Source organism: Streptomyces sp. NBC_01525 (genome assembly GCF_045040405.1).
Taxonomy (GTDB): domain Bacteria; phylum Actinomycetota; class Actinomycetes; order Streptomycetales; family Streptomycetaceae; genus Streptomyces; species Streptomyces benahoarensis.
In genome coordinates this window covers 2,843,334-2,898,761 of the sequence record NZ_CP109397.1, presented here as the reverse complement: position 1 = coordinate 2,898,761, position 55,428 = coordinate 2,843,334, and the positions used below count along the sequence as shown (strand labels likewise).

Below are 55,428 nucleotides of genomic sequence, written 5' to 3'. Positions count from 1 at the left end.
GGGGCCGCTGGTGCTGGTCGGGCATTCCATGGGCGGGATGACGGTGATGGCGCTCGCCGATCAGTACCCGGAGTTCGTGGCCGAGCGGGTCGCGGGCGTCGCGCTGATCGGGACGTCCGCGGGGCGGCTGAGCGAGGTGGCGTTCGGGCTGCCGTCGTTCGGCGTCAAGGCGTTCCACCGGCTCGCCCCCGGGTTGCTGAAGGTGCTGGGCGCGCAGAGCGACGTCGTCGAGCGGGGCCGCCGTGCCACCGCCGACCTCTTCGCCGGGATCATCAAGCGGTACTCCTTCGGCACCCCGCAGGACGTCGACCCGGGCATCGCGCGCTTCGCCGAGCGGCTCATCGAGGCCACCCCCATCGATGTCGTCGCGGAGTTCTACCCGGCCTTCGCCACCCACGACAAGGCGGCGGCGCTGGTGGCGTACGACACGATCGCGGCGCTGGTGCTCGCCGGCGAACGGGATCTGATCACCCCGGCCGACCACAGCGAGGCCATCGCCGAACTGCTGCCCGCCGCCCGGCTGCTGAAGGTGGCCGGGGCCGGGCATCTGGTGATGCTGGAGCGCCCCGAGCTGGTCGCCGAGGAGCTGGTGGCGCTGGTGGAGCGGGCCGCTTCGACGGGTCACCGGGGTCGCTCGGCGCGGGACTGACCGCCGCGCGCCGTACCATTTGCGGCATGAGTGCCACCGCCACACAGACCCGTGTCACCGTCGAAACGCCCGAGCGGATGCAGGAGTTGGGGCGTCGGCTGGCCGCGCTGCTGCGCCCCGGCGACCTGGTACTGCTCACGGGTGAGCTGGGCGCGGGCAAGACGACGCTCACCCGCGGCCTGGGCGAGGGCCTGGGCGTGCGCGGCGCCGTCACCTCCCCGACCTTCGTCATCGCCCGGGTGCACCCGACGCTGACCGGCGGCCCCGCGCTGGTCCACGTCGATGCGTACCGCCTCGGCGGCGGGCTGGACGAGATGGAGGACCTGGACCTCGATGTGTCGCTGCCGGATTCGGTGGTGGTCGTGGAGTGGGGCGACGGCAAGGTCGAGGAGCTGTCCGACGACCGGCTGCACGTGGTGATCGAGCGCGCGGTGGGCGCGGACGCCCCCGCGGACGCCGGGTGGGAGAGCGACGCCGCCGACGTCCGCACGGTGACGGTCACCGGTATCGGCGCCCGCTGGGCGGACGCGGGCGTCGCGGAGCTGACCGCGGGCTGACCGGCCCGGAGGCATCCACCGGCCGGGCGCGCGGGGTGACGTGCGCGGCGTTTTCCGACAGGCCGTCGGTAACGTGTTGCGTCCGTGGTCCCCGCCGTGGTCACATGGGAGGAGAGAAGAGGTTAGGGCTGCCTAACTTCGCTCTCGTCCGCCGCTTGCCCCAGGAGCCCGGGAGGCGACCATGACAGTCCACGAGCCCTCCGCCGCACCGCACGGCCGCGAGGCACGCGAGGCGTGCGACGCGCCGCCCACCATGCACCAGCTCCTCGCGTCCTGCGCCGCCGCCACCGCCGTCTCCACGCCCCCCGAGGCCCCGGCCACCGCCGCCGTGCCCCCGGCCGAGCCGGACCACCCGACGCCGTCAGCCACGGAGCGCGACGCGGCATAGCCCGTACGGGCGAAGGGTGGCGGGCCGGGAGTGAGGTACGGCCCGCCGTCGCTGTCTGCGCGGGCACCCGGAAACGTAGGAGTACCCGGAAACGTAGGAGTACCCGGAAATGTACGAGCCCCGGAGGCCCGGCGCCCGCAGCCGAACAGCGCAGCCGAAAAGACCGCACCCGGAAAGTCCCGCGCGTGCGGCCGCCCCCATCAGGCGACCACGACCACCTTCGTGCCGTTCACCGCGAAGCCCCACATCGCGCCGCCGTCGGCGCGCGACTCGCGGATGCCGCCGGTGCGCTGCGAGGCGTCCGGGTTGGGCGACGAACCGTCGACCGCCGCACTGAAGCCGATGACCACGCCGTCGACGCTGGCGAACCGCACCACATGCTCGATGGCGATGCCGTCCGAGCCGGTCACGCTCACCGACCGCGAGGTCACCGGGTAGGTGCCCATCGGCGGGGAGACCGGGCTCGGCGCGACGGTGAAGGTGCGCGAGGCGGTGCCGTCCGCGCCGACCAGCCAGACCCGCTTGGCGCCGAGCGCGTAGACGATCCGCTTGCCGGTGCCGGACGCCTCGGGGACCTTCGGTTCCGCCGGGCGGTGCTCCTTCTTGCCGGAGCCGGGCCGGGTGGGGTGCTTCCCGGCGGTGTTGCCGCTCTTGTGCGGGCGGAGATCGGCCGGGGCGGACGCGGACGCCTGGTAGCCCAGGAAACCGACGGCGACCAGGGCCGCCGCGGTGAGCGCGGTGACGATCGTGCTGCTCCTGGCGGGCATCGCTGTGCCACCTTCCGCTGTGCGCGCTTCCGTTGTGCTCGCCCGCCGGGGCGGGGCGGCCCGCCGTCCTCGCGGTCCGATTGCCGTGAGGTCCTATCGCCACGGGAGTGTGACGATAGGACCTGGACGCCGACCGTAGCACCGGAGAGGGCACTCCCGGCCGAGCCGTACGCTTGAGGGCGTGCTGCTCCTAGCCCTAGACACCGCCACGCCCGCCGTCACCGTCGCCCTCCACGACGGTGAGCGGGTTCTCGCCGAGTCCCGCCAGGTGGACGCGCGCCGCCACGGCGAGCTGCTGCTGCCCGCCGTCGACCGGGTGCTGGCCGAGGCGGGCACGAAGCTCGACGCGGTCACCGACCTGGTCGTCGGCGTCGGCCCCGGCCCCTACACCGGCCTGCGGGTCGGCCTGGTCACCGCCGCCTCCTTCGGCGCCGCGCTCGGCATCCCGGTGCACGGCCTGTGCTCCCTGGACGGCCTCGCCCACGCCGCGGACCTGGACACCCCCTTCGTGGTGGCGACCGACGCCCGCCGCAAGGAGGTCTACTGGGCCCGCTACGACGCGTCCGGCCGCCGCCTGACCGAACCGGCCGTCGACCGCCCCGCCGACATCGCCGAGCAGGTCGCGGACGTCCCCGCCGTCGGCGCCGGTGCGCTGCTGTACGACACGGTCTTCACCGGCGTACGGCGCGACGGCCCCGAGCACCAGTCCGGCGCCGCGCTCGCCGCCGCCGCCGCCCGCGCGCTGGCGGCCGGCGAGGAGCTCCTGCCGCCCCGGCCGCTGTACCTGCGCCGCCCCGACGCCCAGGTCCCGGCCAACTACAAGGTGGTCACACCCCGGTGAGCACCACCGTCCCCGACGCGGCGGACGCCCCCGTTCTGCGCGAGATGCGCTGGTGGGACCTGGACGCCGTGCTCACCCTGGAGCGGGCGCTCTTCCCGGAGGACGCCTGGTCGGCCGGGATGTTCTGGTCGGAGCTGGCGTACGCCCGCGGCCCGGCCGCCAACCGCCGCTACCTCGTCGCCGAGCGGGGCGGGGAGATCGTCGGCTACGGCGGGCTGGCCGCCGTCGACGGCACCGGCGACATCCAGACCATCGCGACCGCCCGCGACCACTGGGGCAGCGGCCTCGGCGCCCGGCTGCTGACCGCGCTGCTGTCCGCCGCCACCGACTTCGAGTGCCACGAGGTGCTGCTGGAGGTCCGCGTCGACAACCTCCGCGCCCAGCGCCTGTACGAGCGCTTCGGCTTCGTCCCGCTCGGCTTCCGCCGCGGCTACTACCAGCCCGGCAACGTCGACGCCCTGGTCATGCGCCGCACCGCGACCGACCCGGACGCCGAGGCCCCGGACCCCGATCCGGACGCCGCCCCGGCCGTCCCCGCCCCCGACACCCCCCGTCCCAAGGAATCCGATCACCATGGCTGACTCTCGCGGTGGACCGCTGGTCCTCGGCATCGAGACCTCCTGCGACGAGACCGGTGTCGGCATCGTCCAGGGCCACACCCTGCTCGCCGACGCCGTCGCCTCCAGCGTCGACGAACACGCCCGCTTCGGCGGCGTCGTCCCCGAGGTCGCCTCGCGCGCCCACCTGGAGGCGATGGTCCCCACCATCCAGCGCGCCCTGAAGGACGCCGGGGTCGCGGCGAGCGACCTCGACGGCATCGCGGTCACCGCCGGTCCCGGGCTCGCCGGTGCCCTGCTCGTCGGCGTCTCGGCGGCGAAGGCGTACGCGTACGCGCTCGGCAAGCCGCTGTACGGCGTCAACCACCTCGCCTCGCACATCTGCGTCGACCAGCTGGAGCACGGCGCGCTGCCGGAGCCGACGATGGCGCTGCTGGTCTCCGGCGGCCACTCGTCGCTGCTGCTGGCGCCCGACATCACCTCCGACGTCCGGCCGCTCGGCGCCACCATCGACGACGCGGCGGGCGAGGCGTTCGACAAGGTCGCGCGGGTGCTGCACCTCGGCTTCCCCGGTGGCCCGGTCATCGACCGCTACGCGCGCGAGGGCGACCCGGAGGCGATCCGCTTCCCGCGCGGCCTCACGGGCCCGCGCGACGCCGCGTACGACTTCTCGTTCTCCGGTCTGAAGACCGCCGTGGCCCGCTGGATCGAGGCGAAGCGGGCGGCCGGTGAGGAGGTGCCCGTGGCGGACGTCGCGGCGTCCTTCCAGGAGGCGGTGGTGGACGTGCTGACCCGTAAGGCCGTCCGCGCCTGCAAGGACAACGGCGTCGACCACCTGATGATCGGCGGCGGGGTCGCGGCCAACTCCCGGCTGCGGGCGATGGCCGCGCGCCGCTGCGAGGACGCCGGGATCACCCTGCGGGTGCCGCGGCCCAAGCTGTGCACCGACAACGGCGCGATGGTCGCGGCGCTCGGCGCGGAGATGGTGGCCCGGGGCCGCGCCGCCTCCGACTGGGACCTGCCCGCCGACTCGTCCCTCCCGGTGACCGAACCGCACGTCCCCGGCACCAACGGCCACGACCACGGTCACGGCCACCACGATCACGACCACGTCCACGAGCTGAGCAAGGAGAACCTCTACGGCTGACCGCTCCGCCCGGCGCCCCCGCGCTTACCCTGGCAGCGGCGGAACGGCCGGGGCGCGCGGGGAGGCGGGGCATGGACTGGTTCTGGTGGGTTTTCATCTTCTTCATGGCGGGCGGCTTCGCGAAGGTCGCCGACACCGCGCGCGGCGCGCTGCGCACCCGCCATGAGCGCCGTATGGAACGCCTGGAGACCGACCGTGCGCAGCGCGCCGAATTGGCCGCCGCGCAGGAGCCGCCGAAGCCGGTCTGCGGCTGCACCCACCATCTCGCCAAGCACGACAAGAGCGGGAAGTGCCACGAGCAGGTGGAGCGGCCGGTCGCCTGGGACGCCGACCACCGGCCGGTCCGCTACGAGGCGGGCCGCTGCACCTGTCAGCAGTACATCGGCCCGCAGCCGCTCGCCCAGATCTACGCCGAGGACCTCACCGACCGGACATGACCTGCGCGTTCGCCGGGTGTCCGAGCAGCATCGCGGGCGCCCCGGCGACCCGGGTGAGGAAGACCGTGCAACTGTTCCGCCCGCTGAGCTTCAGCTTCTTGCGCAGCTCCTCGGGCTCCACCGCCGACCCGCGCTTCTTGATGACGGCGACGCCCACCTCGCGTTCCCGCAGCAGCGCCCGCAACTTCTTGACATGGAACGGCAGGACGTCGGTGATCGCGTAGGCGGTGGCGTACGGCGTCGGGGTCAGGGCGTCCGCGGTGACGTAGGCGATCGTCGGGTCGATGAGCCGCCCGCCGACCTGCCGGGCGACGTCCGCGACGAGATGGGCGCGGATCACCGCGCCGTCCGGTTCGTAGAGCCAGTCGCCGACCGGGCCCGGCTCCGGGTCGGGCAGGTCCGCGCCGAGCAGTGAGTCCCCGGCGGGCAGCAGCGTCGCCCGGCGGCCGCCCGGCCGGACGGCCTCGGGGGCGCCGGACGCCGCGCCGGTGGGCCCGAACCACAGCACCGCCTCCTTCACGTCGCCGCCGTCGGAGATCCATTCGGTCTCGGCGTCCTCGGGCAGCGCGTCGTGCGGGACGCCCGGCGCGATCTTCAGCGCCGCGTACGGGGCGGTGCGGGCCGCGCCGATCGCCCAGGACAGCGGCGGGGAGTACGCCTCGGGGTCGAAGATCCGGCCGCCGCGGGCCTTGGTGCGCCGGGCCGGGTCGACGAAGACCGCGTCGCAGCCCGCGGTGTCGGTCCCGGTGACGTCGGCGCAGCGCACCTCGATCAGATCGGTGAGGCCGAGCGCCTCGGCGTTGGCGCGGGCCGCGGCGCAGGCCAGCGGGTCCCGGTCGACGGCCAGCACCCGGATCCCGGCGCGGGCCAGCGCGAGCGCGTCGCCGCCGATGCCCGCGCACAGGTCGGCGACGGACCGGACGCCCAGCGCGGCGAGGCGGGCGGCGCGGTGTTCGGCGACGGCGGCGCGGGTGGACTGCTCGACGCCGTTCGGCGTGAAGTACATCCGCCGGGCGTCCGCCCCGAACTTGGCCGCGGCGCGCTGGCGCAGCCGCGCCTGCCCCAGCGCGGCGGAGACCAGCGACGCCGGATGGTCGCGGCGCAGCCGGGTCGCGGTGGCCAGTTCATCGGCCGGGTCATGGTCGTGCAGGGCGTCCAGCAGCGCCTGCCCCTCGGGGGTGAGCAGCGCGGCGAAGGAGTCGGGATCGGTCACCGTCCCATCATTCCTCGCCACCGACGCGCACCGGCGCACGGGCCGCACGGGGAGCCCTTACGGGGGCGGTGCGAGCCATCAGGGGTGACCCCGACGAGCTGTCCCTCGGCCCGTACGGGCCGTCCCTGAGAGCGGCCTTCCTCCCGTACGGGCCGTCCCTGAGAGCGGCCTTTCCCCCGTACGGGGTGCCCCCCACCCGTCACGCCCCTGACCTGCCATGACCCGTCCGGCGTACGGCGGGCGGGGCCATCGGGCGGACGGCGCGCGGGGTGGCGTGGGCCGGTCGGTTGACCCTGCCGCGTGGCGGGCGACGGCACGACGAACGGCGCTGCCACTATCCGGCGTTATGCAGCTAATCAGACTTTTCTCGCCTTCCGGAGGCTCCGGTCCCGGCCGGCCGGGCGGGGCCGGGGTGCGTGCGCTGGCGGCGTTCGGTGCCCTGAGCCTGCTCGCCGTCGGCTGCTCCGCCGCCGCGACCTCCTCCCAGGACAACGTCCCCGCCCACGGCCGCCCCGCCGTGGCACCCGCCGCCCGTGCCCTGCTCACCCAGGCCAAGCTGATCGAACGGGCCCAGGCCCGCCGCGACGCCACGGCCGCCCGCTGGGGCCTCGACGAAGCACCGCTGGAGCCGCCCGAGCCGCCCGCCGTCAAGGCCCGTATCGCCACCGAGCCGGTCTTCTCCCGGGGCGACGACCCGAAGCTCCCGATCGCCATCTCCCGCGTCCCCACCGACCGGAAGATCGTCTTCCTGACCCTCGACGACGGCTACGAGAAGGACCCCGAGTTCCTCCGGATGACGAAGGAACTCCACATCCCCTACAGCGCGTTCCTCAGCGACTACCTCGCCAAGGACGGCAAGGGATACGGCTACTTCCGCACCGTCCAGCAGCAGGGCAACGGCGTGCACAACCACACGCTGCACCACCCCTACCTGCCCGGTCTGAGCACCGACGAGCAGCGCAAGGAGATCTGCGGGCAGCAGGAGAACCTCACCCGCGAGATGGGCCGCACCCCGCGGCTCTTCCGGCCGCCCTACGGCGACTACACCCGCGACACCCTGCGGATCGCCGCCTCCTGCGGGATCGACGTCGTCCCGCTGTGGGCCGAGGAGTTCTTCCCCGACCACATCGACTACAGCCGCGGCGACGGGCAGCTGCACCCCGGCGACATCATCCTGAGCCACTTCCGGGGCCGCGAGGACTGGCAGGCGACCATGCCCGACCTGCTCCGCAACGTCCTGCGCACCGCCACCGAACAGGGCTTCGCCGTCGCCCGCCTGGAGGACTACGTCTGAGCCCGCGCCCGCCCGCCGCGTACGGGCAGCCACCGACGCCCGCTTGCCACGGGCGTCCGCGGACGGCCGGGGCGCGACGGTCCCCGGCCGTCAGCTTCCCGGCGCACCGGCGCGCGGGGCGGGCAGTGCGCGCCCTCCCGCGCGCCGCCGGGTGCGCCGCGCGAAGGCGCCCACCGGTTCCCGGCGCCGCTGCGCCGCGTCGCTGATCCGGATCAGCACGGCGACCGTCATCCAGTTCGCGACCAGCGACGAACCGCCCTTGGCGAGGAACGGCAGCGCCTTGCCGGTCAGCGGGATCAGCCCCGTCACACCACCGGCCACCACGAAGACCTGGAGCACCAGCGCGCCCGCCAGCCCCACGGCGAGCAGCTTGCCGAACGGGTCGCGGGCGCTCACCCCGACCCGGAACCCGCGCTGGGCGAGGAGCGTGTACAGCAGCAGGATGGCCATCACCCCGGCCATGCCCAGCTCCTCGCCGACGGTGGTGAGGATGAAGTCGCTGTTGCCCGCGAACCCGACCAGCTCGGGGTGGCCCTGGCCGAGACCGGTGCCGCCGACGCCGCCGCTGCCGAAGCTGAACAGGGACTCCGCCGACTGCGCCGAGATCAGCCCCGGCGGCCGTTTCTCCGGCGGCAGGAAGATGTCCATCGGGTGCAGCCAGGCCATCACCCGGCCCTTGACGTGCGGCTCCGCCGACCCCACGACCGCCGCGCCGACCGCCGCCATCGCCAGGCCGCACACCACCCAGCCGGTCCGCTCGGTGGCCATGTACAGCATGATCACGAAGACGCCGAAGAAGATCAGCGACGTCCCCAGGTCGCGTTCGAAGATCAGTACCAGCAGGCTGATGATCCAGATCGTGAAGATCGGCCCGAGCTGGCGTCCTGGCGGCAGCTGGATGCCCATCACCCGCCGCCCGGCCAGCGCCAGCGCATTGCGGTTGACCGTCAGATATCCCGCGAAGAACACCACGATCATCAGCTTCACGAACTCGCCGGGCTGCAACGACAGCGGCCCGAGCAGAATCCACCGCTTGGCGCCGAACTGGTCCGCGCCGAAGAACGCCGGTGCCATCAGCAGCACCAGCCCGACCGCCATCGTCAGATACACGTAGCGCTGGAGCACCCGGTGGTCGCGCAGCAGGAGCAGGATCGCCACGCAGACCGCCACCCCGAGGCCCGTCCACACCAGCTGCCCGGTGGCCGCCTGCGCGGTCTGCAGCCGCGGCAGCCGGGCGTAGGTGATGTCCAGCCGGTTGAGCAGGACGAGGCCGATGCCGGTGAGCAGCGTGGCCAGCGGCAGGATCAGCGGATCGGCGCGGTCGGCGACGCGGCGGACGACCAGGTGCGGCACCAGCGCGATCAGCACCATGGCGGCGGTGAACCACGGCATCCCGGCGGGCAGCCGCCCCTCCATCGACAGCCCGGTGTAGGCGTAGCCGCCGACGGTGATCGCGACGGCGAAGGCGAGCATCCGGGCCTCGGTCCGGCGGCGGTCCGGCGCCTGGGCGAGCGCGGCGAACGTCATCGTGCGCTCGACGTCGCTCTCCTCCCGGGCGGCGCGCGCCGCACTCCTCGCTCCTCGCACCTGTCTCCTCCGTCATCCGCAAAGCTGTCGGCCCCGTTGGCCGGCCCGGCAACCTTGGGGGAAGACCGAGGCCCGGGGCGCCGGGTTGCGACGGCGGCCCCTGATGTGTCCGATTCGGCACGGTATCCGGCCGGGACGGTGCAGGGTATGGCCCACCGGAATCCCCGCCCGTGGCCCGGTGCGGCCGCGCCGACCCGTTTCCGGCTCGACTGGCACTCCACTTGACCGAGTGCTAACCGCGTCATAGTGTCGGCATTGGCACTCTCCGAAGGGGAGTGCTAAGCACGGCGATGGGCTGGTCCGGCACCCGCGACGACGGATCCATCTGCTCGCCACCTCAGACAGTTAACCCCGTGAGATCTCCGAAGGGGGAGGTCGGATCGTGACGACCGCCAGCACCAAGGTTGCCATCAAGCCGCTTGAGGACCGCATTGTGGTCCAGCCGCTCGACGCCGAGCAGACCACGGCCTCTGGCCTGGTCATCCCGGACACTGCCAAGGAGAAGCCCCAGGAGGGCGTCGTCCTGGCCGTCGGTCCGGGTCGCTTCGAGGAGGGCAACCGCCTTCCGCTCGACGTTTCCGTCGGCGACGTCGTGCTCTACAGCAAGTACGGCGGCACCGAGGTGAAGTACAACGGCGAGGAGTACCTCGTCCTCTCGGCTCGCGACGTTCTCGCGATCGTCGAGAAGTAAGTCACCCAGCATTCTGCTGTGATCTGCGCCCCTGGTTCCCGCGTCCAAGCACCGGGGCAGGGGCGCAGTTCGTTGAGAGCACGACGTTAAGGACACGTAACTCATGGCGAAGATCCTGAAGTTCGACGAGGACGCCCGTCGCGCCCTGGAGCGCGGCGTCAACAAGCTGGCCGACACGGTGAAGGTGACGATCGGTCCCAAGGGCCGCAACGTCGTCATCGACAAGAAGTTCGGCGCGCCGACCATCACCAACGACGGCGTCACCATCGCGCGTGAGGTCGAGGTCGACGACCCCTACGAGAACCTCGGCGCCCAGCTCGTCAAGGAGGTGGCGACCAAGACCAACGACATCGCGGGTGACGGCACCACCACCGCCACCGTGCTGGCCCAGGCGCTGGTCCGTGAGGGTCTGCGCAACGTCGCCGCCGGCGCCTCCCCCGCCGCCCTGAAGAAGGGCATCGACGCCGCCGTCAAGGCCGTCTCCGACGACCTGCTCGCGACCGCGCGTCCCATCGAGGACAAGACCGACATCGCCGCCGTCGCGGCCCTGTCCGCCCAGGACAAGCAGGTCGGCGAGCTGATCGCCGAGGCGATGGACAAGGTCGGCAAGGACGGTGTCATCACCGTCGAGGAGTCCAACACCTTCGGTCTGGAGCTGGACTTCACCGAGGGCATGGCCTTCGACAAGGGCTACCTCTCGCCCTACATGGTCACCGACCAGGAGCGGATGGAAGCGGTCCTGGAGGACCCGTACATCCTCATCCACCAGGGCAAGATCGGCTCGATCCAGGACCTGCTGCCGCTGCTGGAGAAGGTCATCCAGGCGGGTGGCTCCAAGCCGCTGCTGATCATCGCCGAGGACGTCGAGGGCGAGGCCCTGTCGACCCTGGTCGTGAACAAGATCCGTGGCACCTTCAACGCCGTCGCCGTCAAGGCGCCCGGCTTCGGTGACCGCCGCAAGGCGATGCTCGGCGACATGGCCACCCTCACCGGTGCCACCGTCATCGCCGAGGAGGTCGGCCTCAAGCTCGACCAGGCCGGTCTGGACGTGCTGGGTACCGCCCGCCGCGTGACCATCACCAAGGACGACACCACCCTCGTCGACGGTGGCGGCAACTCCGAGGACGTGCTGGGCCGCGTCAACCAGATCAAGGCCGAGATCGAGACCACCGACTCGGACTGGGACCGCGAGAAGCTCCAGGAGCGCCTCGCCAAGCTCGCCGGTGGCGTCTGCGTCATCCGCGTGGGTGCGGCCACCGAGGTCGAGCTCAAGGAGAAGAAGCACCGTCTGGAGGACGCCATCTCCGCGACCCGCGCCGCGGTCGAGGAGGGCATCGTCTCCGGTGGTGGCTCCGCGCTGGTCCACGCCGCCAAGGTGCTGGACGGCGGTCTGGGCAAGGAGGGTGACGAGGCCACCGGTGTCGCCGTCGTCCGCCGCGCCGTCGTCGAGCCGCTGCGCTGGATCGCGGAGAACGCCGGCCTTGAGGGCTACGTCATCACCTCGAAGGTCGCCGAGCTCGACAAGGGCCAGGGCTTCAACGCTGCCACCGGCGAGTACGGCGACCTGGTCAAGGCCGGCGTCATCGACCCGGTGAAGGTCACTCGCTCCGCCCTGGAGAACGCCGCCTCCATCGCCTCGCTGCTGCTCACGACCGAGACCCTGGTCGTCGAGAAGCCGGCCGAGGACGAGTCCGCCGAGGCCGGTCACGGCCACGGCCACGCCCACTGACCCGGCCCTGAACAGGCCGCGCCGGTAGCGCCGCACGAGGCCCGGTCCCCACTCGGGGGCTGGGCCTCGTGCCGTATCCGGGGGCGGCCGGTACGGGATCGGGCCGGGCGGCCGGGGCCTGTGCCACCCGCCGCCCTGCCTCGCGCTATGCGGCGGCCGAAGCACCGTCCCCGCCGTCGTCGTCCTCGTCCTCCGCATCGAGGTCGTCCACCATCTGCTGCAAGCGGGCGCCCCGGCTCTCCGACACCCGGTGCACTTCGGTCAGCGCGTCGTTCAAGTCGTAGGCCAGCAGGTGGATTTCACCGGGCGTCCACGTGCAGGAGGCGAGGATGCGGCGGGCCTCCTCGATGAGGTCGGCCGCCGACTCCATCTGCTCCGCCTCCATCCGGTCGGCGAGCCGGGAGACGTACCCGGTCCCCGTGCCGCCGATGAGGTAGCACGGCTTCCCGCCGGGGCCGGTCCATGGCAGCAGCCGCGCACGGTCCATGGGGTTCATCGGGCGGCCATCTCCACTCCGCGGAGCAGGTTCGGTCCGGCGACGCCGTGCGCCGCCGACCACAGCTCGCGCCGCCGTGTCCGCCGCACGCGGTGCTCCTGCCATTCCGAGGGCGTGAGGACGTAGGGACGTACCAAGGGAACGTCCTCGTTTTGCGGTGAGGGGTCGGGCGTGAATGCCAGACGCTCGGTCGGCGCCCCGACCTGGCGCCCAACGGGACACGGGCCTGCGGCCCGGTGGCAGCCCTGGGCGGGCAGTAGCCGGCCCAGCAGCGTTTCGAAGATCGTTCGGATAAGGTGCAGCACTGTCGTCAACCTCCATGGGGTTGAGGGCCGCGCCCCCGGACGTTCGCCGCTCAGCAACGTCGCGGGGGTCTTCTTGTGCGGCGAGTTCTGTTTCGCAGTGCTCGGAGGCGTCGCCGTTCCCTGGAAGCTTTACGGCGCCAGCCAGCGAGCGGGGGAAGGCGCCGTGGTCACTGGCTGTCTTCCAACCCGCACACTGTGCTCGTTTTGGCGGTCTGAGCGCAACAGTGGCGCACGCACTGCCAAAAAGATGGACACCTGTCTCAGTCGTCAGCGTCGTCAACGACGTGCCAAACTGCGGCCATGACGCAGAAGCGAGCGACGCCGACCATCAAACGGCGCAGAGTTGGCGGCCAGTTGCGTCGCTGGCGAGGCTCCATGAAGTCCGGCGACGCGGCGAAGCTCATGGGCTGGGACACCACCCGCCTCAGCCGCATCGAGCGCGGTACGTACCGGATCTCGGGTGACGAGGTGAGGAGCCTGTGCGCCAAGTTGGGCGTGGACGACCCGGCCGGCGTGGAGGAAGTGGCGAAGGCCGCGGAGGAGCCGATCGGGGGAGGCTGGTGGGCGGCCTATGCCGGTCGCATCGGCCAGAACTACCTGGACTTCATCGAGCTGGAAGCCGAAGCGCAGACGATCTACATCCAGCATCCGGTGATCGTGCCCGGCCTGCTTCAGTCGCCCGGATACGTCCGGGAGATCCTCACGCGAGCGCCTACCGCCGCCGCGGAGCACGCCGAGATGCTGGTTTCCATCCGGATGGCACGGCAGGCCGTCCTCAGCAAGGCGACCAAGCTCCACGCGCTCGTTCCCGAATCGGCACTCCACGCCCAGTTCGAGTCAGGTCCCGCGGTCATGCGGGACCAGATTCGCAAGCTCCTCGACGCATCGGAGATGCCGAACGTCGAGCTCCAGCTCATCCCGCTCACCGCGCACCCGACCTATGGGGCGAACGGCGGCGTAACCATCCTGTCGTACCGGCACCCGTGGGCGAACGTAGCCAGCATCGACAGTTCCTTTGGCGGTAGCCACACGGACGATGCGGAGCAGGTCACCTTTCTCGATGGAGAGTTCAGCGCCATAGCCTCCATCGCGCTCTCCGTCGACAAATCACGGGATCTTCTCAACGAGTATCTGGAAGGACTGCACAAGTGACCACGAAGAACGGACGCGTTCTCATGGCCCAAGCGCTCGAACGGGCCGTCTGGAAGAAATCCTCCTACAGCGGAGGCAGCGAGGCGCAGTGTGTGGAGGCCGCCGATCTGACAGGCACCGCGTACGCGGCCGTCGCCGTCCGAGACTCCAAGGCCCCGCAGGGCCCCGCGTTGGTCTTCCCGGCCAGCGGCTGGTCGTCGTTCGTCTCCGCTGTCAGGAGTGGGGAGTTCCCCGCCGCCTGACGGATGTTGCTCGCAGCTACCCAAGTGGACGGACGGTCCCCGGAGACGGGGACCGTCGTCGTACTGTCGGGACCAGGTCTCCAGCGATCAGCGAGGAGGACGTATGACCGCCAACGGCGACGATCGTCAGCCGGAGGAGCAGCGCGGTGCGGAGACGCCCAGCGGCTTCCGCCCGCTGCGCCGCCGCGGTGTCCAGCGGCTCGCGCGGGAGCAGTGGGGAGAGGGCCGGTCCATCTGGTCGACGGATGTCGGCGAGCGGGAGCTGGTCGTCGATCAGGTCGGCGTCAGCGAGGAACCTGCGCCCGCGGCCGTCGCGGACGTGCTCGGGATCGCTCCGCGCGAGGCGGTGTGCGTGCGTAGTCGCCGGTTCATTCTCGACGGTAAGCCGGTGCTGCTGGCCACGAGCTATCTGCCCGCCGCTCTGGTGGCCGGTTCGGCGATCGTCCAGGAGGACACCGGCCCGGGCGGCATCTACGCCTGCCTGGCCGAACTGGGCTGCAAACCCGTGCACTTCCGGGAGGAGATCCGCAGCCGGATGCCGTCCCGGGACGAGGCGGACCGGCTGAGCCTCAGCACGGGTACGCCCGTGATCATCATCGTCCGCACCGCCTTCGCGGACGGCAGCCGCCCCGTCGAGGTCAACGAGATGATCCTGGACTCATCCGCGTACGTACTCGAATACGACATCGAGGCGTAGCGGTGGAGTGCGGAGTCGCGGTGCGTGGGGTCCGCTGATCTGACGGGCACCGCGTACGCGGCTGTGGCCGTCCGGGATGCCAAGGCTCCGCAGGGTCCTGCGATGGTCTTCCCGGCCGGCGGGTGGGCGTCGTCCGTCTCCACCGTCAAGCGTGGTGAGCTTTCGGCCTGAGCCGATCCCGACCACCGGCCTTCGGTATGCCATGGCGGGGGCCGATGCCTTGACAGCAGCCGCGCCCGCCGAACCGGGGCGCACGCCACCGCGCCCTCCGGGCCGAACCGGGGCGCACGCCACCGCGCACCCCGGCCCCCGCCCCCGCTACTTCGGCCCGAACTTCCGCCCCGTACGCGAGGTGAGGCCGCCCAGGACGCCGCGCGGGGCCAGCTTCGCCGCGCCCATCAGCGCCTTGTACCGCGGGTCGGGGATGGAGAGCGACCGGCCGCGTGCCAGGTCCTTCATCGCCGCGTCGACCAGCTTGTCCGCGTCCAGCCACATCCAGCCGGGGATGTTGTCCGTGCCCATCCCGGCCCGCTGATGGAACTCGGTCCGGACGAACCCGGGGCACAGCGCCATCAGCCGCACCCCGCTGCCCGCCAGATCCCGCGCCGCCCCCTGCGTGAACTGCACCACCCACGCCTTGCTCGCCCCGTAGGTGCCGCGCGGCACGAACGCCGCGACGGAGGCGACGTTGACGACCCCGCCGCGCCGCCGTTCCCGCATCCCGCGCACCGCCGCCGTGGTCAGCCGCAGCACCGCCTCGCAGTGCACCTTCAGCATCGCCAGCTCATCGGCCATCGGCACCTCCAGGTACTCACCCTTGTTGCCGAAGCCCGCGTTGTTGACCAGCAGGTCCACCGGGTGCTTCCGGTCGCCGAGCCGCTCCTCGACCGCGGCGATGCCCTCCTCCGTGGCCAGATCGGCGCTCAGCACGCTCGCCTCGATGCCGTGCAGGTCGTGCAGTTCGGTCGCCTGCCGGTGCAGCCGCTTCTCGTCGCGCGCCACCAGGACGAGGTTGTGGCCGTCGTGCGCGAGGCGCCGGGCGAACGCCGCCCCGATGCCCGAGGTCGCTCCCGTGATCAATGCAGTCGTCATGCGGGCACGCTATCCGGCCCGGATGACATGAACGCACCCGTCCGGCCAGCCACCCGACCGGCCCGCCACGGGCACCCCCGCCCGACGGCCCCGGACGCGCCCGCCCACCGCTCCCTACGGCACCACCCGAGCGGAAATGGGGCGGGCGGAAAAAAGAGCGATCAAAGCCCCAAACCTTATTTCACCCATACCTCCAAGTCCCACTTATACTGGGGTCATGATCGAGGCTCGCCATCTCCGCGTGCTGCGCGAGGTCGCCCGTACCGGCTCGTTCTCCGCCGCCGCCCGCGAACTGGGCTGCACCCAGCCGGCCGTCAGTCAGCAGATGAAGGCGCTGGAGCAGTCGGCGGGCACCCCGCTGCTGGTCCGCACCGGCCGCGAAATGCGGCTGACCCAGGCGGGCGAGGCGCTGGTACGGCACGCCGTCGGCATCCTCGCCGGGCTCACCGCGGCGGAGGAGGAGGTCGCCGCCATCGCGGGACTCCGCGCCGGCCGGGTGCGGCTGGTGTCCTTCCCCTCCGGCAGCTCGACGCTGGTGCCCACCGCGCTGGCCGCCATGCGCGCCGCCCATCCGCGTACCCGCGTCTCCCTGGACGAGGCCGAGCCGCCCCGCTCGATCGAGATGCTGCGCAACGGCGACTGCGAGATCGCGCTGGCCTTCCGCTACCCGGAAGTGCGCGCCGCCGCCCCGGAAGCCTGCGCCGACTGGGACGACCTTGTCGTCCGCCCGGTCCTCACCGACCGCCTGGTGGGCCTGGTCCCGGAGGGGCACCGCCTCGCCGCCGCGGGCTCCGCCGCCTTCGGCGACCTGGCCGACGAACCGTGGATCGCCGGGTGCCCCCGCTGCCGTACGCATCTGGTCGAGGTGTGCGAGAGCGCCGGGTTCACCCCGCGCATCGACTTCGCCACCGACGATTACCCGGCGGTGATCGGCCTGGTCGGCGCGGGCCTCGGCGTCGCCGCCCTGCCCGAGCTGACCCTCGCGTCGGTACGCCCCAAGGGCGCGCGCACGGTACGCCTGGAGCCCGCCGTGCACCGCGAGATCGTCGCCCTCACCCTGCCGGACCTCGCCCGGGTCCCGGCCGTCGGCGCGATGCTCGACCAGCTGGAGAGCGCAGCGGCCCGCTGACGGCACGGCGGTATGCGGCCGACAGCACCTGACTTCCGGCCTGCGGCGGGCGGCCTGCCGCAGCCCGGTTCGCCGCCGGTGCAGGACGTCGCGTGGCATGGCCACACCCCGGACCAAGGCGCGGCCACGCCTATGAAGGAACGTTTCTGCTGAACGGGTCGGCTGCCCGGTGTCAGCCGCTCTGGACGCTCGCGGGGCCGACCAGCGTGGTCGCGGGGACCATCCGGTGCCGGGCCCGGCCCATCAGCTCCTCGCGTTCGTCCTCGGTCAGGCCGCCCCAGACCCCGTAGGGCTCGCGGACGGCCAGCGCATGCGCCGCGCATTCGGCCCGTACGGGGCAGCGCATGCAGACCTCCTTCGCCGATGTCTCACGCGCGCTGCGGGCGGCGCCGCGTTCCCCTTCGGGGTGGAAGAACAGCGAACTGTCCACACCGCGGCAGGCTGCCAGCAGCTGCCAGTCCCAGAGGTCTGCGTTCGGGCCCGGGAGGCGGGAGAAATCTGCCATTGCGTGTCCCCTCGAAGCGATTGCTGTATCGGGCTCGGTGGTGACGACGGTACATCTACTGTCTAAGTAGATGTAAATATGACTCATTGCGAATCTAGCGTCAGATCGCCGGAAAATGGAAGGAAGAGAGCCAAATAGGGCATAAGGTTCATGCGGGGCGGTCGATCGCCCTCGGAGGGCCGTGTTCGTCTGCGTATCCGAGCCCTCACGCAGCGTGCCGAATTCGATGCTCGAACCCGTAACTCTTTCGAGTGACCGTCGTTGAGTGTGCGAAAGCGGTTGGCGGAGTTAGTGATCGGGCAGGTGTCCGAGCCCGTCAAGCGCACCGGTGACGATACGTACCAGCCTGGAGGCTCAAGGTGACGCGCAGCAGCTGTGAGAGCGGCGGGGGACAGTCATGACTTCCGTCCTCGTCTGCGACGACTCCCCGCTTGCCCGAGAGGCGCTCCGCCGGGCGGTTGCGACCGTTCCCGGTGTCGAGCGCGTGACGACGGCTGCCAACGGCGAGGAAGTCCTCCGCCGCTGGGGTGCCGATCGCTCGGATCTGATTCTGATGGATGTGCGCATGCCCGGTCTGGGCGGCGTGGAGACGGTGCGGCGGTTGCTGTCCGCCGATCCGGGTGCCCGGATCATCATGCTCACGGTGGCCGAGGATCTGGACGGCGTGGCCCTCGCGGTCGCCGCCGGGGCCCGCGGCTATCTGCACAAGGACGCCTCGCGCGCCGAGCTGCGGGCCACGGTCACCCAGGCGCTCGCGGACCCGACGTGGCGGCTCGCGCCGCGGCGGCTGCGCTCCGCCGAGATGGGTGCCGCCCCGACGCTCACCGCCCGTGAGATCCAGGTGCTGGAGGGCATGAGCCACGGCCGTTCGAACGCCGAGATCGGCCGTGAGTTGTTCCTCTCCGAGGACACGGTCAAGACCCACGCCCGGCGGCTGTTCAAGAAGCTCGGCGCCTCGGACCGCGCCCATGCGGTGGCCCTGGGCTTCCGCTGGGGTCTGGTGCGCTGACCCGCGGGTCAACGGGGTCACGGCGGCTCTCTCCGGCAGGAGGGATGATCGTCGTGGCCCCCTTGCCGCATGTACGACGGGCGGTGCGGCGCGGGCCGTGCGGGGGAGCGTCGGCCGGACGGCGGACCGCGCCGGTCTTCGGGGGCCGGGCGCCGGTCGGTGTCCCGCGCCTCGGGCAGCGGGGCGGTCCGTGAGCGGTGCGGGCGACCCTTAGGCGTCGAAACGTCACGGGATGCCGCATCCTTGACGTGTGACTCCTCCCCGGCGGAGGCCGGGGCATCTCACTCGGCCAAGAAGAGACCTCATGACGGACAAGCCTTACCCGATGCCTCACGGCACGGATACACGCTACCGGCGAGGACTCGACGTCGGCATGGGCACAACCCGATCGGGGGAGGCGTGGGACGTGCGTGCTAACGCGGCGGCTCGTAACGGTTCAGTGCACAACGACGAGGGCGGTGCCAAGAGCGGTGCCGCGCCAAGGCACCATGGACCGATGCGCGATGACGGCAAGCAGGAGATCGGTGATCTCGTTGCACGCGCAGTCGAAGGGGATCAGCGGGCCACGCACGATCTGCTGGCCCATGTGCACCCGCTGGCGCTGCGCTACTGCCGGACCCGTCTCTCCCGGCTTCCCGGGGACGCCCGGCACTTCGTCGAGGATCTGGCGCAGGAGGTCTGTGTCGCGGTGCTCTGCGCGCTGCCGCGCTACCGCGACACCGGGAAGCCGTTCGAGGCGTTCGTCTTCGCGATCGCCGGGCACAAGGTCGCCGATCTCCAGCGGGCCGCGATGCGCGGGCCCGGCAGTACGGCGGTGCCGTCCGACGAGATGCCCGAGCAGCCGGACGATTCCCTGGGGCCCGAGGAGCGGGCGCTGCTGAGCAGCGATGCCGCCTGGGCGAAGAAGCTGCTGGCCAATCTGCCGGAGAACCAGCGGGAGCTGGTGTTGCTGCGGGTCGCCGTCGGGCTGACCGCCGAGGAGACCGGGCAGATGCTCGGGATGTCGCCGGGTGCGGTGCGGGTCGCGCAGCACCGGGCGCTGAGCCGGTTGCGGGCGCTCGCCGAGCAGTAGGACCTGGCCGCGGCGGCGGGAACCGTACGCCGGTGGCCGGGTGCGGCCGTAGGAACGTACGGGTGACGAGGCCCTCATTCATCGTGGAATGAGACACCACTTCAGGCCGTTAGCATGGACGTCCGCGCTGAGGCAAGAGCATTGGGGAAGGTGTCATGAGTGACAACGTCGACGGTATGCCCGCCAAATTCGCCATGCTGGGGCTGACGTACGACGACGTTCTGCTGCTGCCCGGCGCGTCGGAGGTGCTGCCCAACGCGGTCAGCACCGCCTCCCGGGTCTCGCGGAACGTACGCGTGAACATCCCGCTGCTCTCGGCGGCGATGGACAAGGTCACCGAGGCGCGGATGGCGATCGCCATGGCGCGTCAGGGTGGTGCCGGCGTGCTGCACCGCAACCTCTCCATCGAGGACCAGGCCAACCAGGTCGATCTGGTCAAGCGCTCCGAGTCCGGCATGGTCACCGACCCGATCACGGTCCGTCCCGACGCCACGCTCGCCGAGGCCGACGCGCTCTGCGCGAAGTTCCGGATCTCGGGTGTGCCGGTGACCGACGCGGCCGGGAAGCTGCTGGGCATCGTCACCAACCGCGACATGGCCTTCGAGATGGACCGCAGCCGTCAGGTCCGCGAGGTCATGACGCCGATGCCGCTGGTCACCGGCAAGGTCGGCATCTCGGGCGAGGACGCCATCGAGCTGCTGCGCCGCCACAAGATCGAGAAGTTGCCGCTGGTCGACGAGGCGGGCGTCCTCAAGGGCCTGATCACGGTCAAGGACTTCGTCAAGGCGGAGAAGTACCCGAACGCCGCGAAGGACGCCGAGGGCCGGCTGGTCGTCGGGGCGGCGGTGGGCGTCGGCGACGCGGCGTACGACCGGGCGCAGGCGCTCGTCGAGGCCGGTGCGGACTTCCTCGTCATCGACAGTGCGCACGGCCACAGCCGCGGCATCCTCGACATGATCGCCAAGGTGAAGTCCAACATCAGCGTCGACGTCGTGGGCGGCAACGTCGCGACGCGGGACGGCGCGCAGGCGCTGATCGACGCGGGTGCGGACGGCATCAAGGTCGGCGTCGGCCCCGGTTCGATCTGCACCACCCGGGTGGTCGCCGGTGTCGGCGTGCCGCAGGTCACCGCGATCTACGAGGCGGCGCAGGCGGCGCACGCCGCCGGGGTCCCGCTGATCGGCGACGGTGGTCTGCAGTTCTCCGGTGACATCGCCAAGGCCATCGCGGCGGGCGCGGACACCGTGATGCTGGGCTCGCTGCTGGCCGGTTGCGAGGAGTCGCCGGGCGAGATGGTCTTCATCAGCGGCAAGCAGTTCAAGTCGTACCGCGGCATGGGCTCGCTGGGCGCGATGCAGTCCCGTGGCCAGGCGCGTTCCTTCTCCAAGGACCGCTACTTCCAGGACAACGTCCTCTCCGAGGACAAGCTGGTGCCCGAGGGCATCGAGGGCCAGGTGCCCTACCGCGGCCCGCTCGCCTCGGTGGCCCACCAGCTCATCGGCGGTCTGCGCGCCTCCATGGGCTACGTCGGCTCCGCCGACATCCCGGAGCTGAAGGAGAAGGGCCACTTCGTCCGCATCACCGCCGCGGGCCTCAAGGAGAGCCACCCGCACGACATCCAGATGACGACCGAGGCGCCGAACTACTCGCGTCGCTGAGCGGGCCCCCGGCCGGGGGGCCGGGGGTTGTCCCCCGGGGGTCGCAGTCAGATGACGACCGAGGCGCCGAACTACTCGCGTCGTTGAGCGCGGGTACTGCGGCGCTGACGCCCCTACCGTGAAACCCGCGGCCGGTGCCCCGGCCGCGGGTTTTGCCGTGTCGGGGATACTTGAACCGCATACGTAGAGGGAAAGGCCACACACGTGACTGAGATCGAGATCGGGCGCGGCAAGCGCGGCCGCCGGGCATACGCCTTCGACGACATCGCCGTCGTACCGAGTCGCCGCACCCGCGACCCGAAGGAGGTCTCGATCGCCTGGCAGATCGACGCCTACCGCTTCGAGCTGCCGTTCCTGGCGGCCCCGATGGACTCCGTGGTCTCGCCGCAGGCCGCGATCCGCATCGGTGAGCTGGGCGGTCTCGGCGTCCTCAACCTGGAGGGCCTGTGGACCCGCTACGAGGACCCGGAGCCGCTGCTCGCCGAGATCGCCGAGCTGGACGGTGACGCGGCCACCAAGCGGATGCAGGAGATCTACGCCGCGCCGATCAAGGAAGAGCTGATCGGCCAGCGCATCAAGGAGGTGCGCGACTCCGGTGTCGTCACCGCCGCCGCGCTGTCGCCGCAGCGCACCGCGCAGTTCTCGCAGGCCGTGGTGGACGCCGGGGTCGACATCTTCGTGATCCGCGGGACGACGGTCTCCGCCGAGCATGTCTCGTCGGCGGCCGAGCCGCTCAACCTCAAGCAGTTCATCTACGAGCTGGACGTCCCGGTGATCGTCGGCGGCTGCGCTACGTACACCGCGGCGCTGCACCTGATGCGGACCGGCGCCGCCGGTGTGCTGGTCGGCTTCGGCGGCGGTGCCGCGCACACCACCCGTAACGTGCTGGGCATCCAGGTGCCGATGGCGACGGCGGTGGCGGATGTCGCGGCGGCGCGGCGGGACTACATGGACGAGTCCGGCGGCCGGTACGTCCACGTCATCGCCGACGGCGGCGTGGGCTTCTCCGGCGACCTGCCGAAGGCCATCGCCTGCGGTGCGGACGCCGTGATGATGGGCTCCCCGCTGGCCCGCGCGACGGATGCGCCCGGCCGCGGTCACCACTGGGGCATGGAGGCGGTCCACGAGGACGTGCCGCGCGGCAAGCGGGTGGACCTCGGTGCGGTCGGCACCACCGAGGAGGTGCTGCTCGGCCCGTCGACCACGCCCGACGGTTCGATGAACTTCTTCGGCGCGCTGCGCCGGGCGATGGCGACGACGGGCTACTCCGAGCTGAAGGAGTTCCAGCGGGTCGAGGTGACGGTCGATCCGTCGTAGCACGGCAAGCGCTGACCGTAGGTCGTAGACCACGCGAAGGGGCCCGGACCACCAGCACGGTGGTCCGGGCCCCTTCGCGCGTCCGGGGTCTGCGTGGGGGCGTTCTCGGAGCGGCGGCCGGGTCACAGCCGGTGGGCCGCGCCGGTGGGTGTCGCCCCGCGGGTGTCCAGGAGCAGTTGGGCCTTCACCGACAGGCCCTGGAGGTCGTACGTGCGGTGCGGCTGGAGAAGGACCGTCAGGTCGGCCCCGGCGGCGGACTCGTAGAGGGAGTCGGCGCGCGGGACGGGGCGGTCGAGGACGGTCCACCGGTGGACGTACGGGTCGTGGTACGTGAGGTGGGCGCCGAGTTCCATCAGGCGGGCGGCGATCTCGCGGGCGGGGGCGCCCTCCTGGTCGCCGACGTCGGGTTTGTAGGTGACGCCGATGAGGAGGACGCGGGCGCCGCGGGCGGACTTGCCGTACTCGTTGAGGAGGGTGGCGCAGCGCCGGGCGACGTAGCCGGGCATCCGGTCGTTGACCTCCTGCGCCAGCTCCACCATGCGCAGCGGATAGCCGAGGGAACGGCCCTGGTAGGCGAGGTAGTTGGGGTCGACGGGTGCGGCGTGGCCGCCGACGCCGGGGCCGGGGCGGAACGCCTGGAAGCCGAACGGTTTGGTCTCGGCGCAGCGGATGACGTCCCAGAGGTCGACGCCGATGTCGTGGCAGAAGACCGCCATCTCGTTCATCAGGGCGATGTTGAGGTGGCGGTAGTTGGTCTCCAGCAGCCCGGTGGTCTCGGCCTCGCGGGGGCCGCGGGCGCGGACGACCTTGTCGGTGAGGCGGCTGTAGAAGGCGGCGGCGGCTTCCGTGCAGGCGGGGGTGAGGCCGCCGATGACCTTGGGGGTGTTGGCGTAGCGGTGGGTGCGGTTGCCGGGGTCGTGGCGGGTGGGGGAGCAGGCGAGGTGGAAGTCGCGTCCGGCGGTGAGGCCGGAGCCCTCCTCCAGGAGGGGGCGCAGGAAGTCCTCGGTGGTGCCCGGGTAGGCGGCGGATTCGAGGATGACGGTGGTGTGCGGGCGCAGGTGCGCGGCGAGGGTGCGGGCCGCGTCGGCGACGGCGGTGCGGTCGAGGGCGCGGTCGGCGCCGAGCGGGGTGGGGACGCAGATGACGGCGGTGCGGACCCGGCCGAGGGCGGCGGGGTCGGCGGTGGTGCGGAATCCGGCGGCGGTCAGCCGCCGCAGTTCGGTGGCGGTGAGCGGGCCGTCGGTGGCGGTGAGCGGGGTGGTCTGCGGGTCGGGTGCGTAGCCGATGGTGGAAACACCGGCCGCGGTGGCGGCCTGGGCGAGGGGGAGGCCGAGGTGGCCGAGGCCGATGACGGCGAGGTCTGCGGGCATGCTGCTGCCGCCCTTCCCGAGCGATTCCGATTGACGCATAAGTAGACTAAGTCGACATTTCGCGCAGAATGGGAATTGGTGGATCAAGGTGGCGGGGTGTTGCCGCCGGTGGCGGCAGGGGGGAGTGACGGCAGCCGGCGCGGACAGAATCGACCGACGGGGGTGTGGCCCCGATCACAGTGGGAGGCAGTGGTGAAGACAGCGACCCTGGGACCGGTGCAGCGCGCTGAGGCGCTCGCCCGGATGGCGGAACGGGAACTCGACATTCTGGTGGTCGGCGGCGGCGTCGTCGGCGCCGGAACCGTCCTGGACGCGGCGACCCGCGGGCTCGCCACCGGGCTCGTCGAGGCGCGCGACTGGGCGGCGGGCACCTCCAGCCGCTCCAGCAAGCTCATCCACGGCGGGCTGCGGTATCTGGAGATGCTGGACTTCGCGCTGGTACGGGAGGCGCTGAAGGAGCGCGGGCTGCTGCTGGAGCGGCTGGCCCCGCATCTGGTGAAGCCGGTGCCGTTCCTCTACCCGCTCCAGCACCATGTCTGGGAGCGCTTCTATGCCGGTTCCGGCGTGGCGCTCTACGACGCGATGTCCCTCTCGTCCGGCCACGGCCGCGGGCTGCCCGTCCACCGGCACCTCTCCCACAAGCGGGCGCTGCGGGTCGCGCCCTGTCTGCGCAAGGACGCGCTGGTGGGCGCGTTGCAGTACTACGACGCGCAGATGGACGACGCGCGGTTCGTCGAGACGCTGGTGCGCACCGCCGCGTCGTACGGCGCGCAGGTCGCCAACGGCGCGCGGGTGGTGGACTTCCTGCGCGAGGGCGAGCGGGTGGTCGGCGCGCGGGTCGAGGACGTCGAGTCGGGCGGGACGTACGAGGTGCGGGCCCGGCAGATCGTCAACGCCACCGGGGTGTGGACGGACGACACCCAGGGGCTGATCAACGAGCGCGGGCAGTTCCACGTCCGCGCCTCGAAGGGCATCCACCTGGTCGTCCCCAAGGACCGCATCCACTCCACGACCGGGCTGATCCTGCGCACCGAGAAGAGCGTGCTCTTCGTCATCCCCTGGGGGCGGCACTGGATCATCGGGACCACCGACACCGACTGGGACCTCGACAAGGCGCATCCGGCGGCGTCCAGCGCCGACATCGACTATCTGCTGGAGCATGTGAACTCCGTCCTGGCCACGCCGCTGACCAGGGACGACGTCGAGGGCGTCTACGCGGGGCTGCGGCCGCTGCTGGCCGGGGAGTCGGACGCGACGAGCAAGCTCTCGCGCGAGCACACCGTGGCGCACCCGGTGCCGGGCCTGGTCGTGGTGGCCGGCGGTAAGTACACGACGTACCGGGTGATGGCGAAGGACGCGGTGGACGAGGCGGTGCACGGGCTCGACCGGCGGGTCGCGGAGTGCGTCACCGAGGACGTACCGCTGCTCGGCGCCGAGGGGTACCGGGCGATGTGGAACGCGCGGGCCCGGATCGCGGCCCGCGCCGGGCTGCACGTCGCCCGCGTCGAGCATCTGCTGAACCGTTACGGCTCGCTGACCGAGGAGCTTTTGGAGCTGGTGGTGGCCGATCCGTCGCTGGGCGAGCCGCTGACCGGCGCGGAGGACTATCTGCGCGCCGAGGTGGTCTACGCCTGCACCCACGAGGGCGCCCGCCACCTCGACGACGTGCTGACCCGGCGCACCCGGATCTCCATCGAGACCTTCGACCGCGGCACCGGCTGCGCCCGCGAGGCGGCGGAGCTGATGGCCCCGGCGCTGGGCTGGGACTTCGCACAGGTCGACAAGGAGGTCGCGCACTACGAGAAGCGGGTCGAGGCGGAGCGCGAATCGCAGCGCCAGCCCGACGACCTGACGGCCGATGCGGCGCGGCTGGGCGCGCCGGACATCGTTCCGCTGTAGGCGGCGGGGACGGGCGCGGTGGGGACGGGCGTGGCGAGGGCGGTGGCCCGCGGCGCGCCCGTCGCCGTGTCCGTCGCCGTGTCCGTCGCCGTGTCCGCCGCCGGGTTCGCCGTGCCCGTACCGGCGTCCGCGTCCGGCCCCGGCTGCGGGCAGAACTCCGCGCTCAGGACGGCGTCGTCGTCGGGCCGGGCGCCGGGGGTATCGGTGGTGACGTGGTAGCTGACGAGGTGACGGCCGTCCGCGGAGGCGGCGGTCCGGGCGTACGAGCCGTGGATGTCGCCGTTGTGGCCCCAGACCGTGACCCCGCAGGGCAGCCGGGTGGCGTAGACGCCGAGGCCGTAGACGCCCTTGGTGGCGCGTTCGTCGCGGAGTTCGGCCAGTTCGCGGGGTGGCAGCAGGCGGCCGCCGAGGAGGGCGGCGAAGAAGTGGTTGAGGTCGTCGAGGGTGGTGACCATCTCCCCGGCGGCCCCCGCCCAGCTGGGGTTCAGGTCGGTGACGTCGACCTGCCGGTGGCCGGTGCGGAAGTACGCGCGGCCGTGCGGGCGGGGCAGGGCGGTGCGGGTGCCGGGGAAGCTGGTCCCGGTCAGGCCGACGGGGACGAGCACCCGGCGGCGGATCTCGTCGGCGTAGCGGCGGCCGGTGACCGCCTCGACGATCAGGCCGAGGACGACGTAGTTGGTGTTGGAGTAGGCGTAGCGCGCGCCGGGGGCGGCGCCCGGCGGATGGCGCAGCGCGCGGCGCAGCAGCTCGGCGGGGGTGTGGGTGTCGTAGCGGTGGGCGGCGAAGCCCGGTCCGGTCAGGTGGAGGGCCGGGTCCGCGGTGTAGTTGAACAGGCCGCTGGTGTGGTCGAGGAGCTGGTGGACCGTCACCGGGGACAGCTGGGCCAGGACGCCGCGGGACAGGCCCGGCGGCGTCCGGTGGCCGGTCGTCAGCAGCCGGGCCGCGGAGTCGTCCAGGGAGAGCCGCCGTTCGGCCGCGAGCTGGAGGACGACGGTGGCGACCAGCGTCTTGGTGAGGCTGCCCGCCCGGAAGTGGTCCCGGCGCTCCATGGGGCGGCGGGTGCGCAGATCGGCCACCCCGGCGGCGGAGAAGCGGGAGGCGGCGAACTTCCCGTCCCGGGTGACCAGGGAGGCGGCGCCCGGCGCGCCCGCGGCGACCAGCGCGCGCAGCGCGGTCGTGGTGGTGTCGGGTGGCCGTCGCACCGGGGCCGGGCCCGGTGCGCGGTGCGGCGCCGCGCAGCCGCCGATCGCCAGGCAGGACAGGGCGAGCAGCACCGCCAGGAGGGGGCGCGCGGCGGGCGGGCGGCGGCGCGCGGGAGGAGCGGGCGGGCGCCGGGGCGCGCCCGTGGGAGCGGGGCGCGGCCGTCGCGTCGTCATCGGGACTCCCGTCCTTCGGGCCGTCATGGCGGGTGCGCGCGGCACTGTACGTCACGGCCCCGGGCCTTCCGCACCCTCGCGGATGAGAGAGAATGAAGGCTCTGCCAGGGTGGGTTGTCCGAGTTGGGCCAGTTTGGTGCCGATGGGAATCGGGGCCGCCAACTCGGCTGGATTGCAGAGGGGATTCAGTGGGCGACGAGGTCGAGATGGACGGCAAGGAGGGCAGGCTGCTCGCCGGCCGGTACCGGCTCGCCGGAGTCCTCGGCCGCGGCGGCATGGGCACCGTCTGGCGGGCGCGTGACGAGGTGCTGGGCCGCACGGTCGCGGTCAAGGAGCTGCGCTTCCCCGGCGGCGTGGAGGAGGACGAGAAGCGTCGCCTGATCACCCGTACGCTGCGGGAGGCCAAGGCGATCGCCCGGATCCGCAACAACGGCGCAGTGACGGTCTACGACGTGGTCGACGAGGACGACCGGCCGTGGATCGTCATGGAGCTGGTCGAGGGCCGCTCCCTCGCCGAACTGGTGCGCGACGACGGTCCGCTCACCACGCGCCGCGCCGCCGAGGTGGGCCTCGCCGTCCTCGACGTGCTGCGCGCCGCGCACCGCGAGGGCATCCTGCACCGCGATGTGAAGCCGTCCAACGTCCTGATGTCGGACGACGGCCGGGTCGTGCTGACCGACTTCGGCATCGCCCAGGTCGAGGGCGACCCGTCGGTGACGTCCACCGGCATGCTCGTCGGCGCCCCCTCGTACATCTCGCCGGAGCGCGCCCGCGGCCGCAAGCCGGGCCCGCCCGCCGACCTGTGGTCCCTGGGCGGTCTGCTGTACGCCTGCGTCGAGGGGGTGCCGCCGTACGACAAGGGCTCGGCCATCGCGACGCTGACGGCGGTGATGACCGAGCCGCTGGAGCCGCCGAAGCACGCCGGGGCGCTGACGGACGTCATCTTCGGGCTGCTGGTCAAGGACCCGGACGGGCGGCTCGACGACGCCGGGGCGCGAGCGCTGCTGGAGAAGGTCGTCCATGCGCCGGAGAAGGCCGAGCCGCCGCTGGACGCGACGCGCGCGATGGCGCTGCCGGTGGTGCCCGAGGAGGAGGCGGAGCCGCGTCCGGCGGCGAAGCCGAAGCCCGCGCCCAGGCCCGCCAAGTCCCGGCAGTGGAAGCCGAAGGCGGGACCGAAGCAGGCGCCGAAGGCGGGTGCCGGTGCGGCCGGGGCCGGGGCCGCGTCTCAGGCGCCGGGTTCGGCCGCGGCTCAGGCTGCGGCTCAGGCGCCGGAGAAGCCGCGGAGCGGTGCGGCGGCCGGGGGCGGCGCGTCCGCGAAGGCGGCGGGCTCCGCCCGGCCCGGCTTCGACAGCGAGGCGGCCAAGGAGCGGATGCGCGACGCCCTGAAGACGGTGCGGGCGGCCGCGGCGTCGGCCGCCTCCTCGGCGGCGTCGGCGGCGTCCGCGGCCCGCTCCGGCTCGGGTTCGGGCTCCGGCTCCGGTTCGGGCGGCGGGCGACCGCCGCGGGCCTCGGTCACCGATGTGGTGCCGCGCCGCACCCTCGTCATCATCGCGGTCGTCGTGGCCCTCGCCGTCGTGGCCGCGATCCTCGGGTTCGTGCTGTCCGGCGGAGACCCGGGCAACAGCGCCGCGGCGGGCAAGGACATCGAGGCGACCGTGGCGCAGACGCACGCCTCGCGCGGCGGGGGCACCCCGTCCGATGAGGCACCGTCGACGCCCGGCGCCGGCGACGACGGCAAGAAGGACGACGGCAAGAAGGACGACGGCAAGGACAAGGGCGGCAAGAAGGACGAGCCGCCCGCCGGGTACGCGAACGTCGCCAACGGTGACTTCCACTTCCGGGTGGCGATGCCCAAGGGCTGGCACCGTACCGGCACTGCGGGGCAGAACTCCGGCGCCATCTTCAGCAAGGACGACGGCTTCCCCCGCATCCAGATCGACTTCAACGCCTCGCCCGGCAAGGACGCGGCGGCCTCCTGGCGGCAGCAGGAACCGGCGGTGCGCGGCTCGACGCCCGACTACCACCTGATCGGTATCAAGTCCGTGGACTGGCGGGACTACCCGACGGTCGCTGACTGGTCGTTCACCCGCACCTCGCACGGGCAGCACGTGCGGGTGCTCAACCGCGGCTTCCGCGTGGACGGCAGCCACGGCTACGCGATCATGATCACGTGCAAGGCGGACGCCTGGTCGGGCGAGGAGTGCCGGAAGCTGCGGGACACGGCGTTCGCGACGTTCGCCGTCAAGGACTGACGGCCCGCGACTCGCGCCCGACGGGCGGTGAGCGTTCGCCCGGAGCGGGCCGCAGCCCCCGCTCCGGGCACGTATCGTGAGATTCACAAGGCTGTTCGGGCCCGCGGGGTCCGGAGCGGGTGGCCCGGCGGGCGCCCGTGGGGGTATGCGGCGCCGGTGCGGTGAGGGCGCGGCACATACACGCAGGGGAGGCGTCGTGGAGCGGTACGCGGGGCGGGTGCTCGCGGAGCGTTACCGCCTGCCGCTGCGGCCCGGGGGTGACGACGGCGCCACGGTGCTGCGCGCCCTCGACACGTACAGCTCGCAGGAGGTGCTGCTGCGTCAGGTGCCGCTGCCCGAGGTGGTGGAGGCGGAGTTCGCCGACGCGGCACCGGGCGGGTGGCCCGGGCCGGGGCGGGCCGGGGCGGCGCGGGAGGCGGCGCGCGATCCGCGGGATCCGCTGGTGCGCCGCGCGTTCCTGGCGGCGACCCGGGCCGCGGAGCTGCCGGACCATCCGCTGCTCGACCAGGTCTTCGATGTCTTCGTGGCGGATGGTTCCCTGTGGATCGCCGGTGAGCTGATCGCCGCCCGCCCGCTCGCCGCGCTGCTCGCCGACGGGCCGCTGGCGCCGCAGCGGGCCGCCGAGATCGGCGCGGATGTCCTCACCGCGCTGCGCGCCCTGCACGCACGGGGCTGGGTGCACCGCAACATCACCGCCCATACGGTCCTGATCTGCGATGACGGCCGTGCCCTGCTGAGCGGTCTGGCGGCGGGCGCGGCCCAGGAGGCGCTGTGCGGGACGGAATCGATGCCGGTCGCGGTGCGGGTTCCGGCTCCGGCGCGGGAGCCGGGGGCGGCGGAGAGGCCCGAGGAAGCCGAGGCGCCGGACGCCGTCGCGGAGCCCGTCGGCGCGCCACCTACGGGTGCGGCCGTGGGCGGCCCGGCCCCTACGGGTTCCTCACCCAGAGTCCCTGCCCCTACGGGTTCCGCCCCGGCGGTGCCGGCGGTCCCGGCCCCTACGGGTTCGGCCCCTACGGACCCTGACCGTACGGGTTCCGCCCCTACGGACCCGGCCCCTACGGGTTCCGGTCCCGGCAGCGCCGGGCTCGTCGCCGGGCGGGTGCGGGAGATGCGGCTGGCGCTCGTCGGGCCGGTCACCGAGCGGTGGGCGCCGGAGCAGGCGGCTCCGGCCGGTGCCGGTTCCGGGAGTGCGGTCGGGGCGGGCACCGACCTGTGGGCGCTCGGCGCGCTGCTCTTCCGCTGTGTGCAGGGCCATCCGCCGTACCCGGAGGAGAGCGCGGCGGAGCTGGCCCGGCTGGTGTGCGCGCACCGTCCGGCGGCGGCCGGGGCCTGCGGCCCGCTGCGGCCCGCCGTCGAGGCGCTGCTCGGCCCCGACCCGGCCGCCCGGCCCGCGGTGGGCCCCCTCCTCGTCGTACTGCGCGAGGTGACCCGCGGGGCGACCGAACCCGAGCTGGACAGCGGGCTCGTCACCCTCCCCGCGCGTGGCGCGGGCGCCGATCCGCGGCGGCTGCCGGTGGTCCGGCGCCGCGGTGAACTGGTCCGCAAGGAGCGATCGGGCCGGGGCGGCGCCCGCTCCGGCGCGGCGTCGTCCGTGCGGCCCGCCCCGGCGCCGAAGCCGTCCGGGCGGAAGTCCCGCGCTGCGGCGGCCGACCGGCACGAACCGCCCGGTCTCGCCGCGCCCGCCCCGCGCCGGGCGCCGCAACCGCCGCGTGCCCGCGGGCCGCGCCATCTGGGCCGGTTGCTGCTGGTGCTGATCCTGCTGCTGGTGGTGGGCGCCGTGGCGTTCGCGGTGCTGTTCCTGCCGAAGGCCGATGAGGAGGCCCGCGGCCGTACGGGCGCGGGCGCCTCGGGCGCGCCGTCACCGTCGGGCGCCGCCACCGACGACGGCCGGGGCGCGCCCTCCGCGGGCAGCCCCCAGACCACCACCCCGGCCGGGCTCGCCACGGGCTTCGCGGTCCGCAAGGATCCTGCGGGTTTCCAGATCGCGGTACGCGAGGACTGGCAGCGCCGGGGCCGGGACGGGCATGACCGGATCCGCTACGTCGGCGGCGACTACGAGTTGATCGTGGTGCCGGGCCGGGACACCGTCGCCGCGTTCGGCGCCGATCCGATGGCCTACCAGCAGGACAAGGAGCCGGAGTTGGCGGCGTACCGCGCCGCCTCCTGGGCGTCGGCGTCCGGGCTGCGGCGGATGGACGTCGGGCAGACGGCGATGGCCGAGGGCGGCTTCAGCTGGAAGGACGCCAGCGGCCGCGAGGTGTACGTACGTAACCTCGCGATGATCCACCAGGGCCGCTACCACCTCGTCCAGGTCATGGGCCCGAAGTCCGGCAGCCGCACCGTCGACCGCTTCTACAGCCAGGCCACGGGCTCGTACCGGCCCAACTGACCTTCCGGGCAACCCTCTTCCGGCGCGGCCCTTGATCTCCGGGGGCCGGGCCGCCGGGCGCGCACGCCGTGGCCCAAGCCTTGTCGCCCCTATCCACCCACGGCTAGCCTTCACATCTGACGAAGCATCAGATAGAGAGAAGCAGATACGGCGACGGCATTGGATCCGGCTGGTTCGGGTGAGGGGATTCCGGTGGAACTACCGCGCATCATCAGCGTCGACGACCATGTGATCGAGCCCGCGCACCTCTTCGAGACCTGGCTGCCGCGCCGCTACCGCGAGCGCGGCCCCCGGCCGCACACCGCCGGGATCGGTGAGCTGGCGTACGTCGGCGGCACGTACGTCATCACCATGGACCCCGACGGTCCGCCGACCGACTGGTGGCTCTACGAGGACCTGAAGTTCCCGTACAAGCGGAACATCGCCGCCGTCGGATTCGACCGCGACGAGATGACGCTGGAGGGCATCACCCGCGCGGAGATGCGGCGTGGCTGCTGGGATCCGAAGGCGCGGCTGGCGGACATGGACCTCAACCACGTCGAGGCGTCGCTCTGCTTCCCGACCTTTCCGCGCTTCTGCGGCCAGACCTTCGCCGAGGCGCGGGACAAGGAGGTCGCGCTCGCCTGCGTGCGCGCGTACAACGACTGGATGGTGGAGGAGTGGTGCGGCGACAGCGGCGGGCGGCTGATCCCGCTCTGTCTGATCCCGCTGTGGGACATCGGCCTCGCCGTCGCCGAGATCCGCCGGAACGCGGCGCGCGGCGTGCGGGCCGTGACGTTCTCCGAGATCCCCACCCACCTGGGGCTGCCGTCGATCCACACCGGCTACTGGGACCCGTTCTTCGCGGTGTGCGAGGAGACCGGGACGGTCGTCAACATGCACATCGGGTCCAGCTCGCAGATGCCCGCCGCCTCCCCGGACGCGCCGCCCGCCGTGCAGGCGTCGCTCTCCTTCAACAACGCCATGGCGTCGATGATGGACTTCCTGTTCTCCGGCGTCCTGGTCCGCTTTCCGCGGCTCAAGCTGGCCTACAGCGAGGGCCAGATGGGGTGGATCCCGTACGCCCTGGAGCGCGCCGACGACGTCTGGGAGGAGCACCGCGCCTGGGGCGGCGTGCGCGATCTGATCCCCGAGCCGCCGTCCACGTACTACTACCGGCAGATCTTCTGCTGCTTCTTCCGCGACAAGCACGGCGTCGCGTCGCTGGATGTCGTCGGGCGGGACAACGCGACGTTCGAGACCGACTACCCGCACGTCGATTCGACCTTCCCGCACACCAAGGAGGTCGCCCTCGACCATGTGAAGGGCCTCGACGACGCGACGGTGTACAAGCTGATGCGCGGCAACGCCCTCCGCATGCTCGGCCTGGACCTGGACAGGTAGGCCCGGGCCGTGGACCTCACGTACACGGACGAGGAGGAGGAGTTCCGGGCCGGGCTGCGCCGCTGGCTCGCCACGGCGCTCCCGGCGCTCCCGCCGCCCCCGGACCCGCACGACTGGCCGGGCCGTCGCGCGTACGACACCGCCTGGCAGCGGATGCTGTACGACGCCGGGTACGCGGGGCTGCACTGGCCCGCCGACGCGGGCGGGCGGGGCGCCACCCCGACCCAGCATCTGATCTTCCTGGAGGAGACCGAGCTGGCCGGTGCGCCGTACGTCGGGGCGAACTTCGTCGGCCTGCTGCACGCCGGGCCGACGCTCGCCGCCGAGGGAACCCCGGAGCAGCGCGCCCGCTGGCTGCCGCCGATCCTGCGCGGCGACGAGATCTGGTGCCAGGGCTTCAGCGAACCGGACGCCGGATCGGACCTCGCGGCCCTGCGGACCCGGGCGGTCCGCGACGGCGACGACTACGTGGTGACCGGCAGCAAGATCTGGACCTCGCACGCCGAGGTCGCCGACTGGTGCGAACTCCTGGTCCGCACCGACCCGGACGCGCCCCGCCACCGCGGCATCACCTGGCTCGCCATGCCGATGGACGCGCCCGGCGTGACCGTACGGCCGCTGCGCACCCTCGCCGGGTCCACCGAGTTCGCCGAGGTGTTCCTCGACGGCGTCCGCATCCCGGCGGCGCACCGGGTCGGGGCGGAGAACGACGGCTGGCGGGTCACGATGGTGACGCTCTCCTTCGAACGCGGCACCGCCTTCGTCGGCGAGGTCGTCGCCTGCCGCCGGGTGCTGGGCGCGGTGGCCCGCACCGCGCGGGACAACGGCCGCTGGGACGATGCGGTGCTGCGCCGCCGACTGGGGCGGCTCGCCGCCGAGTTCACCGCGCTGTGGCGGCTCACCCAGTGGAACGTCGGCGCGGCCCAGCGCGGCGGCGGGGTGCCCGGCACCGGCGCCTCCGTCTTCAAGCTCCGCTACTCCCACACCCGCCAGGAGCTGTACGACGCGGCGGCCGAGGTGCTGGGTGCCGGGGCGCTCGACGCGGACCACGCATGGGTCGCCGCCCGCCTCTCGTCCCTCTCGTACACCATCGCGGCCGGGACCTCGCAGATTCAGCGGAACATCGTCGCCGAGCGGATCCTCGGCCTGCCGAAGGGGCGGTGAGGACGGCCGTGGACTTCCAACTCACCGAAGAACAAGGGGAGTTGTGCGAAGGGATGCGGGCCCTGCTGGCCGGGCGGTTCGGCCCGGAGCGGCTGCGTGCGGCGGTTGCGGCACCGGCCCTGGACCGCGCGCTGTGGCGGGAACTGGGCGCCGCCGGGCTCTTCGCGCTGCGGCTGCCGGAGGCGGACGGCGGCGTCGGTCTCGGGCTGCCCGAGGCGGTACTCCTCTTCGAGGAGACCGGCCGGGCGCTGCTGCCCGGCCCGCTGATCGCCTGCCATCTGCTGGCCGGACGCCTCGACGGCGTCGCCACCGGGGAGCGGATCGTGGGCCTGACGGAGGTGCCGGGCGGGCCGGGGGTGTGGGAACACCCGGACGAGTGCGCGGAGTTGGTGGTGCTGCCGGGTGGCGATGGCGGGCCCGTACGGGTGCTCCGTCCGGACGCCGCCGCGGACGTCCCGCGCCCCTCCTCCGTCGATCCGCTGACGCCGCTGGCGCCCGTGCCCGCGGGAGCCGGGGAGGCGCTGCCGGGGCCCGCGCCGGAGGTGCGCCGGATGCGCCGGGAGGCGGCGCTGCTCACCGCCGCGCAGCAGCTCGGCAGCGCGGTACGCACGGTGGAGAAGGCCGTGGCGTACGCCCGCGTCCGCGAGCAGTTCGGGGCGCCCATCGGCGCGTTCCAGGCGGTGAAGCATCTGTGCGCCGGGATGCTGGTACGGGCCGAGACGGCGCGCGCCGCGGTGTATGCGGCGGCGGTCACCGAGAGCGAGGACGAGGCGTACGCGGCGAAGCTGCTCGCCGACGACGCGGCGGTGCGTAACGCCCGCGACTGTCTGCAAGTGCACGGCGGCATGGGGTTCACCTGGGAGGCGGAGATCCATCTCCATCTCAAGCGCGCGTGGTGGCGCGCGGAGTGCTGGGGGAGCGCGCGCGAGACGGAGGAACGCCTGGCGGCCGGTCTGCTGACCGGATGATGTCCGGAGCAGGCGCAAGGCATGTCAGCTTCTTGCAGCCGATGCGCGAAATGTCGGTTCCGGTACGCAGATTCGGTCACGGAGCGTCGATATCGGGTTGTGTCCTGAGCGTGACTCGTCACACGGGGGAGTCGGCGGCCTGCTCGGGTACGCTCGCTCGGGTGCGAGTGGTTCTGTGGCGCAACGATCACGGTGCCGTCGGTGAGACGGCTCCGGGAGGCGGAGTGCGCCGCCCTCGCACTGGTCGCGGAGGTCGGTTTCCGCGTGTTCGACTCCCCGAAAAAGTGCGTCGCACAGTATGCGACACGCATACTCCCTTGCGCTGGAATATGCCCGAAGCGCTTGTTGGGGTGACGGAACGTCAACCATGCTGGGCGTCGATGGGGTCACGCACCGTGATCTCGTGGAGGCGCAAGGCGAAGTTTCCGCCGGTTCGGATGGTGTGAGCGGTGCAGGTGCTTCAGGTGCAGTTGGAGGTACGGCCCGACCCTGCTGAGGTGGGGCGGGCCCGGCGGTGGGCCAGGTCGCGGCTGGCCGGGTCGGGCATAGGCGTCGACGAACCGCTGTCCGAGACGCTGATCCTGTTGATCTCGGAGCTGGTCACCAACGCCGTGGTCCACACGGGCACCGGTGCCGTGCTGCGGATGTGTTTCTCCGGTTCCGGCGCCGTGGTGGGGACGGTGCGGGTGGAGGTCGCCGATGCCAGCGCCCGGCCGCCGCGCCCCCGGCACGCCGACGGCGACGACACCCACGGCCGGGGCCTGGAGCTGGTCGACGGGCTCGCCGACCGCTGGGGCTGGCAGCCCGAGGGCGCCGGGAAGCGCATCTGGTGCGAGGTGGACCGCGGTCAGCCGCTGCCGTTCGCCCCGGAGCGGGAGGGCGGGGCGTACGAGCCCGGGCCCCCCGCGGCGTCCGGCGCGTACGAGGCGCGCCGCGCCGCGCAGCACGCCGTCTGACACCGGGCCGCCCACGGGCCGTGGCCCGGACGGGCGGCGGTCCGCGTCGTGCGGGGCCGGGAGCCGCGCCGCGTACCGGCACGCCCAGGGGCCGGTCAGAGCAGCGCCACGGGGGCCACGGGGGCGCCCGCGCCGCCCGTGAAGGGTTCGGCGACGGCGGACAGCAGGAAGGCGTGGCGGCCGAGGTCCGCGCAGGTCGCGGAGAGCTCCTCCAGATTCCAGTTCTGGCCCTGGAGCATGCCCATCTCGACGAGGTGCAGCGCGTGCACCGGCATCCACAGCCCCTCGATCTCCGGCGGGAAGATCTCGAACGTCAGGGTGTCGTTGGCGACCGCCGCGACGTCCCGGTCGTGGAACCATCGCGGGGTGCGCACCGACAGTCCGGGCGACGGGAACGCGTACGCCGCCCGCTCGCCCGCCAGATAGCGCCGCATCTGCCCGGTGCGGACCAGCGCCACATCGCCCGCCCGCACCCGGGTACCCGCCAACTCCTCGGCCGCGTCGAGGTCTTCGGGCGTGACGGCGTGGCCGTCGGGCAGCCGGTCGGTGCCGTGCGCGCGGGCCACGTCCAGCAGGACGCCGCGGGAGACGACGGGCGGGAGCTTCTCGATGCCGAGGACGGTGGCCCCGGCGTGGGCGGTGACGGCGTCGGCGGGGCGCCCGTTGTAGAGCCGCCCGGAGTGCGAGACATGGGTCAGGCCGTCCCAGTGGGTGCCCGCCTGGAGCCCCATGGTGACCGCGTCGTCCGAGGTGGCGACGGTGCCGGGACCGAACAGCTCCTGGTTGACGGCGGTCATGGTGTGCAGCGGGTTGATCCGGCCGGGGACGGCGCCGGTCTGGACGCCGTCGTGGCGCAGCGGCAGCGCGAGCGGGACGCGGTGGCCGCTGCGGACGCAGTCGGCGGCGGCCCGGACCGTCTCCTCGGTGATCAGGTTGAGGGTGCCGATCTCGTCGTCCGGTCCCCAGCGGCCCCAGTTGTTCACCTGGCGGGCGAGGTCGTGGAATTCCTGCGGCAGCGGCACGGGCCCTCCTGGGGCGGGTTCGGCTCGGGGTCTTGTGTTCGTACCGGGACTGCTCAAAAATCTAACGATCCGTCAGAAACTTTGGGAGGGTCGCGGCATGGGCAACTTCTTGGCCGGCAAGGTGATCGCCGTCACGGGGGCGGGGCGCGGCATCGGCCGGGCGGTCGCCCTCGCCTGTGCCGCACACGGCGCCCGCGTCGTCGTCAACGACTACGGCGTCTCCATCGAGGGCGGCGAGCCGAGCAGCGAGGTCGCGGCGGCGGTCGTCGAGGAGATCGCCGCGGCGGGCGGCGAGGCGGTCGCGGTCGCCGACGACGTCGCGACGATGGCCGGCGGCCAGCGGATCGTCGACACCGCTCTGGAGCGCTACGGGCGGCTCGACGGGGTGGTCTGTGTCGCGGGGATCCTGCGGGAGCGGATGCTCTTCAACATGACCGAGGAGGAGTGGGACCCGGTGGTCGCCACCCACCTCAAGGGCACCTTCACCCTCTTCCGCGCCGCCTCCGCCGTCATGCGCAAGCAGGGGTACGGCACGCTCGTCGGCTTCACCAGCGGCAACCACCAGGGCAGCGTGGCGCAGGCCAACTACGCCTCGGCGAAGGGCGGCATCATCTCGCTGGTGCGCAGCGCCGCGCTGGGGCTGCACAAGTACGGCGTGACGGCCAACGCGGTGGCGCCCGTGGCGCGCACCCGGATGTCGGCCAACGTGCCCATGGAGCTGACGGAGATCGGCGAGCCCGAGGACGTCGCCGCGTTCGTCGTCTACCTGCTCAGCGACCGGGCCCGGGAACAGAAGATCACCGGGCAGGTCTACACCGTCGCCGGGCCGAAGATCGCCGTCTGGGCCCAGCCCCGCGAGGTGCGCGCCGCCTACAGCGCCGACGGCTGGACCCCGGAGAAACTGGCCGAGTCCCTGCCGGTAACGGTCGGCACGGACCCGATGCCGATGCTGGCGCAACTGGAGGCGATGGCGGCCGCGGCGGCCAAGAGGGAGCGGCCCAACCGCTAGGGGGTGTCCTTCCGGTGCCCGGCCGGTATGTCTGCGGGACGGCGCGCGAGGGGGCGGCGGGCGGCGCGCCCGCCGCCCCGCGGCCGTGCCCCGTCCGTCCCGCCCGTCTCCCGCCCCGGTCCGGGCGGCCGATCCACGGAGGTTGTGATGAGAGGCGTCATCTTCGACGGTGAGAAGCCCCGGGTCGTGGACGACCTGGAGGTGCGTGACCCCGGGCCCGGTGAGGTGCTGGTCGCCGTCCGGGCGGCCGGGCTGTGCCACAGCGATCTCTCGGTCATCGACGGCACGATCCCCTTCCCGGCGCCGGTGGTGCTCGGGCACGAGGGTGCCGGGGTGGTCGAGGCGGTCGGCGCGGGCGTCGGCCATGTGGAGCCGGGGGACCAGGTGGCGCTGTCCACGCTGGCCAACTGCGGGGCCTGCGCGGAGTGCGACCGGGGGCGGCCGACGATGTGCCGGAAGGCGATCGGGATGCCCGGCACGCCGTTCCGGTGGCGGGGCGCGCCGCTGTACCAGTTCGCGTCGAACTCGGCGTTCGCGGAGCGCACCGTCGTCAAGGCGGTCCAGGCGGTGAAGATCTCGCCGCGCATCCCGGCGGCGTCGGCGGCGCTCATCGGCTGCTCCGTGCTGACCGGCGTCGGCGCGGTGCTCAACCGCGCGAAGGTGGACCGCGGTGACTCGGTGGTGGTCATCGGCGCGGGCGGCATCGGCCTGAACGTCCTCCAGGGCGCCCGGCTCGCCGGTGCCTCGGTGATCGTCGCGGTGGACGCCAACCCGGCGAAGGAGGAGAGGGCCCGGCAGTTCGGCGCCACGCACTTCATCGACGCCTCCGCCGTCCCCGACGGCGTCAAGGCGGTGAAGGCGGTGCTGCCGACCGGCGCCGACCACGCCTTCGAGTGCGTGGGCTCCACCCGGCTCATCCGGCAGGCGGTGGACCTGCTCGACCGGCACGGCCAGGCGGTGCTGCTGGGCGTCCCGCCCGCCACCGCCGAGGCGTCGTTCCTGGTGTCGTCGATGTACCTCGACAAGGCGATCCTGGGCTGCCGCTACGGCTCCGCCCGCCCGCAGCGCGACATCGCCCTCTACGCCCGTCTCTACCGCGAGGGGCGGCTGCTCCTCGACGAGCTGGTCAGCGCCGAGTACCCGGTGGAGGACTTCGCCCGGGCGGCGGACGACGCCCACCACGGGCGGGTGGCGCGCGGGGTGCTGGTCTTCCCGGAGTGAGGGGCGCGGCGGGGGCGCGGGCCGCCCTGGTCCGCGCCCCCGGCTCACGCCTCCTGGAAGGTCCCGAAGCCCCCGCGGTGGAAGAGGAGCGGGCCGCCGGCCGCCGCCGTCGCGTCCGTCCCCAGGGCCTCGACCCGGCCGACGACGATGAGATGGTCGCCGCCGGTGTGCACCGCGTGGACGGTGCAGTCGATCCAGGCCGGTACGCCGTCGAGACGGGGTGCGCCGGTCACCGGCGCGGGCGTGTGCCGCACCCCGGCGAACTTGTCGGCCCCGCTGACCGCGAACGCCCGGCACAGCGCGCCCTGCCCGGCGCCCAGCACATTGACGCAGAAGACCCCGGCGCGCGCGATCCGCGGCCAGGTCGTCGACGTACGGGCGACCATGAACGTCACCAGCGGCGGGTCAAGGGAGAGCGACGCGAAGGACTGGCAGGCGAAACCGGCCGGTCCGGTGGTGCCGTCCGCCGGGGCGGGCGCGGTGATGACCGTGACGCCGCTGGCGAAGTGCCCCAGGGCGGCGCGGAACGCGGCCGGATCGCATGGTGCGTGCTCGCCGTCGCGGACCGCCCGCAGCGTCCGGCGGGGCGCCGTGGCCGGGGCGTCCGCCGCGGTCGTGGCGCCGGTCGAACGCAGATAGCGGACGGCCGCCGCCGCCATTCCCGCATGTCCCATCATGGCTTCATTGAAGCTGACGCTGCGTCAGATGTGAAGCGTTGCGGGGCACCATGAGGTGCTGCGGAAAAGGGAGTTGACCCTCACGGGTGGTTTGGCGGGCGAGGTTGTTGAACGCTGGGCATTTTCGGCTGACGCCCGACAACGGCCTGATTTGCTGCCCACCGTGCGGGTAGCGTCCACCCCGGCCGCGACCGTCACCGAGTAACGGGGGAGGGTTCCGGTACATGGCCGATGTGATGCCGTCGTCTTCCGCGTCCGCCGCGTCACCGACCTTCGACGAAGTCTTCTGCGGGCTGCTGCCGCGCCTCTACCGGCGCGCGGTGATGCTGGCGGGCTCGCGCCACTCCGCCGAGGACGTGGTGCACGAGACCTACCTCAAGCTCGTGCAACGCCCACAGCGCTTCCTCGCCCATCCGGAGCCGTACGCCTATGCGTTCACCACCGCCCTCAACATCGCCCGCGACGCCTACCGCAGGAATGGCCGACATGTGCTGGTCGACGCCGTCGAGGGCTTCGAGGGGGAGGCATCCCTGGAGGACCCTGCGGGATGGGACGGCGGGCTGGAGCGCCGCCACGCCGAGCTGGAGGCGGTACGCATGCTGGGCATGCTCACCCACCGGCAGGCGGGCGTCGTCATCCTCGTCGACCTCGACGGCTACACCCTCGACCAGGCCGCCAAGATCCTGAAGGTGCACCGCGGCACGGCGGCCCGGCACCGGGCCCGCGCCCTGGACAGGCTCCGCGCCCACCTCGTTGAATCGGCGCAGGGACGGGCGGGGAGGTGAACGGCACGGTGGGCACGGGACGCAAACACGACAACACGGATGCCGCGGCCGCCCATGGAGGCGGACCGGGCGGCGCCGGGCCGGGTCGCACGGCCGGGCCGGGCGGCGGCGGTGAGGACGCCGTGGCGCTGCTACGGGAGCGGTTGCGCCGCGCCGACGAGGCGATCGAGACGCCCCCGGGGCTGTGGGCGCGCGTCCGGGAGGCACCGCCCGAGCGCCGCGCCGTCCCCCTCGTGGCGCGCCGTCGCCGGGCGTACGCCACGGCGGTCGTGGTCGCCGCGGCGGTGGCGGCGGTCGCCCTGGGCGTGTGGTGGGCGGTGCGCCCCGGTGACGCACCGCCGCGCCCGGCCGCGCCCCCGACCGTCCCGGTCGCCGTCTACAACACCGAGTCGGTCTGCCGCGACAGTCACACCCTGGAGTGCGCGCTGCGGCTGGCCAAGGACCCGTACCGGCGCTACGCCGACCGCTCCAACGCCGCCGGGCGGGTCTGGCACGGCGACGTCCTGGCGGCCCGCTGCGTGGTCACCGACGGCGTCATGGTCCGCGACGAGCAGGGCGTGACCTCCACCCGCTGGTACCGCGTCAGCACGGCGCGGGGTGTGGAGGGCTGGCTGCCCGGGGTGCGGACCCGCAACACCCGCGAGGTGCCGGTGTGCACCACACGCGAGAGCAAGCTGTGACACGGCTCGCCCAGGGCGGTGTCCTACGGATCGGGAGGCCCGGCCGTATCAGGGATGCCGGGTCTGCATTGCACGGGAGAGCAACGATGAAGGTACGCGCCATGTTCAACGGAGCCGTCGGCGCCGGGGTCCTCACCGTCGGGCTGCTGGGGGCGGCGGGCGCCGTCACGGCGTCGTCGGTGGACGGCGACGGGGCACCGGCCGCGGTGGACCGGGTCGTACCGGCCCAGCCGGGGCCGCCGGGGGAGGGGCCGCCGGGTCCCGCAGCGCCGCGGGTCCCGGCCCAGCGCATCCGATAGCGCCCGGCCGCTTCAGCGCCCCCGGTAGACGGGGGTGCGGCGGGCCACGAACGCGGCGACTCCCTCCTGGGCATCCGCCGTGGTCATGGTCAGCTCCTGGGCGGTGGCCTCCGCCGCGAACGCCGCGCCGCGGTCGCCGTCCAGGGAGGCGTTGACCAGCTGTTTGGTGAAGGCGAGCGCCCTGGTGGGGGCGGCGGCCAGCCGGTCGGCCCACTCCCGGGCCCGGTGCGGCAGCTCGTCGTCCGGCACCACACGGTTGACCAGGCCCAGCCGTGCGGCGTCGGCGGCGGGCAGCGCGTCGCCGAAGAACATCAGCTCCTTCGCCCGCTGCGGACCGATCAGCCGCGGCAGCAGATAGGTGCCGCCGCCGTCCGGCACCAGCCCGCGGCGGACGAACACCTCGATGAACCGCGCCGATTCGGCGGCGAGCACCAGATCGCAGGCGAACGCCAGATGCGCGCCGAGCCCGGCGGCGGTGCCGTTGACGGCCGCGAGCACCGGCTTCTCGCAGTCCAGCACCGCGCCGATGAGTCGCTGCGCACCGCCCCGGATCAGCCGCGCCACGTCCCCGGCCACCCGCTCCCCGGCCCCGGCCGCGCGGGGGGCCCGCAGGTCCGCCCCGGCACAGAATCCCTTGCCCCGCGCGGTGATCAGCACGGCGCGCACCGCCGGGTCGGCGGAGGCTTCGGCGAGCCGGTCGATAAGGCGTTCGCGCTGGTCAGGGGTGAGGGCGTTATGGGCCTCGGGCCGGTTGAGGGTCAGCGTGGCGACGCCGTTGTCAGTGGTGTGCAGTATCAAGGAATCGGACGCGTCGGCCGCCGGATCGGGGGTGTCGTTCGCCGCCTGGGCGTGGGGCGAACGGGCCTGTGGTGTACGGGGGGTGGGGGCGCCCGAAGAGGCGGGAGTCCCAGGCGCGGGCGGGCCGGGCGCGTCGGAGGTGCCGGGCGAATCGGGGGAGAAGGGGGTGGAGGTCATGGGGGCGTGGCTCCTGGTGGGGTGGGTTCGGTGGGTGCTGGGGCTGCTCCGGTGGCGGCCGGGCGCGGGGGCGGCGCCGGCGGGCGGTGCGGGCCCGGGGCGCAGGTCGGTGCGAGGCCGGTCAGCGGCACACGGCGAGCGCGTCCAAGGCCACCGCCCCCTGCCCCCGGGGCAGCACCACGAGCGGGTTGATGTCCAGCTCCGCGAGGTCGCCGTCGAGTTCGAGGGCCATCCGCTGGACCCGCAGCACCACCTCCACCAGCGCGTCGACGTCCGCCGGTGGCGCTCCCCGGACGCCCTCCAGCAGGGCGTGGCCGCGCAGTGCGCCGAGCATCGCGCGGGCCTGCTCCTCCCCGAAGGGCGGCACCCCCACCGCGACGTCCCGCAGCACCTCCACGAGCACCCCGCCGAGCCCGACCGTCACCGTCGGCCCGAAGAGGCTGTCGCGGGTGACGCCCACGACCATCTCGACGCCCCGCTCGATCATCTGGCAGACGAGCACCCCGTCCAGCGGCACGTCCTCACAGCGGGCGATCTCGGTCAGCTCGCGATAGGCGTCGCGGACCTGGCTGGCGGAGGTCAACCCCACCTTGACCAGGCCGAGTTCGCTCTTGTGCGCCAGCTGCGGCCCGGACGCCTTCATGACGACGGGGTAGCCGACCAGGCTCGCCGCCCGCACCGCCGCCGCCGCGCTGGTCACCAGCTGCTCGCGCGGTACGCGGATGCCGTAGGCGCGCAGCAGTTGCTTCGCCGCGTGCTCGCTGAGCTGCGCGCCCGGGCGCAGCAGGGCGCGGGCCTTGCCGGCGGACAGCGAGAGGGCGCGCGGGGCGTCGTCGAAGGGGGAGCGGTAGTCGTCCGTGAAGCGGTGGTGGCCGAGGTAGGCGCGGACGGCCGTGATGCAGTTGCCGAAGGTGCGGAAGGTCGCCACCCGCGAGGAGCCCAGCAGCGTGCTCCGGTACGCCTCCTCGGTGCCGACGGGGGAGCCCCACACCACGCACACCAGCTTGTCGGTGCGGTCGGCGGCGGCCACGAGGTCCCGGGCGAGCTTGTCGCTCATCGGCGGGAACGGCCCGGTGATCGGGCAGATCAGCACGCCGATGGACGGGTCGTCCAGGAGCGCGTCGATGATCTTCGGGCCGCGCTGGTCGCCGACGGGGTGGCCGCCGTTGTCGATCGGGTTGGCGACGTTCAGATAGCCGGGTATCCACTGGTGGAGTTCGGCCTGCTTGGCGTCGGAGAGGACGGGCAGCCGGAGCCCGGCGGCGGTCGCCAGGTCCGCGAAGTGGGCGCCGGTGCCCCCGGAGATCGAATAGACCGCGACGCCCTCGGCGAGCGGCTTACGGGCCCGGGCCAGCAGTGCCGCGGTGTCCTGCAGCTCGTCCAGACCGTCCACCCGGATGACGCCGAACTGCCGCATCGCCGCGTCGATGACGCCGTCCGCGCCGGTGAGTTTGCCGGTGTGGGAGGCGGCCGTGCGGGCGCCGGTCTCCGTACGGCCGACCTTCACGGCGACGACCGGCACGCCCCGGCGGGCGGCGTGGTCGGCGGCGAGGAGGAAGCTGCGGCCGTCCTTGAGCCCTTCCACATACGCGGCGATGGCGCCGACCTCGGGACAGGAGGCGAAATACGAGAGGAAGTCCGCGGTCTCCAGATCGGCCTCGTTGCCGGTCGGGGCCCAGTGCGAGAGGCGGATGCCCAGTTCCTGGAGGGCGAAGACCGGGCGGCCCTGGTGGCCTGACTGGGTGATCAGGGCGATGGCCGGTCCGTCGAGGTCGTCGCGGAACGTCTCGAAGGCGTTGAGGTTGGTGTTCGGCCCGAGCAGCCGGATGCCGGAGCGCCGGACGGCGTCCGCGAGCCGTTCCTGCGCGGCGGCACCGTCCGCGCCGGTCTCGGCGAAGCCGGAGGCGAACGCCACCGCGAACCGCACCCCGGCCGCGGGCAGTTGCTCGATGACCGGCACCGGGTCGGCGACCAGCAGCACCGCGAGGTCGACGGGCTCGGGCAGGTCGGCGACGGTCGGGTGGCAGATGCGGCCGAAGACGGTCCGCCGTCCGGGGTTCACCGGGTGCAGCCGGGCGCCGACGCGGTCGGCCCAGGCGATCAGCTGCCGGGTGATACCGGTATGGGGGCGGCCCTCGCTGTCGGACGCGCCGACGACCGCCACCGACGCGGGCCGGAAGAAGCGGTCCAGGTCGGGCACGGCCGCGGACAGCGGACGGCCGCTGACGTCGCGGTCGGCCGCGGGGCCGGGGCGCCCGCCGTCGGCCGGGGCGACCGGGCCGTGTGCGGTGTGGGGTGGTTGCTCCCCGCAGGCCACGATGCGGGCCGGGCGGGAGTGAGTGCTGAGGGTGCCGTGAGTCGATCCAAGCATCGCAGTCGCCCGCTCCTCTGTGACGGCGGCTCTCCTTGCTGACGCGCGGTCAGGTTACTGGAACTGACGGTCTGTCAGGAATGGGGCTGCACGGGAAAGGTTCCGAAGGGAATCCTCGCCTCGGTCCGGCCTCTTGCGCGCCCGCTCCTGGATCGGCTGAACTGGCCGGGCCCCTCAGCTGACGCAGCGTCAGAATTGGCATACGGGGGCGACGCCCGGCAGCGCCCGGTGCCCGGTGCCCGGTGCCCGGCGACCGGCGACCGGTGTCCGGTGCCCGGCGACGGCCCGGCGCCGGCCGTCAGGCGAAGGGGCTCTTCGAAGGAGGACGCGCGCGATGCAGACGATCTGGCTGGGCGGGGCCGAATGGCTCGCCGTGCTCCGTATCGGCCTCGGCCTGTGGTGGCTGGAGAGCTGGCGGCACAAGGACAGGAAGGCGTGGTGCGCACGCGGCACCGGCATCGCCTGGGCCGCGGACGTCGCGGCCAAGCACCGTTGGCGCACGGTGCGCCGCGGGTTCGACGCGGTCGTGAAGCCGTACCCGAAGACGATGGCGTACGTCGTCGTGTACGCGGAACTGGCCCTCGGGCTGGGGCTGGTGCTCGGCTTCCTCACCCCGGTCGCCCTGGCCTGCGGGGCGCTGCTGAACCTGCTCTACCTGGTCCTGATGATCCACGACTGGGCGGAGCAGGGGCAGAACGGGATGATGGCGCTGATCTCGCTGGTCGGCCTCTTCGCGATGTGCGGCCAGGTCTGGTCGGTGGACGCGGCGCTGGGACTGTTCCGTTGACGGGCGGGACGGGCGCGGTCCGCTTCGATCTGCCGGAGACCGACGCGTTCACCCGCCCGTACTGGGAGGCGGCCGCGGCCGGACGGTTGCTGCTGCGCCGGTGCCGGGCCGAGGGGTGCGGCGCGGCGCATCACTATCCGCGCGAGTTCTGCCCGTACTGCTGGAGCGAGGACGTGGTGTGGGAGCGGGCCGACGGCCGCGCCACGCTCTACACCTGGTCGGTCGTGCACCGTAACGACCTGCCGCCGTTCGGCGAGCGCGTCCCGTACGTCGCCGCCGTGGTGGACCTCGCCGAGGGGCCCCGGATGATGACCCGGATCGTCGACTGCCCCGCCTCCGCGCTGCGCATCGGGATGGCGCTACGGGTCACGTTCCGGAACATCGGGGCCGGTGCGGGGGAGGACGTGGTGATTCCGGTGTTCGGGCCGGAGGGGGAAGCCGAGAACTGAGCGAGGCGGGTTCGGCGCGGTGGCGGGCGACCCCCGGTCCGCCGCTCGCCCCGGCCCACCGCCCGGCCTGTCGTCGCCCCGGCCCACCGCCCGGCCTGTCGTCGCCCCGGCCCACCGCCCGGCCTGCCGCGCCGGACCCGTAGCTCCCCCCGCGGGAAAAGTCGATGGAGCGACGCCGAAGGGGCGTGCATCCTGTGGCGATGCAGATCCAGATCCGAGAAGCCACCGAGGCCGACTGGCCCGCCATCTGGGCGTTCTTCCAGCCGATCGTCGCCGCCGGCGAGACGTACACGTACCCGCGCGACATCGACGAGGAGGCCGCGCGGGAGCTGTGGCTGCTGCGTCCGCCGGGGCGGACCGTCGTCGCCATGGACGCGGCGGGCACGGTCCTCGGCTCGGCGAAGATGAACCCCAACCACATGGGCGCCGCCGACCACATCGCCGGTGCCAGCTTCATGGTGGACCCGGGCCACGGCGGCCGGGGCGTCGGGCGGGCCCTGGGCGAGCACGTCCTGGAGTGGGCGCGCGCCGAGGGGTACCGCGCGATGCAGTTCAACGCCGTGGTGGAGACCAACACCGGCGCCGTGGCCCTGTGGCGGTCGCTCGGCTTCCGGATCCTGGCCACCCTCCCGGAGGGCTTCCGGCACCCGGCCAAGGGCTATGTGGGGCTGCACATCATGTTCCGGGAGTGGTGACGGAGGGGTGAGCGGGGGCGTGCCGGGGCCGGGGCGCGTCCCGGGGCGCGCGTACGGCCCAGCGGTTTCACGGCCGTGAAACGCACGGCCCCGGGCCGAGGCACGGGCGTAGGCCAAAGGGGATGCGCTCCCACGCCCCGTTCCGGCAGACTGCCGATATGCCGATCACCGACGTATCGCCCGGCGTGTCCGTCGCCCACGAGTGCTTCGGCGACCCCGGTGACACCCCGCTGCTGCTCGTCATGGGGCTCGGCGCGCAGATGATCGCCTGGCCCGAGGGATTCTGCCGGGCGCTCGCGGACCGGGGCCGCTATGTGATCCGGTACGACAACCGCGACTGCGGCCGGTCGACCACGTTCGACGAGCACCCCGTCGACACGGCCCGGTTCATCGCGGCCGTCAAGGCGGGTGACCTCCCCGCCGCCCTCGCGATGGTGCCGTACCGGCTCACCGACATGGCCGACGACGGGTTCGCGCTGCTCACCGCGCTGGGCATCGAACGCGCCCATGTCGTCGGCGCCTCCATGGGCGGCATGATCGCCCAGCGGATGGCCCTGGCCCGGCCGGAGCGGGTGCTGAGCCTGACGTCGATGATGTCCACGACCGGCGAACCGGAATACGGCCGTTCCACCCCCGAGGCCCGGGCGGTGCTGTTCGGCCCGCGGCCCGCCGACCGTGAGGGGTACATCGCGGCGGCCGAGCGCGAGCTGGTGTGGGCCTCGAAGCGGTACGCCGACGCCGCGGAGCTGCGGCAGCTGGCCGCCGAGAGCTACGACCGCGGCCACCACCCCGGCGGGATCGGGCGGCAGCTCGGCGCGATGGTTCTCGACGGTTCCCGCGCGGATGCGCTCCGCGACCTCCGGGTGCCGACGCTGGTGATCCACGGCCTGGACGACACGCTGATCGACCCCAGCGGCGGACGCCGCACCGCGGAGCTGGTGCCCGGCGCCGAGCTGCTGCTCCTGCCCGACATGGGCCACGACCGGCCGCGCCCGCTCTGGCCCGATCTCATCGACGCGATGGTGCGCCACACCGCCTGAGCGGCTACGGCCACAGCAGTTCCTGCCGCCAACTCCCCTCACTTCTACGGTAGTTGAGGCGTACGTGACGTCGTCGGGCGTCGCCCTGGAAGAACTCGACGGCGTCCGCGTGCAGGATGTAGCGGGTCCAGTCGGGCACCGGGGCGTCCGGTTCGCGGACCGCGCGGTCCCAGGCGGCGTCGGCGGCGCGGTCCAGTTCGGCGGCCGAGCCGAGGACCTCGCTCTGCCGCCCGACCAGCGCGGCGGCCAGGGAACCGGTCGACCGCTGGTGCAGCGCGGCGGCGCTCTCCTCGGGCCCGGCCTCGGCCACCGTCCCCTCGATCCGGACCTGACGGCCGACCGCCGCCCAGTAGAAGAGGAGTGCGGCACGGGGCCGGGCCGCCAGTTCGCGCCCCTTGCGGCTGCCCCGGTGGGAGCCGAAGTGCCAGCCCCGCTCGTCGGCGTCGTGCAGCATCACGATGCGTACGGAGGGATCCCCGGCGCCATCGGCGGTGGCCAGGGTCATGGTGTGCGGCTCGGGCTGCCCGGCCTCGGCGGCCTCGCGCAGCCAGCGGCGGAAGAGCGCCAGCGGCTCGTCCGGCGCCCCCGCCGCGTCGAACGACGGCAGCGGATGGTCCCAGACCCGCAGCCCACGCAGCAGGTCGCGGAAGGCGCGGGCGGCGTCGTCGTGCGGGGCGTCGGGGGACGGGGCCGGCGCCTCGGCGGCGTTCCGGTGCGGGGGCGTGGGGTCGTTGGCCATAGCGGGCAGGGTACGGGTGGGCTGCCGCCGGGGCGGAGGGCCGTGACCTTCACGGCCCTCGTGCCGAACGGGGCGGACGGTTGTGACCTGGCGGGCGGCGGGCCGAACACGCCGGACGGCCGTGACCTGGCGGGCGGCGGGGGCCGGTCGGGAGAGGGGCCGTGGTGCGCAGGCCGGGCGGCGGCCCGTCGGCACGGTGCCGCGGACCGGGCCGCGGCCGGTCGGGCGCCATGCCCCGGACGCCGAGCCCACTCGCGCCGCACCCCCGAAAACCCTTGGCGCCACCACCCGTTGGCCCCCTATCGTCCTCACATGCATCTCTTCCAGATCTACGGCTGATCCGGCCGGGCGCCTGCCGCCCGCCCCGCCCCCGGTCCACCGGCCTCGCGCCGGTCCGTACCGCGTCGTTCCCGTGCCCTTCGCACGGCCGGGACCGCGGACGCCTCGTGGTACCCGGAACCGCAGACGCTCTGTGGTGCCCGGGACCGCAGCCGCTTCGTCGCGCCCGGGGGTGCGGGCTCCGTTCGCGTGCCGTCACGGCATCCCGTTCACGGCACCCCCTATTCGTAGATCAAGCAGAGGAAGTGTCATGCCCGACAACAACACCCCGCATCCGCACGCCCCTTCCCGCAGGTCGGCCCTCGTGCCGCCGGGGGCCGACGGGTCCGTGCGGCGGCGCGCGCAGGTGGCCATGGTGGGGACGCCGATGGTCAGCCATGTGCTGCCCGGTCTGGAGATCATCCGTGAGCTGGTGGCGCGCGGGCACCGCGTCACCTACGCCAACTCCGATCACGCCGCGGAGCTGATCCGGCCCACCGGCGCCGAGTTCGTCCGGTACACCTCGGTGCTGCCGGTGGTCTCCAACGTCTGGCCCGAGGACCCGGTGGGCGCCGCGTCGCTCTTCCTCGACGACGCCATCGAGGTCCTCCCGCAGCTGCGGGCCTTCTACGACGACGACCCCGCGGACCTCTACCTCCACGACGTCGGCGCGTTCGCGGGCCGTGCGCTGGCCGAGGCGCAGGGCCGGGACCTCGTCCAACTGTCGCCCACCTTCGTCGGCTGGGAGGGCGCGCAGGAGGAGGCCGGCGCCGCGTTCGCCGCGTTGCCGGGCGCCGATGCGTATACGGCGCGGTTCGCGGCGTGGCTGGCGGAGTGCGGCGCGACCACCACGGACGTGGCGGAGTTCAGCGGATGGCCCCGGCGGGCGCTGGCGACGATCCCGCGGGCCATGCAGCCGCACGCCGACCGGACCGATCCCGACCGGGTGACGTTCGTCGGGCCCTGCTCGCTGGGGCGCGCGGACCGTGAGAGCTGGAGCCGTCCGGCCGGTGCCGAGAAGGTGCTGCTGGTCTCGCTGGGCAGCGCGTACACGCGGCAGCCGGAGTTCTACCGGCGGTGCGTCGCGGCGTTCGGGGACCTGCCCGGCTGGCATGTGGTGCTCCAGATCGGCCGGTACGTCGATCCGGCCGAGCTGGGCGAGGTGCCCGGCAATGTCGAAGTGCGGTCGTGGGTACCGCAGTTGGCGATCCTGGAGCAGGCGGACGCGTTCGTCACCCATGCCGGGATGGGCAGCTGCGGCGAGGCGCTGGCGTGCGGGGTGCCGATGATCGCGGTACCGCAGGGCGCCGAGCAGTTCATGAACGCCGACCGCCTCGTCGAACTGGGCGTCGCCCGTCGCCTCGACACCGCCGACGCGACGGCCGAGGCGCTGCGGACCGCGCTGCGGGAGCTGCTGGCCGACCCCGGCATGGCGTCCCGTGTCGCCCAACTCCGCGCCGACGCCCGCGTGGAGGGCGGCGCCCCGCGCGCCGCCGACCTGATCGAGGAACGGCTGGAGCGGATCACGGCCGCCAAGGGGTGAGGCCCGGGGCGGGCGTCGGGACCCGGGCTCGGCGCCCGCCCTGCCCCAGCGGCGGCCGCCCCGGTCGCGTGCCGGGGGCGTGCCGGGGGCGTGCCGGGGGCGTGCTGGGGGCGGCTACCCCGCCCCCAGCACCACCGTCCCCGACGAACAGAACCACCCCCCGGTACCCGAAACGGCCGCGAGCCGTGGCGGGCGCTCGCCCCCGGTGCCGTCGGGCCGGTGGACCTGGCGGCCCTCCCCGGCCGTGCCGCGTAGCTGGCGTACCGCCTCGACGAGCAGGAACAGGCCGCGCATCCCGGGGTGGCAGGCCGCCAGGCCGCCGCCGTCGGTGTTGACGGGCAGCGCCCCGTCCCGCAGCAGCCGCCCCCCTTCGATGAACGCGCCGCCCTCGCCCTTCGCGCAGAAACCCAGGTCCTCCAGCGTCACCAGGGTCATATAGGTGAAGGCGTCGTAGAGCTGGGCGATCTCGATCTCGTCGGGGCGGACACCGGCACGTGCGAAGGCGAGGCGGCCGGAGACCGCGGCGGGGGAGACAGTGAAGTCGTCCCACTCCGACATCGTGGTGTGGGAGACGGCGGTACCGGAACCGAGCACCCACACCGGGGGCGTGGCGAGGTCCGGGACGAGGTCCTCGGCGACCAGCAGGACGGCGCAGCCGCCGTCCGAGCGGATGCAGCAGTGCAGCTTGGTGAACGGGTCGGCGATCATCGGCCCGGCCAGCACCTCGTCGACGGTGACCGGATCCCGGTACAGGGCGTCCGGGTTGGTGGCCGCGTTGGCCCGCGCCTGGACGGCGACCTCGGCCAGTTGCTCCAGTGTGGTGCCGTACTGGTGCATGTGGCGGCGGGCGGCCATGGCGTACTTGGCGATCAGGGTGTGCCCGTAGGGGACCTCGAACTGGAGGGGGCCGCGGGAGCCGAACGAGAGGTTGGCGGTGCGGCGCCGGGCCTTGAGGTCGGCGCGGGCGGTGGAACCGTAGACCAGCAGGACCGCGCGGGCGTGGCCCGCGGCGATGGCGTCGGCGGCGTGGGCGGCCATCACCTCCCAGGTGGCGCCGCCCACCGATGTCGAATCCACCCAGGTGGGACGCAGTCCCAGGTACTCCGCGACCTCGACCGGGGCCAGGGTGCCGAGCCCGGCCGAGGCGAAACCGTCGATGGCCGTCCGCGGGAGTCCGCAGTCGGCCAGCGCCCGGCGTGCGGCCTGGGCGTGCAGTGCGTACGGGGTGGCGTCGTCCACCCGCCCGCAGTCGGACAGGGCGACTCCGGCGACGGCGACCTTGCGCTTCCCGTAGGGGATCCCTGACGACGTCATAAATCTGACGGTACATCAGATATGAAGTCCCGGGCAGAGGCCGATCCGGTCCGCGGAGGTCGGGGAATGCCCCTAGGAAAGTCCGCACCCCGTCCCTACCATGACGAGCCGTCAGATTCCGCGACGGCCGGCCCGCCGGTGCGCGGTGGTCGCGCCGGGCCGCAGACCCGGGCGCCCGCCGCCGTACGGAGGGGCGTTGCCGCACGGCCGGGAGGAGCCCGCCGATGGACGCCGCGACCACCGAGGAACAGGAAGAGTTCCGCCGCACCCTGCGCGCCCACCTGCGCGGCGGCGCCCACCCGGACGAGGACCCGGGCGAGGACGGCGGCGCGGGCCCCGGGCCGGACGGGCCCGCCCCCGGCGCCGAGTGGCGACGGCTCGCGCGGCGGACGGGGCTGGCCGGGGCCGCCCTGCCGACCGCGTACGGGGGAGGCGGCGGCGGGCCCGTCGCGCTCGCCGTGGCCTGCGAAGAGACCGGCCGGACGCTGCGGCCGTCGCCACTGTTCGCCACCGCCGTGCTCACCGCGCCGCTGCTCCTCGCCCTCGGCACCGAGCGGCAACGGGGCGCGCTGCTGCCGCGCTGCGCCGCCGGGGAGCTGACCTGCGCCACGGCCGTCCCCGCAGGTCAGCTGGCCACCGCGCTCGCGCTCACCAGCCCGAACGGCGGCGACTGGGCCGGGGGCGGCCGCGCCGGTGGCCTCCAGGCGCGCAAGATGCCCGGCGGCCTTGGCCGGACCCCGGCCGACGGCGGCCGGTGGCTGCTCTACGGCGAGGCGGAGCGGGTCCCCGACGGGCACACCGCCGGGCTGCTGCTGGTCGCCGCGCACACCGGCGGCTTCACCCGCAGCCGCACCCGCCTCTTCCTGGTCCGCGCCCAGACGCCGGGGCTGCGCCGGGTCGCGCTGCCCACGGCGCCCGGCGAACGGCCCTGCGCCCGTCTCGAACTCCGCCAGGTCGAGGGCGAATTGCTCGGTACGGAGGAGGGCGGGCAGGTCGGCGGGCGGACGCCGGAGACGGCCGCGCTCGCCGCCGTCGGGGCGGCCACCGCCGCGGCGCTGGCGGCGGAGACGGCCGGTGCGGCCGACGCGGTGCTGTCCCGCGCCGCCGCCCGGGTACGGGACGGGGGCGCCCCGGCGGGCGACGGGGCGCGCGTCGCGGAGCTGCATGCCGCCGTCCGGGCCGCCCGCGCCGCCGCGTACGGCGCCGCCGGATCCGCCGAACCGGGCGCCGGCGCGCTGGCACTGGCCCAGGCGCTCCAGGCGCAGCGGGCGGTCGCGGCCGAGGTCGCGCCGCCCGGGGACGACGGGGCGGCGTACGCCCGGCGGGCGGCCTGCGACGCACTGCTGCTGGGCCCCGTGCACCGGCTGCGCGAGCGGGCCGCCGAGGAGGCGGGGCTGTTCACCACCGGGGAGCCCGCGCGGACCGGGCCGCCCCAGGGGAGCGCGGCCGTGGCGGGTGCCCGGTGAGCGGGTCGAGGGGGCGGCGCCTGGTGGAGCGGATGTCCGCGACCCGGGCGTTCGCGCGCACCGCGCCGTACGTCGTGCCCGTCCTGGACCGCGCGGTGCACCGGCTGACCGGCGGAAAGGTGCTGCCGAGCGCGCGCATGCTGCCCGGGGTGATCCTCACGGCGACCGGTGCCCGCAGCGGGCTGCCCCGGCGTACGCCGCTGGCCTGCATGCCACAGGAGGACGGCGGCTGGCTGCTGATCGGCAGCAACTTCGGCCGCCCGGGACACCCCTCCTGGACCGGCAATCTGCTGGTGCACCCGGAGGCGGAGGTCAACTGGCAGGGGCGGGACATCCCGGTACGGGCCCGGCTGCTGTCCGGCGCGGAGCGGGAGCGGGCCTGGCGGGACGCCCTGGCGTTCTGGCCGCCGTACGCCGCGTATCAGGCGCGGATCGGGCGCCAGATCAGGCTGTTCCGGCTGGAGCGGCGCTGACCGGAAACGACGCGGGGCAAGGGGGGAACGGCGCCGGGCGGGGGCCCGGCGGCGGGGACATGGGTGGGGGGTGCGGCGGACCCGGGGTGGGGGTGGGTCCGCGAGGGGGCGCCACGGGGGCGCGGCGGCCGGTGCGGTACTCCCGGCGGCTGCGTCGGCGCCGGGGGGTGTTCCGTACGGGTGGCCGCGGGCGGGCCCGGGGATCGGGGCCGCCGGTGGGCGGATGTCCGGGTTACTTCGTGGGCTTCTTTCCGGTGACGCCGAAATGCACCAACAGCGCGAGATTCGGCTTCAGTTCGGCCTGTTTGACGCCCCAGCTCTGGAATCCCTTCTGATGCCCCGCGACGGCCGCCAGCATGGCCACGATCGAACCGGCCATGGCCGCCGCGCTCACCTCCTTGTCGACCTTGTTCCGGCTCTGCAGGTCCTCGATGGATTCCGTGAGTGAGTTCGTCACGGCATTGAGGATCTTCATGCGGATCTTGTAGAACCGCTTGTCGCCCTCGGCGGCGCCCAGATCGACGACGCGCAGAATCGCGTCGTTGCGGCGCCAGAACGACAGGAAGCCGTCCACCAGCTCCTCCGCCGTCGCCCAGCCGGACTTTCCGACCCAGGAACGCCCGGCGACGAGATCGGTCAGTTCGGCGCCCTCTTTCGCCATCCCGTCGGCGATTTCGAGGACGGCGCCCTCCACGTCGGGGAAGTACTGATAGAACGTAGCGGGTGAAGTGCCCGCTTTTCGGGCCACGTCAATGACCTTCACATCCCGGTACGGGGATGAACTGAGCATTTCACTGAGGCAGTCGAGAAGCTTCTGCCGCGTCGCCTGCCCGCGGCGGCCGGCAACTCTGCCGTCGACGGTTCGCACTTGTCCTGTCATGCCGTCAGCTTACCGAGGGGTGAACGGAGCGCGATTTGGCTGCCTGCAAATGGGGATGGGGGAGTTCGGGATATTCGGTCCCGGTTGATTCCACCGCGGCATAGTGCCATGAGTGCGCGGGAGTCGCCGTACCGGAACGTGGACGGTACTGGCGGTTCCCGGGGTGCGGTGCGGCGGCCCCCGGGTGCGGCGATTGGCCCGAACCGGTGAATCCTGTTATCAACAGCCTGTGGACAAGTTCGGTGGACAACCGCAGGGCAAGTCCCGTGTTCCGGTGCACCGTTGGGTGAGCCCACCCGCGCCGGTGACGCATACGTTCGAATTTCTGTCGGGCGGTGGCCGTCGAACACCGCTAGCGTGCCCCTATGACGGCGATGACGGCATTCCCGGAGGGCAC

Annotated in this window: 54 protein-coding genes (2 of these 54 running past the window's edge); 39 read left to right on the top strand and 15 right to left on the bottom strand. The window is 73.3% G+C overall.

The window, feature by feature from the left end; genetic code table 11:
• The 3 genes from OG422_RS12790 to OG422_RS12780 form a co-directional block, all read left to right on the top strand.
• Positions 1 to 649, top strand: partial view of an alpha/beta fold hydrolase gene (locus tag OG422_RS12790; RefSeq protein WP_405742823.1) — the 3' portion only. It extends 629 nt beyond the left edge of the window; 649 of the gene's 1,278 nt are visible here — the last part of the coding sequence; its start codon lies beyond the left edge, outside the window; it ends in the stop codon at positions 647 to 649.
• Positions 650 to 675: 26 nt separating this feature from the next.
• Positions 676 to 1,206, top strand: a complete 531-nt coding sequence (tsaE, locus tag OG422_RS12785; protein WP_143943796.1) for a tRNA (adenosine(37)-N6)-threonylcarbamoyltransferase complex ATPase subunit type 1 TsaE — start codon at positions 676 to 678, stop codon at positions 1,204 to 1,206.
• A 181-nt stretch (positions 1,207 to 1,387) separates the two neighbouring features.
• Entirely contained in the window at positions 1,388 to 1,594 is a 207-nt protein-coding gene (locus OG422_RS12780) for a hypothetical protein (protein WP_143943795.1), read from the top strand.
• A gap of 200 nt (positions 1,595 to 1,794) precedes the next feature.
• On the opposite strand, the gene OG422_RS12775 is transcribed toward OG422_RS12780, so the two are convergent.
• Complete coding sequence (locus OG422_RS12775; RefSeq protein ID WP_405742821.1) at positions 1,795 to 2,361, bottom strand: hypothetical protein; 567 nt, start codon at positions 2,359 to 2,361, stop codon at positions 1,795 to 1,797.
• 181 nt (positions 2,362 to 2,542) lie between these two features.
• On the opposite strand from OG422_RS12775, the gene tsaB reads away from it, so the two are divergent.
• The 4 genes from tsaB to OG422_RS12755 all read left to right on the top strand — a co-directional run bounded on the left by tsaB (position 2,543) and on the right by OG422_RS12755 (position 5,343).
• Positions 2,543 to 3,202, top strand: coding sequence for a tRNA (adenosine(37)-N6)-threonylcarbamoyltransferase complex dimerization subunit type 1 TsaB (gene tsaB / locus OG422_RS12770; RefSeq protein ID WP_405742819.1), 660 nt, complete (start codon positions 2,543 to 2,545; stop codon positions 3,200 to 3,202).
• Positions 3,203 to 3,246: 44 nt separating this feature from the next.
• On the top strand, positions 3,247 to 3,783 hold the full coding sequence (rimI, locus tag OG422_RS12765) for a ribosomal protein S18-alanine N-acetyltransferase (protein ID WP_405747762.1): 537 nt from the start codon (positions 3,247 to 3,249) through the stop codon (positions 3,781 to 3,783).
• A complete protein-coding gene (tsaD, locus tag OG422_RS12760) occupies positions 3,776 to 4,906 on the top strand; it encodes a tRNA (adenosine(37)-N6)-threonylcarbamoyltransferase complex transferase subunit TsaD (protein ID WP_405742817.1) in 1,131 nt (376 codons plus the stop codon). The genes rimI and tsaD overlap by 8 nt, the downstream gene beginning before the upstream one ends.
• A 71-nt stretch (positions 4,907 to 4,977) precedes the next feature.
• Positions 4,978 to 5,343 (top strand): hypothetical protein, encoded by a 366-nt coding sequence (locus OG422_RS12755; RefSeq protein ID WP_143941432.1) that lies wholly within the window; start codon positions 4,978 to 4,980, stop codon positions 5,341 to 5,343.
• Here the strand turns inward: OG422_RS12755 and OG422_RS12750 are convergent.
• Positions 5,327 to 6,556 (bottom strand): THUMP-like domain-containing protein, encoded by a 1,230-nt coding sequence (locus OG422_RS12750; RefSeq protein WP_405742815.1) that lies wholly within the window; start codon positions 6,554 to 6,556, stop codon positions 5,327 to 5,329. The two genes, OG422_RS12755 and OG422_RS12750, sit on opposite strands and share 17 nt — an antisense overlap.
• Before the next feature lie 412 nt (positions 6,557 to 6,968).
• Here OG422_RS12750 and OG422_RS12745 point away from each other — a divergent pair, with 412 nt between their 5' ends.
• Positions 6,969 to 7,850: a polysaccharide deacetylase family protein gene (locus OG422_RS12745; protein ID WP_251076580.1), complete on the top strand. Its 882-nt coding sequence runs from the start codon at positions 6,969 to 6,971 to the stop codon at positions 7,848 to 7,850.
• Between the two features lie 90 nt (positions 7,851 to 7,940).
• Here OG422_RS12745 and OG422_RS12740 read toward each other — a convergent pair whose 3' ends face one another.
• Positions 7,941 to 9,377: an FtsW/RodA/SpoVE family cell cycle protein gene (locus OG422_RS12740; protein WP_143941449.1), complete on the bottom strand. Its 1,437-nt coding sequence runs from the start codon at positions 9,375 to 9,377 to the stop codon at positions 7,941 to 7,943.
• Between the two features lie 442 nt (positions 9,378 to 9,819).
• Here OG422_RS12740 and groES point away from each other — a divergent pair, with 442 nt between their 5' ends.
• On the top strand, positions 9,820 to 10,128 hold the full coding sequence (groES, locus tag OG422_RS12735) for a co-chaperone GroES (RefSeq protein WP_030287454.1): 309 nt from the start codon (positions 9,820 to 9,822) through the stop codon (positions 10,126 to 10,128).
• Positions 10,129 to 10,231: 103 nt separating this feature from the next.
• Positions 10,232 to 11,857, top strand: a complete 1,626-nt coding sequence (gene groL / locus OG422_RS12730) for a chaperonin GroEL (protein ID WP_143941435.1) — start codon at positions 10,232 to 10,234, stop codon at positions 11,855 to 11,857.
• Positions 11,858 to 12,002: 145 nt separating this feature from the next.
• Here the strand turns inward: groL and OG422_RS12725 are convergent, their stop codons facing one another.
• Complete coding sequence (locus tag OG422_RS12725; RefSeq protein WP_405742812.1) at positions 12,003 to 12,353, bottom strand: hypothetical protein; 351 nt, start codon at positions 12,351 to 12,353, stop codon at positions 12,003 to 12,005.
• 605 nt (positions 12,354 to 12,958) lie between these two features.
• Here OG422_RS12725 and OG422_RS12720 point away from each other — a divergent pair.
• From OG422_RS12720 to OG422_RS12705, 4 genes are read left to right on the top strand one after another with little or no spacing between them, the layout of a single operon-like run.
• A complete protein-coding gene (locus tag OG422_RS12720; protein ID WP_143941437.1) occupies positions 12,959 to 13,810 on the top strand; it encodes a helix-turn-helix transcriptional regulator in 852 nt (283 codons plus the stop codon).
• Positions 13,807 to 14,052, top strand: a complete 246-nt coding sequence (locus OG422_RS12715; protein ID WP_349628700.1) for a DUF397 domain-containing protein — start codon at positions 13,807 to 13,809, stop codon at positions 14,050 to 14,052. Before OG422_RS12720 ends, OG422_RS12715 begins: the two co-directional genes overlap by 4 nt.
• Positions 14,030 to 14,749 carry a GntR family transcriptional regulator gene (locus OG422_RS12710; protein ID WP_405742809.1) on the top strand — a complete coding sequence of 240 codons (720 nt, stop codon included), beginning with the start codon at positions 14,030 to 14,032 and terminating at the stop codon, positions 14,747 to 14,749. The genes OG422_RS12715 and OG422_RS12710 overlap by 23 nt, the downstream gene beginning before the upstream one ends.
• A gap of 24 nt (positions 14,750 to 14,773) precedes the next feature.
• Positions 14,774 to 14,920 carry a DUF397 domain-containing protein gene (locus OG422_RS12705; RefSeq protein WP_143941439.1) on the top strand — a complete coding sequence of 49 codons (147 nt, stop codon included), beginning with the start codon at positions 14,774 to 14,776 and terminating at the stop codon, positions 14,918 to 14,920.
• A gap of 147 nt (positions 14,921 to 15,067) precedes the next feature.
• Here the strand turns inward: OG422_RS12705 and OG422_RS12700 are convergent, their stop codons facing one another.
• Entirely contained in the window at positions 15,068 to 15,841 is a 774-nt protein-coding gene (locus OG422_RS12700) for an SDR family oxidoreductase (RefSeq protein WP_143941440.1), read from the bottom strand.
• A gap of 217 nt (positions 15,842 to 16,058) precedes the next feature.
• Between OG422_RS12700 and OG422_RS12695 the strand changes: the two genes are divergently transcribed.
• A complete protein-coding gene (locus tag OG422_RS12695; RefSeq protein ID WP_143941441.1) occupies positions 16,059 to 16,970 on the top strand; it encodes a LysR family transcriptional regulator in 912 nt (303 codons plus the stop codon).
• 172 nt (positions 16,971 to 17,142) lie between these two features.
• Here OG422_RS12695 and OG422_RS12690 read toward each other — a convergent pair whose 3' ends face one another.
• On the bottom strand, positions 17,143 to 17,475 hold the full coding sequence (locus OG422_RS12690) for a WhiB family transcriptional regulator (protein WP_143941442.1): 333 nt from the start codon (positions 17,473 to 17,475) through the stop codon (positions 17,143 to 17,145).
• Positions 17,476 to 17,872: 397 nt separating this feature from the next.
• Between OG422_RS12690 and OG422_RS12685 the strand changes: the two genes are divergently transcribed.
• The 4 genes from OG422_RS12685 (at position 17,873) to OG422_RS12670 (ending at position 22,531) form a co-directional block, all read left to right on the top strand.
• Entirely contained in the window at positions 17,873 to 18,484 is a 612-nt protein-coding gene (locus tag OG422_RS12685; protein WP_003948568.1) for a response regulator transcription factor, read from the top strand.
• A gap of 496 nt (positions 18,485 to 18,980) precedes the next feature.
• The gene (locus OG422_RS12680; RefSeq protein WP_285229389.1) at positions 18,981 to 19,556 is read left to right on the top strand and encodes a sigma-70 family RNA polymerase sigma factor; all 576 of its coding nucleotides are present in this window, start codon (positions 18,981 to 18,983) and stop codon (positions 19,554 to 19,556) included.
• Positions 19,557 to 19,711: 155 nt separating this feature from the next.
• Positions 19,712 to 21,214 (top strand): IMP dehydrogenase, encoded by a 1,503-nt coding sequence (gene guaB, locus OG422_RS12675; RefSeq protein WP_405742806.1) that lies wholly within the window; start codon positions 19,712 to 19,714, stop codon positions 21,212 to 21,214.
• Positions 21,215 to 21,418: 204 nt separating this feature from the next.
• On the top strand, positions 21,419 to 22,531 hold the full coding sequence (locus OG422_RS12670; RefSeq protein WP_143941445.1) for a GuaB3 family IMP dehydrogenase-related protein: 1,113 nt from the start codon (positions 21,419 to 21,421) through the stop codon (positions 22,529 to 22,531).
• A gap of 122 nt (positions 22,532 to 22,653) precedes the next feature.
• On the opposite strand, the gene OG422_RS12665 is transcribed toward OG422_RS12670, so the two are convergent.
• Positions 22,654 to 23,901, bottom strand: a complete 1,248-nt coding sequence (locus OG422_RS12665; RefSeq protein WP_143941446.1) for a nucleotide sugar dehydrogenase — start codon at positions 23,899 to 23,901, stop codon at positions 22,654 to 22,656.
• Positions 23,902 to 24,093: 192 nt separating this feature from the next.
• On the opposite strand from OG422_RS12665, the gene OG422_RS12660 reads away from it, so the two are divergent.
• Positions 24,094 to 25,800 carry a glycerol-3-phosphate dehydrogenase/oxidase gene (locus tag OG422_RS12660; RefSeq protein WP_405742804.1) on the top strand — a complete coding sequence of 569 codons (1,707 nt, stop codon included), beginning with the start codon at positions 24,094 to 24,096 and terminating at the stop codon, positions 25,798 to 25,800.
• Here the strand turns inward: OG422_RS12660 and OG422_RS12655 are convergent.
• Complete coding sequence (locus OG422_RS12655; RefSeq protein ID WP_405742802.1) at positions 25,698 to 27,176, bottom strand: serine hydrolase domain-containing protein; 1,479 nt, start codon at positions 27,174 to 27,176, stop codon at positions 25,698 to 25,700. The two genes, OG422_RS12660 and OG422_RS12655, sit on opposite strands and share 103 nt — an antisense overlap.
• A 188-nt stretch (positions 27,177 to 27,364) precedes the next feature.
• Here OG422_RS12655 and OG422_RS12650 point away from each other — a divergent pair, with 188 nt between their 5' ends.
• From OG422_RS12650 to OG422_RS12625, 6 genes are all read left to right on the top strand, one after another.
• Positions 27,365 to 29,428 (top strand): protein kinase domain-containing protein, encoded by a 2,064-nt coding sequence (locus OG422_RS12650; protein ID WP_405742800.1) that lies wholly within the window; start codon positions 27,365 to 27,367, stop codon positions 29,426 to 29,428.
• A 196-nt stretch (positions 29,429 to 29,624) separates the two neighbouring features.
• On the top strand, positions 29,625 to 31,817 hold the full coding sequence (locus OG422_RS12645; protein WP_405742798.1) for a hypothetical protein: 2,193 nt from the start codon (positions 29,625 to 29,627) through the stop codon (positions 31,815 to 31,817).
• Between the two features lie 186 nt (positions 31,818 to 32,003).
• On the top strand, positions 32,004 to 33,200 hold the full coding sequence (locus OG422_RS12640; protein ID WP_143942316.1) for an amidohydrolase family protein: 1,197 nt from the start codon (positions 32,004 to 32,006) through the stop codon (positions 33,198 to 33,200).
• A gap of 9 nt (positions 33,201 to 33,209) precedes the next feature.
• Entirely contained in the window at positions 33,210 to 34,364 is a 1,155-nt protein-coding gene (locus OG422_RS12635; RefSeq protein ID WP_405742796.1) for an acyl-CoA dehydrogenase family protein, read from the top strand.
• Between the two features lie 8 nt (positions 34,365 to 34,372).
• Positions 34,373 to 35,332 carry an acyl-CoA dehydrogenase family protein gene (locus OG422_RS12630; RefSeq protein ID WP_405742794.1) on the top strand — a complete coding sequence of 320 codons (960 nt, stop codon included), beginning with the start codon at positions 34,373 to 34,375 and terminating at the stop codon, positions 35,330 to 35,332.
• Positions 35,333 to 35,781: 449 nt separating this feature from the next.
• Entirely contained in the window at positions 35,782 to 36,288 is a 507-nt protein-coding gene (locus tag OG422_RS12625) for an ATP-binding protein (protein ID WP_405742792.1), read from the top strand.
• A gap of 95 nt (positions 36,289 to 36,383) precedes the next feature.
• Here OG422_RS12625 and OG422_RS12620 read toward each other — a convergent pair whose 3' ends face one another.
• Positions 36,384 to 37,310, bottom strand: a complete 927-nt coding sequence (locus OG422_RS12620) for a cyclase family protein (RefSeq protein WP_405742790.1) — start codon at positions 37,308 to 37,310, stop codon at positions 36,384 to 36,386.
• A 97-nt stretch (positions 37,311 to 37,407) separates the two neighbouring features.
• Here OG422_RS12620 and OG422_RS12615 point away from each other — a divergent pair, with 97 nt between their 5' ends.
• Together OG422_RS12615 and OG422_RS12610 are read left to right on the top strand one after the other, a co-directional pair.
• The gene (locus OG422_RS12615) at positions 37,408 to 38,319 is read left to right on the top strand and encodes an SDR family oxidoreductase (protein WP_405742788.1); all 912 of its coding nucleotides are present in this window, start codon (positions 37,408 to 37,410) and stop codon (positions 38,317 to 38,319) included.
• A gap of 147 nt (positions 38,320 to 38,466) precedes the next feature.
• Positions 38,467 to 39,540, top strand: a complete 1,074-nt coding sequence (locus OG422_RS12610) for a Zn-dependent alcohol dehydrogenase (RefSeq protein WP_405742786.1) — start codon at positions 38,467 to 38,469, stop codon at positions 39,538 to 39,540.
• A gap of 44 nt (positions 39,541 to 39,584) precedes the next feature.
• On the opposite strand, the gene OG422_RS12605 is transcribed toward OG422_RS12610, so the two are convergent.
• Positions 39,585 to 40,217 carry a flavin reductase family protein gene (locus tag OG422_RS12605; protein WP_405742784.1) on the bottom strand — a complete coding sequence of 211 codons (633 nt, stop codon included), beginning with the start codon at positions 40,215 to 40,217 and terminating at the stop codon, positions 39,585 to 39,587.
• 224 nt (positions 40,218 to 40,441) lie between these two features.
• Between OG422_RS12605 and OG422_RS12600 the strand changes: the two genes are divergently transcribed.
• The 3 genes from OG422_RS12600 to OG422_RS12590 all read left to right on the top strand — a co-directional run bounded on the left by OG422_RS12600 (position 40,442) and on the right by OG422_RS12590 (position 41,981).
• Positions 40,442 to 41,002, top strand: coding sequence for an RNA polymerase sigma factor (locus OG422_RS12600; protein WP_405742783.1), 561 nt, complete (start codon positions 40,442 to 40,444; stop codon positions 41,000 to 41,002).
• A complete protein-coding gene (locus OG422_RS12595) occupies positions 40,999 to 41,682 on the top strand; it encodes a hypothetical protein (RefSeq protein ID WP_405742781.1) in 684 nt (227 codons plus the stop codon). Before OG422_RS12600 ends, OG422_RS12595 begins: the two co-directional genes overlap by 4 nt.
• A gap of 101 nt (positions 41,683 to 41,783) precedes the next feature.
• A complete protein-coding gene (locus OG422_RS12590) occupies positions 41,784 to 41,981 on the top strand; it encodes a hypothetical protein (protein ID WP_143942314.1) in 198 nt (65 codons plus the stop codon).
• 12 nt (positions 41,982 to 41,993) lie between these two features.
• On the opposite strand, the gene OG422_RS12585 is transcribed toward OG422_RS12590, so the two are convergent.
• Both OG422_RS12585 and OG422_RS12580 read right to left on the bottom strand, forming a co-directional pair.
• Positions 41,994 to 42,956, bottom strand: coding sequence for an enoyl-CoA hydratase/isomerase family protein (locus OG422_RS12585; protein ID WP_405742779.1), 963 nt, complete (start codon positions 42,954 to 42,956; stop codon positions 41,994 to 41,996).
• 121 nt (positions 42,957 to 43,077) lie between these two features.
• Positions 43,078 to 45,327, bottom strand: coding sequence for an acetate--CoA ligase family protein (locus OG422_RS12580; protein WP_405742777.1), 2,250 nt, complete (start codon positions 45,325 to 45,327; stop codon positions 43,078 to 43,080).
• A gap of 334 nt (positions 45,328 to 45,661) precedes the next feature.
• On the opposite strand from OG422_RS12580, the gene OG422_RS12575 reads away from it, so the two are divergent.
• The 4 genes from OG422_RS12575 to OG422_RS12560 all read left to right on the top strand — a co-directional run bounded on the left by OG422_RS12575 (position 45,662) and on the right by OG422_RS12560 (position 48,298).
• Positions 45,662 to 46,114, top strand: a complete 453-nt coding sequence (locus OG422_RS12575) for a DoxX family protein (RefSeq protein WP_405742775.1) — start codon at positions 45,662 to 45,664, stop codon at positions 46,112 to 46,114.
• Entirely contained in the window at positions 46,111 to 46,563 is a 453-nt protein-coding gene (locus tag OG422_RS12570; protein WP_185994142.1) for a Zn-ribbon domain-containing OB-fold protein, read from the top strand. Before OG422_RS12575 ends, OG422_RS12570 begins: the two co-directional genes overlap by 4 nt.
• A gap of 200 nt (positions 46,564 to 46,763) precedes the next feature.
• Entirely contained in the window at positions 46,764 to 47,258 is a 495-nt protein-coding gene (locus OG422_RS12565) for a GNAT family N-acetyltransferase (protein ID WP_405742773.1), read from the top strand.
• A 158-nt stretch (positions 47,259 to 47,416) separates the two neighbouring features.
• Positions 47,417 to 48,298 (top strand): alpha/beta fold hydrolase, encoded by an 882-nt coding sequence (locus OG422_RS12560; protein WP_143943878.1) that lies wholly within the window; start codon positions 47,417 to 47,419, stop codon positions 48,296 to 48,298.
• A gap of 4 nt (positions 48,299 to 48,302) precedes the next feature.
• Here the strand turns inward: OG422_RS12560 and OG422_RS12555 are convergent, their stop codons facing one another.
• Positions 48,303 to 49,037, bottom strand: a complete 735-nt coding sequence (locus OG422_RS12555; protein WP_405742770.1) for a pyridoxal 5'-phosphate synthase — start codon at positions 49,035 to 49,037, stop codon at positions 48,303 to 48,305.
• Positions 49,038 to 49,728: 691 nt separating this feature from the next.
• Here OG422_RS12555 and OG422_RS12550 point away from each other — a divergent pair.
• Positions 49,729 to 50,898 (top strand): macrolide family glycosyltransferase, encoded by a 1,170-nt coding sequence (locus OG422_RS12550; protein WP_143943879.1) that lies wholly within the window; start codon positions 49,729 to 49,731, stop codon positions 50,896 to 50,898.
• Positions 50,899 to 51,012: 114 nt separating this feature from the next.
• Here the strand turns inward: OG422_RS12550 and OG422_RS12545 are convergent, their stop codons facing one another.
• The gene (locus OG422_RS12545) at positions 51,013 to 52,212 is read right to left on the bottom strand and encodes a thiolase C-terminal domain-containing protein (RefSeq protein WP_405742768.1); all 1,200 of its coding nucleotides are present in this window, start codon (positions 52,210 to 52,212) and stop codon (positions 51,013 to 51,015) included.
• A gap of 224 nt (positions 52,213 to 52,436) precedes the next feature.
• Here OG422_RS12545 and OG422_RS12540 point away from each other — a divergent pair, with 224 nt between their 5' ends.
• A complete protein-coding gene (locus tag OG422_RS12540; RefSeq protein ID WP_405742767.1) occupies positions 52,437 to 53,678 on the top strand; it encodes an acyl-CoA dehydrogenase family protein in 1,242 nt (413 codons plus the stop codon).
• A gap of 32 nt (positions 53,679 to 53,710) precedes the next feature.
• Positions 53,711 to 54,151, top strand: coding sequence for a nitroreductase family deazaflavin-dependent oxidoreductase (locus OG422_RS12535; protein WP_143943874.1), 441 nt, complete (start codon positions 53,711 to 53,713; stop codon positions 54,149 to 54,151).
• Positions 54,152 to 54,383: 232 nt separating this feature from the next.
• On the opposite strand, the gene OG422_RS12530 is transcribed toward OG422_RS12535, so the two are convergent.
• Positions 54,384 to 55,031 (bottom strand): TetR family transcriptional regulator, encoded by a 648-nt coding sequence (locus OG422_RS12530; protein WP_143944590.1) that lies wholly within the window; start codon positions 55,029 to 55,031, stop codon positions 54,384 to 54,386.
• Between the two features lie 365 nt (positions 55,032 to 55,396).
• On the opposite strand from OG422_RS12530, the gene OG422_RS12525 reads away from it, so the two are divergent.
• Positions 55,397 to 55,428, top strand: partial view of a VOC family protein gene (locus tag OG422_RS12525; protein ID WP_405742764.1) — the 5' end (the start) only. The gene runs 763 nt beyond the window's last position; 32 of the gene's 795 nt are visible here — the first part of the coding sequence; the start codon lies at positions 55,397 to 55,399; the stop codon falls past the right edge of the window.

Excerpts from the sequence above, each read along its gene's own strand:
- OG422_RS12610 (WP_405742786.1), top strand. The coding sequence starts at position 38,467 with ATGAGAGGCGTCATCTTCGACGGTGAGAAGCCCCGGGTCGTGGACGAC.
- OG422_RS12720 (WP_143941437.1), top strand. The coding sequence starts at position 12,959 with ATGACGCAGAAGCGAGCGACGCCGACCATCAAACGGCGCAGAGTTGGC.
- OG422_RS12585 (WP_405742779.1), bottom strand. The coding sequence starts at position 42,956 with ATGACCTCCACCCCCTTCTCCCCCGATTCGCCCGGCACCTCCGACGCG.
- OG422_RS12560 (WP_143943878.1), top strand. The coding sequence starts at position 47,417 with ATGCCGATCACCGACGTATCGCCCGGCGTGTCCGTCGCCCACGAGTGC.
- OG422_RS12540 (WP_405742767.1), top strand. The coding sequence starts at position 52,437 with ATGGACGCCGCGACCACCGAGGAACAGGAAGAGTTCCGCCGCACCCTG.
- OG422_RS12700 (WP_143941440.1), bottom strand. The coding sequence starts at position 15,841 with ATGACGACTGCATTGATCACGGGAGCGACCTCGGGCATCGGGGCGGCG.
- groL (WP_143941435.1), top strand. The coding sequence starts at position 10,232 with ATGGCGAAGATCCTGAAGTTCGACGAGGACGCCCGTCGCGCCCTGGAG.
- OG422_RS12695 (WP_143941441.1), top strand. The coding sequence starts at position 16,059 with ATGATCGAGGCTCGCCATCTCCGCGTGCTGCGCGAGGTCGCCCGTACC.
- OG422_RS12685 (WP_003948568.1), top strand. The coding sequence starts at position 17,873 with ATGACTTCCGTCCTCGTCTGCGACGACTCCCCGCTTGCCCGAGAGGCG.
- OG422_RS12535 (WP_143943874.1), top strand. The coding sequence starts at position 53,711 with ATGTCCGCGACCCGGGCGTTCGCGCGCACCGCGCCGTACGTCGTGCCC.
- OG422_RS12575 (WP_405742775.1), top strand. The coding sequence starts at position 45,662 with ATGCAGACGATCTGGCTGGGCGGGGCCGAATGGCTCGCCGTGCTCCGT.
- OG422_RS12530 (WP_143944590.1), bottom strand. The coding sequence starts at position 55,031 with ATGACAGGACAAGTGCGAACCGTCGACGGCAGAGTTGCCGGCCGCCGC.
- OG422_RS12555 (WP_405742770.1), bottom strand. The coding sequence starts at position 49,037 with ATGGCCAACGACCCCACGCCCCCGCACCGGAACGCCGCCGAGGCGCCG.
- tsaD (WP_405742817.1), top strand. The coding sequence starts at position 3,776 with ATGGCTGACTCTCGCGGTGGACCGCTGGTCCTCGGCATCGAGACCTCC.
- OG422_RS12545 (WP_405742768.1), bottom strand. The coding sequence starts at position 52,212 with ATGACGTCGTCAGGGATCCCCTACGGGAAGCGCAAGGTCGCCGTCGCC.
- OG422_RS12725 (WP_405742812.1), bottom strand. The coding sequence starts at position 12,353 with ATGAACCCCATGGACCGTGCGCGGCTGCTGCCATGGACCGGCCCCGGC.
- tsaE (WP_143943796.1), top strand. The coding sequence starts at position 676 with ATGAGTGCCACCGCCACACAGACCCGTGTCACCGTCGAAACGCCCGAG.
- OG422_RS12565 (WP_405742773.1), top strand. The coding sequence starts at position 46,764 with ATGCAGATCCAGATCCGAGAAGCCACCGAGGCCGACTGGCCCGCCATC.
- OG422_RS12580 (WP_405742777.1), bottom strand. The coding sequence starts at position 45,327 with ATGCTTGGATCGACTCACGGCACCCTCAGCACTCACTCCCGCCCGGCC.
- OG422_RS12665 (WP_143941446.1), bottom strand. The coding sequence starts at position 23,901 with ATGCCCGCAGACCTCGCCGTCATCGGCCTCGGCCACCTCGGCCTCCCC.
- OG422_RS12655 (WP_405742802.1), bottom strand. The coding sequence starts at position 27,176 with ATGACGACGCGACGGCCGCGCCCCGCTCCCACGGGCGCGCCCCGGCGC.
- OG422_RS12775 (WP_405742821.1), bottom strand. The coding sequence starts at position 2,361 with ATGCCCGCCAGGAGCAGCACGATCGTCACCGCGCTCACCGCGGCGGCC.
- OG422_RS12590 (WP_143942314.1), top strand. The coding sequence starts at position 41,784 with ATGTTCAACGGAGCCGTCGGCGCCGGGGTCCTCACCGTCGGGCTGCTG.
- OG422_RS12690 (WP_143941442.1), bottom strand. The coding sequence starts at position 17,475 with ATGGCAGATTTCTCCCGCCTCCCGGGCCCGAACGCAGACCTCTGGGAC.
- OG422_RS12550 (WP_143943879.1), top strand. The coding sequence starts at position 49,729 with ATGGTGGGGACGCCGATGGTCAGCCATGTGCTGCCCGGTCTGGAGATC.
- OG422_RS12615 (WP_405742788.1), top strand. The coding sequence starts at position 37,408 with ATGGGCAACTTCTTGGCCGGCAAGGTGATCGCCGTCACGGGGGCGGGG.
- OG422_RS12605 (WP_405742784.1), bottom strand. The coding sequence starts at position 40,217 with ATGATGGGACATGCGGGAATGGCGGCGGCGGCCGTCCGCTATCTGCGT.
- OG422_RS12740 (WP_143941449.1), bottom strand. The coding sequence starts at position 9,377 with ATGACGTTCGCCGCGCTCGCCCAGGCGCCGGACCGCCGCCGGACCGAG.
- OG422_RS12680 (WP_285229389.1), top strand. The coding sequence starts at position 18,981 with ATGCGCGATGACGGCAAGCAGGAGATCGGTGATCTCGTTGCACGCGCA.
- OG422_RS12780 (WP_143943795.1), top strand. The coding sequence starts at position 1,388 with ATGACAGTCCACGAGCCCTCCGCCGCACCGCACGGCCGCGAGGCACGC.
- OG422_RS12600 (WP_405742783.1), top strand. The coding sequence starts at position 40,442 with ATGGCCGATGTGATGCCGTCGTCTTCCGCGTCCGCCGCGTCACCGACC.
- OG422_RS12755 (WP_143941432.1), top strand. The coding sequence starts at position 4,978 with ATGGACTGGTTCTGGTGGGTTTTCATCTTCTTCATGGCGGGCGGCTTC.
- guaB (WP_405742806.1), top strand. The coding sequence starts at position 19,712 with ATGAGTGACAACGTCGACGGTATGCCCGCCAAATTCGCCATGCTGGGG.
- rimI (WP_405747762.1), top strand. The coding sequence starts at position 3,247 with ATGCGCTGGTGGGACCTGGACGCCGTGCTCACCCTGGAGCGGGCGCTC.